Source organism: Eisenbergiella massiliensis, assembly GCF_003435485.1.
This window is the reverse complement of sequence record NZ_QVLV01000001.1, coordinates 533,627-591,297: the sequence shown is the minus strand read 5'-3', so window position 1 is coordinate 591,297 and position 57,671 is coordinate 533,627. Positions and strand designations below refer to the sequence as shown.

At 48.4% G+C, this 57,671-nt stretch carries 49 protein-coding genes, 3 tRNA genes and 1 riboswitch (2 of these 53 running past the window's edge); of the genes, 6 read left to right on the top strand and 46 right to left on the bottom strand.

The window, feature by feature from the left end; all coding sequences use genetic code 11:
* From DXC51_RS02430 to DXC51_RS02350, 18 genes are all read right to left on the bottom strand, one after another.
* Positions 1-74 carry the beginning of a D-serine ammonia-lyase gene (locus tag DXC51_RS02430; RefSeq protein ID WP_117543547.1) on the bottom strand. The gene continues 2,800 nt to the left of window position 1, outside the view, so 74 of the gene's 2,874 nt are visible here — the first part of the coding sequence; its start codon is at positions 72-74; the stop codon falls past the left edge of the window.
* On the bottom strand, positions 71-1,462 hold the full coding sequence (lpdA, locus tag DXC51_RS02425; protein ID WP_117543545.1) for a dihydrolipoyl dehydrogenase: 1,392 nt from the start codon (positions 1,460-1,462) through the stop codon (positions 71-73). The genes DXC51_RS02430 and lpdA overlap by 4 nt, the downstream gene beginning before the upstream one ends.
* Before the next feature lie 30 nt (positions 1,463-1,492).
* The gene (locus DXC51_RS02420) at positions 1,493-2,488 is read right to left on the bottom strand and encodes a lipoate--protein ligase (protein ID WP_117543543.1); all 996 of its coding nucleotides are present in this window, start codon (positions 2,486-2,488) and stop codon (positions 1,493-1,495) included.
* The gene (gene gcvPB, locus DXC51_RS02415) at positions 2,485-3,927 is read right to left on the bottom strand and encodes an aminomethyl-transferring glycine dehydrogenase subunit GcvPB (RefSeq protein WP_117543541.1); all 1,443 of its coding nucleotides are present in this window, start codon (positions 3,925-3,927) and stop codon (positions 2,485-2,487) included. The genes DXC51_RS02420 and gcvPB overlap by 4 nt, the downstream gene beginning before the upstream one ends.
* The gene (gene gcvPA / locus DXC51_RS02410; RefSeq protein ID WP_117543609.1) at positions 3,924-5,243 is read right to left on the bottom strand and encodes an aminomethyl-transferring glycine dehydrogenase subunit GcvPA; all 1,320 of its coding nucleotides are present in this window, start codon (positions 5,241-5,243) and stop codon (positions 3,924-3,926) included. The genes gcvPB and gcvPA overlap by 4 nt, the downstream gene beginning before the upstream one ends.
* 26 nt (positions 5,244-5,269) lie before the next feature.
* Positions 5,270-5,653 (bottom strand): glycine cleavage system protein GcvH, encoded by a 384-nt coding sequence (gene gcvH / locus DXC51_RS02405; protein ID WP_102287430.1) that lies wholly within the window; start codon positions 5,651-5,653, stop codon positions 5,270-5,272.
* 88 nt (positions 5,654-5,741) lie between these two features.
* A complete protein-coding gene (gene gcvT / locus DXC51_RS02400) occupies positions 5,742-6,827 on the bottom strand; it encodes a glycine cleavage system aminomethyltransferase GcvT (protein WP_117543539.1) in 1,086 nt (361 codons plus the stop codon).
* 264 nt (positions 6,828-7,091) lie between these two features.
* Positions 7,092-7,167: riboswitch (glycine riboswitch) on the bottom strand.
* Positions 7,168-7,684: 517 nt separating this feature from the next.
* Entirely contained in the window at positions 7,685-8,176 is a 492-nt protein-coding gene (locus DXC51_RS02395; RefSeq protein WP_025488315.1) for a tRNA (cytidine(34)-2'-O)-methyltransferase, read from the bottom strand.
* Positions 8,177-8,352: 176 nt separating this feature from the next.
* Positions 8,353-9,528, bottom strand: coding sequence for an aminotransferase class I/II-fold pyridoxal phosphate-dependent enzyme (locus DXC51_RS02390; RefSeq protein ID WP_021637726.1), 1,176 nt, complete (start codon positions 9,526-9,528; stop codon positions 8,353-8,355).
* Positions 9,525-10,016, bottom strand: a complete 492-nt coding sequence (locus DXC51_RS02385; RefSeq protein WP_021637725.1) for an Lrp/AsnC family transcriptional regulator — start codon at positions 10,014-10,016, stop codon at positions 9,525-9,527. Before DXC51_RS02385 ends, DXC51_RS02390 begins: the two co-directional genes overlap by 4 nt.
* Before the next feature lie 18 nt (positions 10,017-10,034).
* Positions 10,035-11,036: an AIR synthase family protein gene (locus DXC51_RS02380; RefSeq protein WP_021637724.1), complete on the bottom strand. Its 1,002-nt coding sequence runs from the start codon at positions 11,034-11,036 to the stop codon at positions 10,035-10,037.
* 37 nt (positions 11,037-11,073) lie between these two features.
* Positions 11,074-12,663 carry a VanW family protein gene (locus DXC51_RS02375; RefSeq protein ID WP_117543535.1) on the bottom strand — a complete coding sequence of 530 codons (1,590 nt, stop codon included), beginning with the start codon at positions 12,661-12,663 and terminating at the stop codon, positions 11,074-11,076.
* A gap of 15 nt (positions 12,664-12,678) precedes the next feature.
* Complete coding sequence (locus tag DXC51_RS30705) at positions 12,679-12,783, bottom strand: synaptobrevin-B (RefSeq protein WP_390579513.1); 105 nt, start codon at positions 12,781-12,783, stop codon at positions 12,679-12,681.
* A 248-nt stretch (positions 12,784-13,031) separates the two neighbouring features.
* Complete coding sequence (locus tag DXC51_RS02370; RefSeq protein ID WP_180998107.1) at positions 13,032-13,763, bottom strand: 3'-5' exonuclease; 732 nt, start codon at positions 13,761-13,763, stop codon at positions 13,032-13,034.
* Positions 13,760-14,437, bottom strand: a complete 678-nt coding sequence (gene nth, locus DXC51_RS02365) for an endonuclease III (protein WP_102287426.1) — start codon at positions 14,435-14,437, stop codon at positions 13,760-13,762. The genes DXC51_RS02370 and nth overlap by 4 nt, the downstream gene beginning before the upstream one ends.
* A gap of 13 nt (positions 14,438-14,450) precedes the next feature.
* The gene (locus DXC51_RS02360; protein WP_102287425.1) at positions 14,451-16,346 is read right to left on the bottom strand and encodes a B12-binding domain-containing radical SAM protein; all 1,896 of its coding nucleotides are present in this window, start codon (positions 16,344-16,346) and stop codon (positions 14,451-14,453) included.
* A 242-nt stretch (positions 16,347-16,588) separates the two neighbouring features.
* Positions 16,589-17,110, bottom strand: a complete 522-nt coding sequence (locus tag DXC51_RS02355) for a zeta toxin family protein (RefSeq protein WP_025488310.1) — start codon at positions 17,108-17,110, stop codon at positions 16,589-16,591.
* A 146-nt stretch (positions 17,111-17,256) separates the two neighbouring features.
* Positions 17,257-17,859, bottom strand: a complete 603-nt coding sequence (locus DXC51_RS02350; RefSeq protein ID WP_102287424.1) for a GNAT family N-acetyltransferase — start codon at positions 17,857-17,859, stop codon at positions 17,257-17,259.
* Between the two features lie 369 nt (positions 17,860-18,228).
* Here DXC51_RS02350 and DXC51_RS02345 point away from each other — a divergent pair, with 369 nt between their 5' ends.
* The gene (locus DXC51_RS02345; RefSeq protein WP_102287423.1) at positions 18,229-18,420 is read left to right on the top strand and encodes a hypothetical protein; all 192 of its coding nucleotides are present in this window, start codon (positions 18,229-18,231) and stop codon (positions 18,418-18,420) included.
* Between the two features lie 436 nt (positions 18,421-18,856).
* On the opposite strand, the gene galT is transcribed toward DXC51_RS02345, so the two are convergent.
* The 4 genes from galT to DXC51_RS02325 all read right to left on the bottom strand — a co-directional run bounded on the left by galT (position 18,857) and on the right by DXC51_RS02325 (position 23,878).
* On the bottom strand, positions 18,857-20,383 hold the full coding sequence (galT, locus tag DXC51_RS02340; RefSeq protein ID WP_102288548.1) for a UDP-glucose--hexose-1-phosphate uridylyltransferase: 1,527 nt from the start codon (positions 20,381-20,383) through the stop codon (positions 18,857-18,859).
* Positions 20,384-20,531: 148 nt separating this feature from the next.
* Positions 20,532-21,695: a galactokinase gene (locus DXC51_RS02335; protein WP_025488303.1), complete on the bottom strand. Its 1,164-nt coding sequence runs from the start codon at positions 21,693-21,695 to the stop codon at positions 20,532-20,534.
* A gap of 138 nt (positions 21,696-21,833) precedes the next feature.
* Complete coding sequence (locus DXC51_RS02330) at positions 21,834-22,736, bottom strand: AraC family transcriptional regulator (protein ID WP_025488302.1); 903 nt, start codon at positions 22,734-22,736, stop codon at positions 21,834-21,836.
* A gap of 8 nt (positions 22,737-22,744) precedes the next feature.
* A complete protein-coding gene (locus DXC51_RS02325; RefSeq protein WP_117543533.1) occupies positions 22,745-23,878 on the bottom strand; it encodes an aldo/keto reductase in 1,134 nt (377 codons plus the stop codon).
* A gap of 451 nt (positions 23,879-24,329) precedes the next feature.
* Between DXC51_RS02325 and DXC51_RS02315 the strand changes: the two genes are divergently transcribed.
* Positions 24,330-24,980, top strand: a complete 651-nt coding sequence (locus tag DXC51_RS02315; protein ID WP_025488300.1) for a trimeric intracellular cation channel family protein — start codon at positions 24,330-24,332, stop codon at positions 24,978-24,980.
* A 111-nt stretch (positions 24,981-25,091) separates the two neighbouring features.
* Entirely contained in the window at positions 25,092-25,934 is an 843-nt protein-coding gene (locus DXC51_RS02310; protein WP_243003107.1) for a helix-turn-helix transcriptional regulator, read from the top strand.
* A gap of 101 nt (positions 25,935-26,035) precedes the next feature.
* Here DXC51_RS02310 and DXC51_RS02305 read toward each other — a convergent pair.
* The 12 genes from DXC51_RS02305 to DXC51_RS02250 all read right to left on the bottom strand — a co-directional run bounded on the left by DXC51_RS02305 (position 26,036) and on the right by DXC51_RS02250 (position 36,478).
* Positions 26,036-26,108: transfer RNA gene (locus DXC51_RS02305), tRNA-Gly, on the bottom strand.
* 84 nt (positions 26,109-26,192) lie between these two features.
* Positions 26,193-26,263: transfer RNA gene (locus DXC51_RS02300), tRNA-Gly, on the bottom strand.
* A gap of 282 nt (positions 26,264-26,545) precedes the next feature.
* Positions 26,546-27,694 carry an immunoglobulin-like domain-containing protein gene (locus tag DXC51_RS02295; RefSeq protein WP_021637699.1) on the bottom strand — a complete coding sequence of 383 codons (1,149 nt, stop codon included), beginning with the start codon at positions 27,692-27,694 and terminating at the stop codon, positions 26,546-26,548.
* 90 nt (positions 27,695-27,784) lie between these two features.
* Complete coding sequence (locus tag DXC51_RS02290) at positions 27,785-28,321, bottom strand: zinc-ribbon domain-containing protein (RefSeq protein ID WP_243003108.1); 537 nt, start codon at positions 28,319-28,321, stop codon at positions 27,785-27,787.
* 158 nt (positions 28,322-28,479) lie between these two features.
* A complete protein-coding gene (locus DXC51_RS30225; protein WP_117543527.1) occupies positions 28,480-28,752 on the bottom strand; it encodes a DUF4318 domain-containing protein in 273 nt (90 codons plus the stop codon).
* A 151-nt stretch (positions 28,753-28,903) separates the two neighbouring features.
* The gene (locus DXC51_RS02280) at positions 28,904-30,499 is read right to left on the bottom strand and encodes a hypothetical protein (RefSeq protein WP_021637695.1); all 1,596 of its coding nucleotides are present in this window, start codon (positions 30,497-30,499) and stop codon (positions 28,904-28,906) included.
* Between the two features lie 52 nt (positions 30,500-30,551).
* On the bottom strand, positions 30,552-30,893 hold the full coding sequence (locus DXC51_RS02275; RefSeq protein ID WP_117543525.1) for a hypothetical protein: 342 nt from the start codon (positions 30,891-30,893) through the stop codon (positions 30,552-30,554).
* Between the two features lie 77 nt (positions 30,894-30,970).
* Positions 30,971-31,043: transfer RNA gene (locus DXC51_RS02270), tRNA-Phe, on the bottom strand.
* Positions 31,044-31,323: 280 nt separating this feature from the next.
* Complete coding sequence (locus DXC51_RS02265; protein ID WP_025488294.1) at positions 31,324-32,841, bottom strand: alpha-amylase family protein; 1,518 nt, start codon at positions 32,839-32,841, stop codon at positions 31,324-31,326.
* 12 nt (positions 32,842-32,853) lie between these two features.
* Complete coding sequence (locus tag DXC51_RS02260) at positions 32,854-34,560, bottom strand: extracellular solute-binding protein (protein WP_117530643.1); 1,707 nt, start codon at positions 34,558-34,560, stop codon at positions 32,854-32,856.
* 58 nt (positions 34,561-34,618) lie between these two features.
* Positions 34,619-35,524 (bottom strand): carbohydrate ABC transporter permease, encoded by a 906-nt coding sequence (locus tag DXC51_RS02255; RefSeq protein WP_025488292.1) that lies wholly within the window; start codon positions 35,522-35,524, stop codon positions 34,619-34,621.
* 12 nt (positions 35,525-35,536) lie between these two features.
* Positions 35,537-36,478 carry an ABC transporter permease gene (locus tag DXC51_RS02250; protein ID WP_021637690.1) on the bottom strand — a complete coding sequence of 314 codons (942 nt, stop codon included), beginning with the start codon at positions 36,476-36,478 and terminating at the stop codon, positions 35,537-35,539.
* 229 nt (positions 36,479-36,707) lie between these two features.
* Here DXC51_RS02250 and DXC51_RS02245 point away from each other — a divergent pair, with 229 nt between their 5' ends.
* Together DXC51_RS02245 and DXC51_RS02240 are read left to right on the top strand one after the other, a co-directional pair.
* Positions 36,708-37,766 (top strand): response regulator transcription factor, encoded by a 1,059-nt coding sequence (locus tag DXC51_RS02245; RefSeq protein ID WP_025488290.1) that lies wholly within the window; start codon positions 36,708-36,710, stop codon positions 37,764-37,766.
* Between the two features lie 18 nt (positions 37,767-37,784).
* The gene (locus DXC51_RS02240; protein WP_025488289.1) at positions 37,785-39,548 is read left to right on the top strand and encodes a sensor histidine kinase; all 1,764 of its coding nucleotides are present in this window, start codon (positions 37,785-37,787) and stop codon (positions 39,546-39,548) included.
* Positions 39,549-39,699: 151 nt separating this feature from the next.
* Here the strand turns inward: DXC51_RS02240 and DXC51_RS02235 are convergent, their stop codons facing one another.
* The 3 genes from DXC51_RS02235 to DXC51_RS02220 all read right to left on the bottom strand — a co-directional run bounded on the left by DXC51_RS02235 (position 39,700) and on the right by DXC51_RS02220 (position 43,215).
* Complete coding sequence (locus DXC51_RS02235) at positions 39,700-40,746, bottom strand: hypothetical protein (protein WP_025488288.1); 1,047 nt, start codon at positions 40,744-40,746, stop codon at positions 39,700-39,702.
* Positions 40,747-41,106: 360 nt separating this feature from the next.
* Positions 41,107-41,709, bottom strand: a complete 603-nt coding sequence (locus DXC51_RS02225) for a GNAT family N-acetyltransferase (protein ID WP_021637685.1) — start codon at positions 41,707-41,709, stop codon at positions 41,107-41,109.
* 87 nt (positions 41,710-41,796) lie between these two features.
* Complete coding sequence (locus DXC51_RS02220) at positions 41,797-43,215, bottom strand: phospholipase D family protein (RefSeq protein WP_081745251.1); 1,419 nt, start codon at positions 43,213-43,215, stop codon at positions 41,797-41,799.
* A 432-nt stretch (positions 43,216-43,647) separates the two neighbouring features.
* Here DXC51_RS02220 and DXC51_RS02210 point away from each other — a divergent pair, with 432 nt between their 5' ends.
* Positions 43,648-44,460, top strand: coding sequence for a TraX family protein (locus DXC51_RS02210; RefSeq protein ID WP_025488285.1), 813 nt, complete (start codon positions 43,648-43,650; stop codon positions 44,458-44,460).
* Between the two features lie 35 nt (positions 44,461-44,495).
* On the opposite strand, the gene DXC51_RS02205 is transcribed toward DXC51_RS02210, so the two are convergent.
* The 9 genes from DXC51_RS02205 to DXC51_RS02165 all read right to left on the bottom strand — a co-directional run.
* A complete protein-coding gene (locus DXC51_RS02205) occupies positions 44,496-45,983 on the bottom strand; it encodes a sulfatase family protein (RefSeq protein ID WP_025488284.1) in 1,488 nt (495 codons plus the stop codon).
* Entirely contained in the window at positions 45,980-47,341 is a 1,362-nt protein-coding gene (locus DXC51_RS02200; protein WP_117530644.1) for a sulfatase-like hydrolase/transferase, read from the bottom strand. Before DXC51_RS02200 ends, DXC51_RS02205 begins: the two co-directional genes overlap by 4 nt.
* A 5-nt stretch (positions 47,342-47,346) precedes the next feature.
* Entirely contained in the window at positions 47,347-48,240 is an 894-nt protein-coding gene (locus DXC51_RS02195) for a carbohydrate ABC transporter permease (RefSeq protein WP_049942254.1), read from the bottom strand.
* Positions 48,241-48,302: 62 nt separating this feature from the next.
* Entirely contained in the window at positions 48,303-49,232 is a 930-nt protein-coding gene (locus DXC51_RS02190; protein ID WP_025488282.1) for an ABC transporter permease, read from the bottom strand.
* 198 nt (positions 49,233-49,430) lie between these two features.
* On the bottom strand, positions 49,431-51,083 hold the full coding sequence (locus tag DXC51_RS02185) for an extracellular solute-binding protein (RefSeq protein WP_025488281.1): 1,653 nt from the start codon (positions 51,081-51,083) through the stop codon (positions 49,431-49,433).
* A gap of 226 nt (positions 51,084-51,309) precedes the next feature.
* Entirely contained in the window at positions 51,310-53,277 is a 1,968-nt protein-coding gene (locus DXC51_RS02180; RefSeq protein WP_181970012.1) for a helix-turn-helix domain-containing protein, read from the bottom strand.
* A gap of 271 nt (positions 53,278-53,548) precedes the next feature.
* The gene (locus tag DXC51_RS02175) at positions 53,549-54,181 is read right to left on the bottom strand and encodes a GTP pyrophosphokinase (protein WP_044914536.1); all 633 of its coding nucleotides are present in this window, start codon (positions 54,179-54,181) and stop codon (positions 53,549-53,551) included.
* 257 nt (positions 54,182-54,438) lie between these two features.
* Positions 54,439-56,085 carry a DUF4091 domain-containing protein gene (locus DXC51_RS02170; RefSeq protein WP_243003105.1) on the bottom strand — a complete coding sequence of 549 codons (1,647 nt, stop codon included), beginning with the start codon at positions 56,083-56,085 and terminating at the stop codon, positions 54,439-54,441.
* Between the two features lie 136 nt (positions 56,086-56,221).
* Positions 56,222-57,671: the 3' portion of an extracellular solute-binding protein gene (locus tag DXC51_RS02165; protein WP_117530646.1), read on the bottom strand. 191 nt of this gene lie beyond the right edge of the window; only the last 1,450 of its 1,641 coding nucleotides appear in the window; the start codon falls outside the window, past its right edge — the gene reads right to left on this strand; it ends in the stop codon at positions 56,222-56,224.

The following is a 57,671-nucleotide window of genomic DNA, read 5'->3' as shown; positions in this document are numbered from 1 at the left end:
GGAATCCCCAGAAAATTCTGAAGTCCGTTTTCCTCAAAGCCTTCCACATAACCACCTGTTGTTTTGATTCTCATGTTCTCTCCTGTTGCAGCAGCCGGGCCGCTTCACCGATGCCCTCCCCAAAGGTGGGATGGGGGTGAATGACTCCGGCCAGCTCCCCTGCGGTAATTCCGCGGCTGATTGCCAGCGCAAGCTCTCCAATCATATCGGTGGCGCGGGCGCACATCAGCTGCGCTCCCACAATTTTTTCATTATCCTCCCGTGCCACAAGCCTGATAAAACCTCTCTCCTGGCCGGAAAGCACGGATTTTCCGTTCAGGGACATTATGTACTTCGCTGTTTTTACCGGGACGCCTGAAACCTTTGCTTCCTCACAGGTAAGGCCCGCGCAGGCAATTTCCGGATCTGTATATACGCAGGAAGGAATGACCCTTCTGTCTATGGAAGGTTCCCTGCCTTCCATATGATCCAGCGCAAGCAGCCCCTCCGCAGTGGCAGCGTGAGCAAGCTGTATGCCTCCTGTCACGTCTCCCACGGCGTATATGCCGGGAATCCGGGTCCGGTAATTCTCATCCACAGGAATGCGTCCACGCTCCGTCCCGCTTGGCCCCAGCAGCTGCCCCGACCAGACGGACTCCCCGTCAGCCCTGCGGCCCACCGCTGCCAGAAGCCCTTTTGCGGAAGCCGAAAACGCCTGTCCTTTTTCTTCATAATAACATACAAAGCCTCCCTCTTCCATTCTTTCCACACGGGTTACGGAAGCTTTTGTATGGATATCCACACCTCTTTTTTTCAGTATCATTTTCAGATTCTGGGAAATCTCCCGATCCATGCCGGGCAAAATCCGATCCATGGCCTCCAGTACGGTGACCTTTTTCCCCAGGTCGGAATAGAAGGAGGCAAATTCCATGCCGATCACGCCTCCGCCTATAATAATAAGGCTGTCGTATGGTTCCTGTCTTGCAAGAAGGCCGGCGCTGTCCTCCACACCGGGCAGATCGATTCCCGGAATCGGCGGGACAGCGGTTTTAGCCCCGGCCGCGATAAGGATGCGGGGCGCTGTAAGAAGAATTTCCTCTTTCCCTGTCGTTACCAGCACCTTTTCTTTTTCCAGGATCCGGCCGGTACCGGTAAAAAGAGTCACACCCTTTTTCTGAAACTGCACGGCAATTCCCTCCCGCAGGGAGGAGATTACCTCAAGACGGCGTTCCTGCAGCCGGGCCATATCCACATGAGCCTCCGACACGCTCAGCCCCTCCGCCTGCGCTTCCTGCAGCCTGCGGTACAAACCTGAAGCATGAAGCAATGTCTTTGTGGGAATACAGCCGCGATTCAGACAGGTTCCTCCCAGCTCATCCTTTTCTATGACAGCCACCCTGCGGCCGCCCTCCGCCGCACGAAGCGCCGCCGGATAGCCTCCCGGCCCTGCGCCGATAACAATCAAATCAAATTCCTGTGCCATTAATTACCTCCCGCTGCCAAAGGCCGCATATTATAAAAGCAGGCCCAGCAGTCTTTCCAAATCATCCTTCATGGATGCCTGTAGCCTGTTTTGCGCCGGTATCCGCCGGAAGGCCTCCGCAACCGCAGCCTTCGTCAACTGTGTTCCGGGAAGCGCCTCCGTAAGCGCAGTCACCAGCTGTGTATCCAACGCATCCGTATGGAGGATCAATTCACTAATCCTCCCCCCATCCGCCTTCAGCGCAAGCTGTACCTCTCCCCAGGAAAAACGGCGGGAAATTTCATCGCTGAAGGGAATCTGTCTGCTATACTTCCATTCCCAGGAAGCAAAGGCAGCCGCCCGGCTGCGGATTTCACCACCCTCCAGCCGTTCTCCCGGAAACGGCTCCACCGGCAGCCCGTAGCGCCCGGCGAAGGCCTCCTTCAGCACAACAGCCATCCTTTCCTTCGTAAGCTCCGGCATCAGATCACACAGATTGATAACCCGGCTGCGCACGGACTCCACCCCTTTGGATTCCAGCTTCTGCCTGGAAACATGCAGATATTTTTCCATCTGCTCCTGATCCGCGTGCATGAGTATCGTACCATGATGGTAACAGCAGTCTCCCGTTGAATAATACGCATTTCCTGAAAATTTACATCCGTTGATTGTAATATCGTTACGGCCGCTTTTACAGGCGGAAAGCCCCAGGCGTTTTACCGCCTCCAGGACGACATCCGTCTGTTTATCCACATCATAATTGCACCTGCGCGCCAGAAAAGTGAAATTCAGGTTCCCCAGATCATGAAATACGGCGCCGCCGCCGGAAAGACGGCGGGCAAGATACCCGCCGTCCGCCTCCAGCTCCTTCGTCCTGCATTCCTTCCAGGCATTCTGGTTCCGTCCGATGACCACCGTCCGTTCATTCTGCCACAAATAAAGAATACATTCGTCCTCTCCCGCCTGGTACATCAGATATTCTTCCAGCCCCATATTCTGATACGGATTAAAACAGCCGGATTCTATGGTATATATTTTTTTTATCATAATTCATAATGCAGTTTGGGATTCCTGGCCGCCTGCACCTCATCCAGCCGTGAAATTTCCGTCTTATGGGGTGCGCTGCGTATCCACTTCGGATCCTCCTGCGCCTTTCTGTGAATTTCCATAAAAGCCGAAATCAGCTCCTCCAGATTCTCCGGGGATTCCGTTTCCGTAGGCTCAACCATCAACGCTTCATGCACGATGAGAGGAAAATACATAGTAGGCGGATGAATCCCGTAATCAAGCAGCGCCTTTGCAATGTCCATGGCGCTGACCTGCAGCTCCTCCTTTTCCGGCTGAAGGGTCATGACAAACTCATGCATGCAGGTTTCCTGATAGGCCATGTGATACGCCTCCGACAGCCTGACACGCAGATAATTGGCATTCAGCACCGCCATATGGGCGGCATCCCTGATCCCCTCGGCCCCCAGTGTAAGCGCGTAACACAACGCCTTCACCACCACGAGGAAATTGCCGTAAAACGCCCTTACCATGCCGATGGATTTTTCATAATCCGCTCTGTAAAAAACGCCGTTTTCTTCCCGGATTTCCTTACCCGGCAGGAATTTTCCCAGAAAAGCCTTACAGCCCACCGGACCGCTTCCCGGCCCTCCGCCTCCGTGGGGCGTGGAAAAGGTCTTATGCAGGTTCAGATGCACCGTATCAAAGCCCATATCTCCCGGCCTTGCCACGCCCATCACCGCATTCAGGTTGGCGCCGTCATAATAGCACAGGCCGCCGGACTCATGGACAATGCGGGTAATTTCCAGGATATTTTTGTCAAAAAGCCCTACAGTATTGGGATTGGTCAGCATCAGACCAGCCGTATCCTCTCCCACCGCCGCCTTCAGGGCCTCCAAATCCACACAGCCTTCCTTCGTGGAAGGGATATTGATGACCTGATATCCTGCCATCGTGGCGCTGGCAGGATTGGTGCCGTGGGCGGAATCCGGAACGATGATTTTTGTCCGTTTTACGTCCCCCCGGCTTTCATGGTAGGCCCGGATGAGAAGAAGGCCGGTAAACTCCCCATGCGCCCCGGCCGCCGGCTGGAAGGTCATGGCATCCATTCCCGTGATTTCACAGAAAACCCGCTCTGCATCGTGAAGGACATGCAGACAGCCCTGCACCGTCTCCTCCGGCTGCAGGGGATGAATCCGCGTGAAGCCGGGAAGAGAAGCCATTTCGTCATTCAGCTTGGGATTATATTTCATGGTGCAGGAGCCCAGGGGATAGGAACCGTCATTCACTCCGTGGGTGGCATTGGCCAGCGCGGTATAATGCCGGCTGATGTCGTTTTCCGATACCTGGGGAAGACGCAGCGGACTTTTCCTTCCGGCCGCGGAAAGCAGCTTTTCCCCGGTTCCGATTACCGGCACATCACATTCCGGCAGTATACTGCAGCGCCTGCCCGGAACACTTCGTTCAAAAATCAGTTTCATTGTCCGCACACCTCCTTCACCAGTCTTACCAGCTCATCCATTTCTTCTCTCGAATTCTTTTCCGTGGCGCACCACAGCAGGTTCCCGTCCGGCAGCAGAAGCCCGCCCAGAAAACCCTTTTCCTCCAGCGCCCCCAGAAGCCTTTTCCCATCCACCGGGGAAGCCGTAACAAACTCATGGAAAAATTCTTTTTTATAAACCGGAGGCAGCCCGGCTTTTTCCAGCTCCTTCTGCAGATAATGCGCTTTGGAGGCACACAGGACAGCCGTCTGTGTAAGCCCCTCCGGCCCCATGGCGGACAGATACACGGACGCGGTCAGCGCACAGAGCGCCTCATTGGAACAGATATTGCTGCCTGCTTTTTCCCTGCGGATGTGCTGCTCCCTTGCCTGAAGCGTGAGCACAAAGCCTCTGTTTCCCCTGGAATCCACTGTTTCCCCCACAATACGGCCCGGCAGCTTACGCATCATATCCCTGGAAGCTGCCATAAAGCCCAGATAAGGGCCGCCGAAGGATAATGGCAGGCCCAGCGGCTGCCCTTCCCCCACCGCCACATCGGCCCCGCATTCTCCGGGTGTCTCCACAATAGCCAGCGCAATGGGATTGCAGCCCATGATGAGCTTCCCGCCCCTTTCATGGACGGCCTCGGCGCATGCCTTCCCGTCCTCCAGGATTCCATAAAAATTAGGCTGCTGCACATAAAAACACGCCACCGTGTCATCCAGCATGCTTTTCAGAGCCTCCAAATCCGTGCTTCCGTCCCTGGCAGGCACCATTTCCACAACAGCCTGCCTGCCGTGGCAATAGGTTTTTATCACCTCCGTCACCTGAGGATTGGTGGTTTCGGAAACCAGCACGCGGGTGCGTTTTCTTTCCCTGCACATGAAAACACCCTCTGCCGCAGCGGATGCGCCGTCATAAACGGAAGCGTTGGCAGCGTCCAGGCCTGTCAGTTCGCAGATCATCGTCTGATATTCGAAAATAGACTGAAGCAGCCCCTGGCTGATTTCCGCCTGATACGGCGTATAGGCGGTGACAAATTCCTCCTTCGAAACCACCTCCTTTACAATAGACGGAATATAATGATCATAAGCGCCCGCGCCCCTGAAAATATGGCGGAAGATACGGTTTTCCTCCGCATAGTCCTCCATTTTCCGGGCAGCTCCCAGCTCTGACAGCCCTTTAGGCAGCTGCAGTTCCCCCTTCAGCTTTACTTCCTCCGGCAGCGCCGCAAACAGCTCCTCGGTGGAAGTAAGGCCCACAGTTTCCAGCATCCTCTGTCTTTGTTCTTCTGTTGTCGGTATGTAGGATCCCATTCCCTTTTCCCCCTTTCCCGGCCGCATTACTGCTTCCGGGTTTCCACATACACTTCATAATCCGCAGCGTCCAGCAGCTCCTCCTGATCCGTAATATCCTTTACCCTGATCATCCAGGCTTCATTGGCATCCGTATTAATCAGTTCGGGACTGTCCAGCAGCTCTTCATTGATTTCCTCCACAATTCCGGTCACCGGGGAATACACATCCGATACCGCTTTTACGGACTCCACATCCCCGAAGGGCTCCCCGGCGGTTACCTCATCCCCTTCCTCAGGCAGATTCACGAATACCAGGTCCCCCAGCTCCTTCTGCGCATAATCGGTAAGGCCAATCCGCGCGCTGCCGTCTTCTTCAAATAAAACCCATTCATGAGATTTGGAATACTTGTAATTATCCGGATAATTCATATATTTTTCCTCCTGTTTTATGCCCTTCAGGCACTTTTATTTAAATTTTAAAACTTTCCCCCGCAATAACTGTAAAAGAACTGAACCCTTACCTTTTATAAAAAGGAAGCTCCACGATTTCCGCTTCCACGCGGCGGCCCCGCACCTCGGCCTCCACCCGCCTTCCCGGCACTGCCTCCTCCGCCTGAAGCAGCGCCATAGCCACCGGATATCCCAGGTAAGGCGCATGGGTTCCGGAAGTCGCAACCCCGATTTTCCCATCCCCCGCATATACTCCGGCCTGCTCCCTGATAATTCCTCTTCCCGTCACTTTCAGGCCAACCCTTTTTCTTGATGGGGTTCCCTGTTTCTCAAGAGCATCCCTGCCGATAAAATTCTTCTGCATTTTTACCGCAAAAGAAAGCCCTGTCTCCAAAGGAGAGATCGTATCATCCATTTCATGGCCGTATAACGGCATGGCAGCCTCCAGCCGGAGCGTATCACGCGCCCCCAGCCCGCAGGGAATCAGTCCCTCCTCCCTTCCGGCCTCCATCAACGCTTCCCACAACGCTGGCGCGTCTCCGGCCGCCATATACAACTCAAACCCATCCTCGCCGGTGTAACCGGTCCTGGAGATAACGCACCGGATACCCGCCGCCTCCCCCTCAAAAATACAGCTATAATACTTCTCAGGAATAACCTCATCCCCTGCAATCCTACCAAGAATCCCCCGGGCCTTCGGCCCCTGAAGCGCTATCTGCCCCACATTATCCGAAATATCCCGGAATTTGGCGCCGCCCCTCTGATGCTCCAGCATCCACGCAAAATCCTTATCCTTACTTGCCGCGTTCACCACAATAAAATAATGGTTATCCCTGACCTTATAAACAATCAGATCATCCACCACCCCGCCGTTTTCATTACACATGGGACTATACCTGGCCTGACCGTCACGCATATTCGTAAAATCATTCGTCAGCAGATAATTCAGGTTCTCCAACGCCCCCTCCCCTTCACAAAGTATTTCCCCCATATGGGATACATCAAAAAGCCCGCAGTCCCGTCTCACCGCCATATGTTCCTGAATCACCCCATACCCATCATACTGCACCGGTAAAAGATACCCTGCAAACGGCACCATCTTCCCGCCATACCTCACATGAACGTCATACAGCGAAGTCTTCTTCTCATCCATCACTTACCAGCTCCTTCCTTCTTACCAGACAAAATTCCCGCCCCTGCCCAATCCAATTCCTGAATCCCTGCAGCACCCGCCAAAACACACCTGCAAAACAATACACATACACGCAAAAAGGCATACGGCGTTAATAGCCATATGCCTTCCCTGTCTTCGTACCTGAAAGATTACCCCTCAGCATAACAAGAGGCTGCCTCGTCGGTGGCAACAGTGCACTTCGGATCCTGCTTCCTATTTTTGCACTTCACCTTTCCAGAGCTTCGTCCAAATCCGGTCCTTTTGCCTGAGAGTTTATGCCCCTTCGGCGCAATTAAGTTGTCTCTCCCGAATCCTTCTCCCGAAAAATATTCTCAGAAAGCCATCACCATCGATGCTCTCCTCTTTGTATGTCCAGTCTAACACAATTCCCCCAACACAGCAATCACAATTACTGTACAAATTATACTATCTCTTTATATCTTTATAATAACTCTTTATACTATCTACACATACCATCAACACAGACCTGCCTAAATAATCACACCCCTGGCCCAGCCTTCCCGTTATAGTTCTCCCCCGCACATTCCTGCCCACCGCTCTGTTACGCACCGCTTTCTGGCCGCTCCCCGCGTCTGTCCGGCCGGGTATTATTTTCTGTAAGGGCCGTTTAAAAACGCCGGTCCTTACGCCGCGTATTGTGCGGCGTTAGTACCGCTGCGTTTTTAACCGAGCGAAAGCAAGACGACTTTCAGTCGTCTGCCCACACAGAAAATAATACCCGGCCGGACAGACGCGGGGAGCGGCCAGAAAGCGGTGCGTAACAGAACGGCGGGCAGGAATCCCGCGGGGGAGAACTATAACGGGAAGGCGTCCCACTACCTCCAATGGAGTCTGTGGAGGTCGCCTTCGAGGAGCATTCCTTCGAAGCTGTTCTGGCGCAGAGCCTCATAAAGCACAACCGCAACGGAATTGCTTAAATTCAGGGAACGGATTTTATCCAGCATGGGGATACGGATACAGGTATCTTCATTTTCCACCAGGATTTCTTCCGGGATTCCCGCGCTTTCCTTGCCGAACATAATATAGTCGTCTGGGCCGAAGGCAACGTCAGTGTATACATGCTTTGCCTTGGTGGTGGCCATCCATATTTTCGCCCCGGGATTTTTCTCCAGGAAGTCTTCATAATTGATATAGCGCCGCACGTCCAGATCCTTCCAGTAATCCATGCCCGCTCTTTTGATTTCCTTTTCGTTCAGACGGAAGCCAAGCGGCTCTATGAGATGCAGGACGGAACCCGTGGCTACGCAGGTCCTGCCGATATTTCCGGTATTAGCCGGAATCTCCGGCTGATGCAGTACAATATTCATTTCAATTCTCCCCGATGTCTTTCGTTATATTTTTACAAAAGCGGCAGCCCCGTCTCCTGAATTATACAGGATACAGGGCTGCCGGAACCGCCGGCGTCCGGCGGCAGTATTACAATGCCAAAATGATAACTGTCAGCTCTTTCCCCACTGCCTGGAACAGCAGGCGCCGCTGGCTGTTACCTTGCCTGTTCCTTCTTCAGCCTTGCCACGAAATCCGCCAGCCTGCCGATGGCAACCTTCAGATTTTCGAGGGAATAGGCGTAGGAAATACGGATAAAGCCTTCTCCGCAGTCCCCGAATGCGGTTCCAGGAACCACTGCCACTTTTTCCTCCTGCAGGAAGCGTGTGGCGAACTCATCGCTGGTCATGCCGAATTCCCTGATGCAGGGGAATACATAAAAAGCGCCGTAGGGTTCAAAGCAGGGCAGCCCCATTTCCTTGAAGGCATACATCAGGTAGCGCCGTCTTTGGTTATAGGCTTCCCGCATCTCCACCACATCGTCGTCGCCGTTGCGCAGGGCTTCCACCGCCGCATACTGGCTTGTGGTGGGCGCGCACATGATGGCAAACTGATGGATCTTCAGCATCTGCTCAATGATGATCTTCGGCCCGCAGGCATAGCCCAGACGCCAGCCGGTCATGGCATAGGATTTGGAAAAACCATTGATCAGGATGGTTCTTTCCTGCATGCCCGGAATGCTTGCAATGGAGACATGATCCGCCTTATAAGTCAGTTCACTGTAAATTTCATCAGAAATAACGAACAGATCCTTTTCCAGAATCACCTCCGCAATCTCTTCCAGATCCTTCTTTTCCATAATCGCCCCCGTGGGGTTGTTGGGGAAAGGAAGCACAAGCACCTTGGTTTTGTCCGTAATGGCATCCCGAAGCTCCTGTGCGGTGAGACGGAATTCATTCTCAGCCTTCAGGTTGATGATGACCGGAACGGCATCGGCCAGCACAGCGCAGGGCTCGTAGGATACGTAGCTGGGCTGGGGAATGAGCACCTCATCCCCCGGATTGACCATGGTACGCAGGGCAATGTCAATGGCCTCCGAACCGCCTACGGTAACCAGCACCTCATTGGCATAGTTGTATGTAAGATGAAAACGGCGTTCCAGGTAATTGCAGATTTCAATCTTCAGTTCCTTCAGACCTGCATTGGAGGTGTAGAAGGTTCTTCCCTTTTCCAGGGAATAGATACCCTCATCCCGGATGTGCCAGGGGGTATCGAAGTCGGGTTCACCAACACCGAGGGAAATAGCATCATCCATTTCGCTTACGATGTCAAAGAATTTCCTGATGCCCGACGGTTTGATATCGACTATTTTATCGGACAGCGGATTTCTCATGGCGTAATTTTCTCCCTTGTATCTTCATTTTTCTTTGCAAGAATGGTTCCGTGGTCTTTGTATTTTTTCAGGATAAAATGAGTGGCCGTGCTCAGGACTCCGTCCAGCGCAGACAGCTTCTCAGATACAAAGCTGGAAATTTCCTTCAGGTTCCTTCCCTCCAGGGTTACCAGAAGATCAAAACCGCCGGAAATCAGATATACGGCGTTCACCTCCGGATACTTATACACGCGCTCGGCAATGTTGTCAAAGCCCTGGCCTCTCTGAGGGGTTACACGCACCTCTATCAGCGCGGATATTTTATCCAAGCTGGTCTTATCCCAGTCAATCAGCGTATGGTAGCCGCAGATGATTCCTTCCGATTCCATAGCCGCCAGTTCATTCACCACATCTACTTCTTCCACGCCAAGTATCACAGCCAGCTCTTTTAAATCAATGCGGCTGTTTTTCTCAATAATTCCCAGTAATTGTTCTCTTAAATCTCTCATAATGACTCCCTTCCTGGTTCAGCTTTCGGCTTCTCCAAAGCTTATTTTGTAAAGCTCATCCGTTTTGGGCGGTTCAAGGAAGCGTTTTTCTTCCCCGTTCCGGATAACCCGGTCGTTCCCTCCGGTCGCTTTACCCACGATCGCGGCCGGGATATTTTCTTTTTCCAGATTCCGTATAAGATCTGTTCCATTATCCGCTGCAATCAGAAGACAGCCTCCTGATATCAGTTCATAAGGGTTGAGATCCAGCTGATTGCAGATTTCAACCGTTTCCTGACGGATGGGCAGCTTTTTAAGATCGATTTCCAGTCCGACGCCTGAGCTTTCCGCCATTTCCCAGAGTGCACCGAAGATGCCTCCTTCGGTTACATCTGTCATGGCACAAACGCCGGACTTGCCGGCGACTGCAGCCTCCGGGATAACAGAGAGATATTTGTCAAAGCCCTTCGCTTCCTCCACCAGGTATGCGGGGAAACGCTCCAGAAGCTCCTTCTCCTTTTCCCTGGCGGCGATGGAGGTTCCTTCCAGGCCGATCCATTTTGTCACTACGATATCGTTCCCCGGTTTTGCGGTCCCGGTGGCAACGGTATCTCCTTCTTTGGCCCTGCCTATGGCTGTTACGGTAAGGACAATACGGTTTACCGCGTCAGTGACCTCGGTATGCCCTCCTGCGATCTGAATGTGCAGGGAGGCGCAGACCGCTTCCGCCTGGGCCATCAGTTCCTTCAGCTCCCTCTCCTCACAGTCCGGGGGCAGAAGAAGTGTGAGGAGGACCGCCACCGGCTCCGCGCCGGCGGCTGCTATATCATTGGCGGACGCATGTATCCCGTAAAGGGCGATATCCTTACCGGTGCCGGTTACCGGATCCGAGGAAAAAAGCACAACTTCACCCCCGCCGGGTGCCAAAATGGCGCAGTCTTCCCCCAGACCTGCGCCAAGTACGATTTCATCCCTTCGGGTTTTCAGTTGTCTTAATACAGAGCGTTTTAAGACGCTCTCGGGCACCTTGCCGATTTTCATGCGCGTTCCCACCTGTATTCACACTGGTTGGCAGACATTACTGTCCTGCCTGCTGTTGCTGCTGTGCCAGCTGTTCATTGTACTGCTGGATCAGCGCCGCCTGTTCTTCAGGCGACTTTCCTGCCAAAATGGCCGCGAGCGCAGGATCCACACCGGGATTACCCGCCGGGGCACTACTCTGACCGTTCTTCAAAGCCGCCGCCACGCTCTTCACCTGGTCGATGCTTCCGGTGGCAATCGCCGCCTGCATTTCATTATAAGCGTTTGTGTCGTTCGTGGCAACACCTACCGTTGCCGTACGGGGAACCATCTTGTAGCTGCTGCTGTTGATCTGCTCTCTGCTGACCTCAACGCCGTTTTCCGTTACCACCTTCCACAGCCTTGCCTTGTAGCCCACATGCGCGGACTGTACATCCACGAAGCCTATGGGCTGGGAGGTAGTCTGTACGATGCTTTCAGAGGCAGGCTGGATGGTTTCCAGGACTTCGCTTTCATAGGTTACCACATGGCCCGGATCCCTTGTTTCCACGCCGTAAATGGTAAACGTAATATTTTTATTGCTTGTATAGCCTTCAATATATATGGGATAGCCCGTATTGTTGGTAAACCGGAAATCCTTCCCTGCGGATTCGGCGATGGCCGCGTCCATGGAGGGCTTTACATATCCAACAATCATGGAGTGGTTGTGCCTTTCCTCCACCTGAAGCTCCGCCTTCAGAACCGCATTATAAAGGGTCGTGGATACCTGGCAGATACCGCCTCCGATACTGTCCACCACCTGGCCATTCAGGTAGGAACCGGCCATATAGTATCCGTTATCCGCAGTAAAGGGGCTGACGGTCTCATAGGTGGAGAAGGTTTCTCCGGGGTAAATGGTCGTTCCGTTAATCAGGCTGCAGCCATTGGTCACGTTGGCGCTCCTGTCCTTTCCTGAGGAAGAAAAGCTCGTGGTATAGCTGCCGAGCACATCCTTAACCTTCGCCAGCTCTTCTTTGTTTCCCTGGGGAACCTCTTCGGTAACCGCCAGATCCACGGCGGCATCCCCGCCCTTCCACTGGGTGGTCAGATAGTCATATATCGCATTCTCGGAAGCTGCGTTGTCAACTACAACGCCGGTCTGTCCGTCTTCAATCACAAAAGCGCCGTCCACTCTCTTCAGATGGGCGTTCACCGCCTCCACGTTAAAGGCGTCGCATTTATTTTCCACAACCGATGCAATCGCTTCCCGGTCAAAGGAAAAAGCGATATCATAAACCTTATTCTGATGCTCCAGATCCTTCAGGGCCTTATAGCGTACCACCACGTTGCCGGATTTCCCAAGGTTCACCGCTTCCTCAACAAGCTCCGGGTTAGCCCAGCCAAGTCCAAGCTCGGAGGCGGTTACATTCACCGTATTGCCTTCCACTACGTTCAGGGTAATGGTGCTGGAGGCCAGTGAATCCACATAGGACTGTATGGCGGCCTTCGCCTCTTCCCTGGTCATTCCTGAAAGTGAAATATCTCCGGCGTACACGCCTTCCAGTATCGTATCATCCGGCTTTGCCTGTGCCCGGGAGTGAAGTCCCGCGGAAAGTGCCGCGGCTCCTATGGCCAGTACAAAGACAAGTGTCCAAATCCATTTCTTCATAAGCTGCTCCTATCCTTACAGAAAATACAGCAGTGTCGGTACGACCATTGCCAGCACCAGTATGATGATGATGACTGAGGAAACAACTCTTCTCGTTTTTTTATTATTGAAATTAAACATTTTCTTATGCCTCCCGACATTTCCATGCTTATCCTACTTGTTCAGATGCTTATTATATATGAAAGCTTCCTGTTTTGCAAGCAAAGATAAGCCGAAAATCAACATCAAAGTAACAGTTCACCCTTCGGGCAAACTGTTACTGCATCCACCCATAAAAGCCGCCTTCGGCGAGGGGCGGATGCCTGCTGCCACCACGTTTTCTCACAGTTTGCGCAGTGAATGCGCAAACCTGCCTGAACTGTTACGCGTCAAAACTTCTCTTTCTCCGGGATTTTTCCGTATTGGGCCAGAATTTTGTCTATGGTGCGGCTGGCTTCGTTTTTCGTCATTTTTTCAATATCGGCGTCCAGTTCCAGTTTATGAGCCGCAGTCAGTTTATATAACCGTTCCTTCTGCGCGCCGCTGGCGGGGCCTTCCTTTTTCACCCGGTAAATAAGCGGCTGGGGCGCGAAATCCTTTTCATTCCTTTCCAGGAAAAGCCCGCACAGTACCTCATACAGCCGCTGCGTCGCCAGGGCATCCCCCAGCGCCCTGTGGGCCGTATGGCTGATTCCAAAATGCCTGCATAAAAACCCCAGGTTTTTGCTTTCCAGCTCCGGCAGGAATTTCCTCGCCAGCTTCAGCGTATCCACGCCTGTGCGTTCAAATGTCAGTCCCTGGTTCACCGCCGCTTTTTTCATAAAGGAATAGTCAAAAAGGACACTGTGCCCCAGAAGCGGAAGCTCCCCGGCAAAGGCCAGGAACTCAGGAAGCGCCTCCTCAATATACGGGGCCGATTCCAGATCCCGATCCGTAATCCCCGTAATTTCAGACGTATGCCCGGACAGCTTACGCCCCGGATTGACAAACGTCTGGAAACGCTCCGCAGCTACGCCGCCCAATACCTTAACCGCGCCTATTTCAATAATTTTATCCAGTCTGGGATACAGCCCTGAGGTCTCCAAATCCAGGCAGACATAGTCCTTCACCGGCCCGTTCACCTCGCACCTTCCGTCTTTTTGTTTGTTGTTTTCTTACCGCTGTTCTTCTTATAGTATGGACAGAACTCCGTTAAAAAACACGCGTCACATTTTGCGGTGGGCGCTTTGCAGATTTCCCGGCCCAGCGCGATAATCTGCAGGTTGTAAAGTATCCAATGGTCTTTGGGCAAAACCTTCATCAGGTCATATTCCACCTTGACCGGATCCTCCTCCTTCGTCAGGCCCAGCCGGTTGGAAATTCTTTTTACATGAGTGTCCACCACAATGCTTGGCTCATTGTAAATATTCCCGCGGATTACGTTGGCGGTTTTCCGCCCCACACCCGCCAGAGAGGTGAGATCCTCGATGGATTCCGGCACTTCCCCGCCGAATTTTTCAACCAGGTCCTGACAGCAGGCGATAATATTTTTTGCTTTATTATGGTAAAAACCGGTGGAGCGGATATCCTGCTCCAGCTCCTTCAAATCTGCCCGGGCAAAGTACTCCACGCCCGGATATTTCCGGAACAGGTCTTTAGTCACCACGTTAACCCTGGCGTCCGTGCACTGGGCGCTGAGAATCGTGGCTATCAGTAGCTGCCATGCATTTTCATGATCCAGATAGCAGATGATATCTGTGCCATAGCGCTCGTCCAGAAGCTTCAGTATATTTTCTATTCTTTCTTTTTGTCTCAATTTCCATTCTCCTTTAAAGCGGAAGCAGGGTGGTACGGGCTTCCTGGTTCAGAGGGTTTCTCTTTCTGTAATCAAACAGCAGGAAATAAATTTTTTCTTCCGGGAATGTTTCCATCATCTCGGGGACAGGGCTTTCCCATACCGGCAGGCGGAAGCATTCGATGTGGGTCATTCTTGCCATCTGCCGTGAATTAAAGCCATCGTCCACATAATCCTGCAGGAAAAGAGGTTCATTTTCCTCTTTGCGGTAAAATCCGTTTATTTTTTCCTTGATTTCGGGAGTCTCCTGTAAATTCAGGGCAAAATCCGGGCGGCTCTTCAGATTTTCCCTCAGATACATGTCCAGCGTCAGGAGCTGCCTGTAAAGGCTCTCCCTCTCCGGGTCCACAGAAAGGGCAAAGTCCAGAAGCACCTGGTAGCGGTAGCTTCTTGCGGGGTTGTTGATAAAGTATCCCTTCTTTTCATAATAGGCCGCCAGCTCCTCGTAAAGACGGAAGGGATTTGGAAAAACAGCTTCCAGAACCGGCAGGGTATGGGTGAATTGAGCGCTGTTGTAGTACAGCTCAACCATTTCTTCGATTTTTTTAAGGGAAAGGACATCCCCATAGGGGAGCCAGCGGGTAAAAAGGACTTCATAGGGAGGCTTATCCGTATAATGTATCCCATATTCCGAAGCCTTCTCATGCATATAAGAGCCCTTCAGGACCTTCAGGAAGCCCAGCTGCAGCTGTTCTGGGCGGCAGGCATAAACATCGTTGAAGGAACGGCGGAAGCTTTCCAGATCCTCGCAGGGAAGGCCGGCAATCAAATCCAGATGGATATGGATATTCTGTCCCTCCTGGATGGAGGCCACTATTTTTTTCAGCTTCTCCCAGTCCATGGCGCGCCGTATTTCCCGGATGGTCTGCGGATTGGTGGACTGCACGCCGATTTCCAGCTGCACCAGTCCCGGGCGCAGGGAGCGCAGAATCCGAAGCTCTTCTTCGTTCAGGATATCCGCGGATATTTCAAAATGAAAATTAGTGACTCCGTTATCATGTTCGCTGATGTAACGCCAAATCGCCTGGGCATGGGCATGGTTACAGTTGAAGGTACGGTCTACGAACTTGACCTGAGGGACCTTTTTATCCAGAAAAAACTGAAGCTCTTTTTTCACCAGCTCCAGGCTGCGCAGGCGGACCGTTTTATCTATGGAAGAAAGACAGTAGCTGCAACGGTAAGGGCAGCCGCGGCTGGATTCGTAGTAAATGATACGGTTGTGGAAATCGCCAATGTCCTCTTCGTTGTAGAAAAAAGGGATGTCACTGATATCCGTGAGGCTGCGGGGAGCGGTGCAGCAGACGGAAAGGGCGCCTGCTGCTGTGCAGGTTCCCGGGGTTTTACATGCAGCGGCGTAGGCCTCCGGAGTTTCGCCCGGCTTTTCCGGGGCTCTTCGGAAAACAATGCCGGGGATTTTCTGCAGTGTATCCTCTTCATCTGTATCCGGCTGCCCTGCTCCGGAAGAATGCTTATCTTTATAAAATACAAGCAACTCGTGGAAGGTCACCTCTCCCTCTCCCACCATAACCCCGGTGAGAAAAGGCATTTTTTCAAGGATTTCTTCCGGATTGTAGGATACTTCCGGTCCGCCAAGCCAAATCGGCACATCAGGCAGGATCTTGGCAAGCTCCCGGGTGATATCCTGAATCATTTCCCAGTTCCAGATATAGCAGGAAAACGCGATACAGTCCGGCTTTCTGCCATAAATGTCCGCCAGTATCTCCTGGAAGGGCTGGTTGATGGTGTATTCGGCCAGCTCCATATGCTCCTCAAGCGCCGGCTCCTTCCGGATGCTGTAGGCGCGCAGGCTGTAAATGGCCGGGTTGGAATGGATATATTTTGCATTCACTGCTGTGAGTAAAAATTTCATAAGTTATTCGTCTTTCTTCTGACAGGCTTTCTGCCCGATTGGTGATCCTTAAGGTGAACCTCAGCCTCAACGTAAGCTTTGCCGCATAAAGGCTTCTGTGGACCGAACCCCTGCTTTACACAGGATACCGCGAAAACGGTGTTGCGGCAAGAATGAAACTGCTTCCAGGAGGCATTCCGGCAGAACGCGTTATCCCGAAAGATACAGGGCTGCTCCGGGGGAGCCGGCTGCTTAACAGTGCTTTACGGCTGCGGCCTCCAGGTAATTTCATATGTTTTATCAATTAGAACATATTCCAGGCCGTATGCCCTGCACTGCTCCAGGTTTTCCCTGTTCTTGTCAACCAATGGCTCCAGCTCCAGATATTCATCCTCCATGCGGTCTTCAATATCGCTTCCATGGGCCCTGATGTCAGCGAAATGGGCGCGGATATAGTTTTCGCTGAAAACAAGGCAGACGTAACGGATCTCCTGCAGATATTCCGGTTCGAAATCCTTTTTAAAATCAAAGGGGATATAGCAGCCTTCAACTATCAGGTTCTGTTTGTTCTCAATGGCAGTTTTGATCATCTCCCGCACAACAGGCCACAGATAATCCGTCAGCAGCCTGCCATCGCTTTCCGGCGTCAGGGATGTGCGGCCGCTGCGGATCAGGCCCATTTTCAGGTGGTCGATGGACAGATAAGGATAGGAATAGGCTTCCAGAAGTTTCTGGGCAAAAAGGGTCTTTCCGGCGTGGGTGCTCCCGGCAATCAATATAATCATAAAACTCCTCCGTATATGGAACCGATTTTCATCGTCGTCCCGGCTTTTCTTTAGGATACAGCGAAAGCCGGCGGGTGGCAAGGGGTTCCGGGACAGCAGTGAAAAGAACTGCGGCCGTTTTTTGACTTGATGCGGTAAAAAAGGGCTTATACATCCTTCTCAATATAATGGACAGGGTAACGGTTCCAGTACTCCATGTATACCCGCTCCTTCCTGCCGTCAAGATTCAGCTGGTACATTCGGAAGGTGACCAGGATATTCTTGGGCTGCCACGGTTCCTCGTAAGAATAGCGGTAGGTCATGCCCATGCGTTTCATCACGTTTCCGCTTGCCGGGTTCTTTACATCATGTGTCGCCGTTATGTATGGAATTCCGGCTTTTCTGATTTCCTCCAGCACCGCGAGGGCAGCTTCTGTCATAATGCCCTTATGCTGGCAGTCCCTTCTCAGCGCATAGCCGAAATCATGGCTTTCCCCCACGTCCACGTTGATATAGCCAATGGGGATATTATCTGTCTTAAGACATATGGCATAATGGAAGCCGTCAGGTTCCTCACTGCGGCTCAGATAACGTTCTTCAAGGAACTGCTCCGCTTCCGCTCTAGTCTGTAAGGGGAACCAGGGGAGGAAGGTGTTTATCTCCCGGTCGGACATGAGCGCAAAAAACGCATCGGTGTCTTCCGGGGTGAAGGGGCGGATGAGCAGACGGTCTGTGGTGAGCTGGGTGGGGGTTTTGTGGATATTATTCATAATGATGCCTTTCTGATAAACCTGAATCTGCAGATAATATTTGCAGTGCTTTCATCTTCAATTTAATGTAACTGTTTGGAAAGTCAGCGCATTTAACTGCGCAGAGCAGCATTCCGCACTGACCGTAAAAATGTAATTCAAGAGTACCAAAATCCATCGCCGAAGGTGGTTTAGGATAGATTCTTGACAGTAACTGTGAAGGTGCTGGACAGTTACAATTTTATAATTAGAATACAGGCAAAAAAGATGTGTTGCAAGTAATTCCTGACAATATGCCGCTAGTTATTACTTCATCACCATAACATCTGGGTATATAAACGGATTTATGGATTGGATTACTATGCTTCCTGCCTGCGTGAGGAAGGTCTTATGGAACGTGAATATTCTTTGTTAATCGGTGCTTTACGGACACTTAATGTTTTTTCTGAGAATTCCGAACAGATAGAATTTACATATAATTATTGTGCTCCGGGCTTTTCGGATTTATTGAAAAACTACCCTGTACAGGAAATTGCCGGAAAGGGAAATGAACTTGATAAGGCTTTAAATCTTCTTAGATAGTGCAGTGAAAATGTTCTGCATAACGGCGGAACCAAGGATGTTGAATTCATTCCGAAAACATCCCTGAACATATTAAACTATGCCTATAAAAAGGGGTGGGAATATGGTGTATATTGTAGATTACAGGCTATTGTATTTACAGAATGCTGTTTGGCTCTTGGTATAAAGTCAAGAATTCTGCATTGTCTGCCTTTCGGCCCATATGATTTTGAATCCCATGTCATTTCAATCGTATACATTGCAGCACTGGCTTACATAGATAATCATCAGGACAAAAAATAGCTATCCTCTACGGCCAATAGAGGATAGCTTGAAACTAAAAATTATACAGTTATCCGAAGCGCAATCATCGGACCCGAAATATCCTTTGATTACTTCTAAATAAATTATGCACTGGGGACTTGAATCTTTCAAGTCACTTTTTATTTTCGCTGCCTTACTGGTTCAAAACCGCCGTAAACCTGTCAAAAGCCGCCTGACCTTCCGCCGTTCTCTTATAAACGCCGGCATCCTCCAGAACTTCCATGAATACCTGGCCGATTTCTGTCTGTATGATTTCATGGATGTTGTCTGCCGTCACATTCTCATATCTGGGAAGGAATTCCTCCACCCAGTCCGCATGCTTGCCAAGAACCTCATCGCCGCGGATATCCGCGCCTTCCAGTATTGCTTTTTCCAGAGCGGCCATTTCACCGTCCAGACGGGAAGGAAGCACCGCAAGACCCATAACCTCAATCAGGCCGATGTTTTCCTTTTTGATATGGTGCAGCTTTGCATGAGGATGGTAAACGCCCATGGGATGTTCTTCTGTGGTAATGTTGTTGCGCAGCACCAGATCCAGTTCGTAGTTGTCACCACGTTTTCTTGCGATGGGGGTAATGGTATTGTGAGGCTCCCCATCTGTTTCAGCATAGATAAATGCCTCTTCGTCTGTGTAGTTGCGCCATTTATCAAGAATCACGTCGGCAAGGGCAATAAGCCTGTCGCTGTCAGGACCGGAAATACGGATAACGGACATGGGCCAGTTCACAATTCCCGCTGTTACATCTTCAAAGCCTTTTACCGTGAAGGTTTTGTCCACGCCGGCTTTGGCCATGGGGAATTCATAGTGACCGCCCTGGAAGTGGTCATGGCTTAAAATGGAGCCGCCTACGATAGGAAGGTCCGCATTGGAACCAAGCATATAATGAGGGAACAGCTTCACAAAATCAAACAGCTTTACAAAGGTGTTGTGTTCGATTTTCATGGGAATATGCTGGGAATTGAAAACAATGCAGTGTTCATTATAGTAAACATAAGGGGAGTACTGGAAGCCCCACTGACCGCCGTTGATGGTGATAGGAATAATCCTGTGGTTCTGTCTTGCGGGATGGTTTACGCGTCCTGCATAGCCTTCATTTTCCACACACAGCTGGCATTTGGGGTATCCGCTCTGTTTTGCGTTTTTGGCGGCTGCAATCGCCTTGGGATCCTTCTCCGGCTTGGACAGGTTGATGGTGATATCCAGATCTCCGTACTTTGTATGGGCAATCCATTTCTGGTCACGGCATACGCGGTAACGTCTGATATAGTCTGTATCCTGGCTGAATTTGTAAAAATACTCCGTTGCAGCTTCCGGGGACTGGGCATAGTAAGTATTGAATTTTCGAATAATTTCACTGGGACGCGCCACAAGCACGCTCATGATTTTTGTATCGAACAAATCCCTGTATACAACGCTGTTGTTTTCAAGAAGTCCGTTCTGTGCCGCGTAGTCAAGCATATCCTTAAGAATGCTTTCCAGTTCGCCTGTCAGCTGTGCTTCTTCGCTTTTGTCTGCTGTAATCGGCGTATCCGCATCCTCAAGCTCCTCCAGGCCGAACAGCTCCAAAAGACGGTTAGCGGTGTAGATGGTATCCTCCGGCTCCACAAGTCCGGTCGCAAGACCATATCTTACTAATTCCCTGATACTTTTCTGAATCATATTCTCCCTCATTTCTGCGGTAATCCCGCGCAACCTGTATCTGTGTAACTCCATAAGCCTGCCGGCTCTGTGTATTCTATGTAATTCCACCAACCTGCCGGCTCTGTGCATAAAGAGGGGCGGCTTGGAACCCAGCCGCCCGTACTGATTAGATTAAGCTCGGTCCGTCCCCGATCTCCACAACATAGAAATCAGCAGCATAACCAATTTTCTTCAGATATTCCGCTCCTACCTTTTCGATGAAGCCGTCGATGGCTTCCGTCTTAACAATGCTGACAGTGCAGCCACCGAAGCCTGCGCCTGTCATACGGGAACCGATAACGCCGTCCACCTTCCAGGCTTCTTCCACCAGGGTATCCAGCTCAATGCCGGTAACCTCATAATCATCACGAAGGGATACGTGGGAAGCATTCATCAGCTGTCCAAACTGTGCGATATCATTCGCCTTCAGAGCGGCAACAGCCTTGATGGTGCGCTGGTTTTCATAAACCGCATGCTTTGCGCGTTTTGTGCGTACATCGTCTTTGATTGCAGATTTATACTGTTCAAACTGCTCTTCCGTGAGGTCTCCCAGAGAGTTGATTCCCACAACCTCCTGAATCTCAGCCAGAGCTGTCTCGCATTCGCTTCTTCTTTCGTTATATTTGGAATCTCCCAGGCCGCGCTTCTTATTGCTGCAGGCAATGACAATCTTGGCGCCTTCCAGATGGATGGGCGCATATTCAAAGCTCAGATCCGCGGTATCCAGGAAAATAGCGTGATCCTTTTTGCCCATGGCAATAGCGAACTGATCCATAATTCCGCAGTTGACGCCGTTGAAATTGTTCTCGGAATACTGTCCGATAAGCGCCAGATCCTGATTGGTCACATCAAAGCCAAACATATCCCTGAGGATAAATCCGGTCAGCACCTCTACGGATGCGGAGGAGGACAGGCCGGAGCCGTTGGGAATGTTGCCGAACAGAAGCAGATCCATTCCATAAGGGATCTCAAAGCCTCTCTTTTCAAACGCCCACATAACTCCCTTGGGATAATTGGTCCAGTCAGCTTCCTTCTCAGGCTTTAAGCCGTCCAGGCTGCTTTCAATCACTCCCAAATGTTCAAAATTCATAGAATAAAAACGCAGCTTCCTGTCGGCTCTCTGCCTTGCCACGCCATAGGTTCCGATAGTCAGCGCACAGGGAAAAACATGTCCGCCGTTATAGTCCGTATGCTCCCCGATGAGATTCACGCGTCCCGGGGCAAAGTAGGTTCTCGCTCCTGTGGTATCCCCAAAAACTTCCCCAAATTTCTGCAGAATTTTTTCTTTCATGCTCCTTCTCCTTTTCTTTATGGCTATGTATCGTTTCGTTATGGCCGCAAAATGTGCAACCGCTTTCACCTGAATTTATCATATAACAAAAGACAGATACCGGCAAAGTGATATTTGTTGCAAGTACCTGTCAAAATGTTAACTGTTTAATTTATTGACCTGGCTGATGAAATCTTCCACCTGTCTTAAGTATTCTTTATTTCTGCGGCTTTCCTTATTCTGCATCTCCCGCCGGTAGCTGGAGGGAGACATTCCTTTCATCTGTTTAAATGCCTTTGTAAAAACCAGAGGGTCATTATAGCCACAGGAAAGCGCGATGCTCTCCACGGGAAGCGCCGTCACGGCAAGCAGTTCCGCCGCCTTGGTAATCCGGTAGGTAGTCAGAAACTGCTGGGGCGACATCCCCATGGAATTTTCAAACAGGGTATACAGATAGCTCCTGTTGATACATACATAATCCGCCACATCCGTAACCTTCACCGGATTGCAGTAGTTGCGCTGGATGAATTCCACCGCCCTTATCACATACTGGTTCGCCTTATCCTCTTCCGCCTTGTCCTGCGGTCTGGCATTTTCCGCAATAAGGGACAGAAAAATCTGGAGCTGGCCGTTGCGCCGCAGCTCATTTGTAAGGCCGAAGGTGTTGTGCTCCATCATATCCCTCACGCTTCCGTAAAGCTCGTCCGAACGTTCGGAATGAAAAACCGGATGACGCACTGAAAGCCCCATATAGTTCACGAAGTTCCCGGCGCCGCTTCCGGAAAAGCCCACCCAAACGTAGGTCCAGGGCTCTCTTTCATCCGACTGGTAAAAGGCCAGCTCTCCGGGTGTAATGAGGAAGCCGCTCCCCGCCTCCAGCGGGTACTCTCTTCCGCCTATCCGGAAAATTCCCTTTCCGCTCAGAACATAGTGAATCATATAATGGGGCTTAAGCGCCGGGCCGAAGCTGTGCAGCGGCTCCGTTTTGGAGCAGCCGCAGCAGTTTACAGCCAGCGTTCCTGTCTGTTCATTGATAAATTCCAGCTTATATGCTTTTTCCATAGTCTGTTTTACTTGAAGATTCTTTCATCCAGATCCTTCTGCACCTGTACCAGGTTATCTCTGATAGAAAGCTTCTGAGGGCAAAGTGTCTCGCATTTGCCGCACTTAATGCAGTTCTTTGCTTTTTCTTCTTCTTTCAGTTCTTTTTCCCAGGACCATTTTACATGATCATATGTACGGTACATGTGATAATTGTTCCAAACCTTGAAGTTGCCCGGAATGTTGACGCCTGCAGGGCACGGCATGCAGTAGCGGCAGCCGGTGCAGCCATTCTGAACGCGGGAACGCAGCTCCGTCACGATGCTCTCGATCTCTTTCTCTTCCGCTTCGCTTAAAGGGCTAAAATCCTGGAAGGTCTTCAGGTTGTCTTCCACCTGATCCATAGTGGACATTCCGCTCAGAATAACCTTTACATTGGGATGGCTTCCCACCCAGCGAAGCGCATAGGAAGCAACGCTTCTGTCGGGATCCATCTTATGGAATCTGTCGTTGATGTCTTCGGAGAAGTTGGCAAGGCTTCCGCCCTTAATGGGTTCCATGATTACAAGCGGCACGCCCAGGCTTTCTGCCAGTGCATAGCCCTTATCCCCAGCCTGTTCCTGAGTATCCATATAGTTATACTGAATCTGACAGAAATCCCAGTCACGGTAATGGAGGATTTCGTCAAATACCTCATAGTCATCGTGGAAGGAAAAGCCGTAATATCTGATTTTTCCCTCTTCCTTCAGCTTGGCGCAGTACTCCACAACGCCCAGTTCCTTCATGGCATCCCATTTTTCCTTATTTACCGCATGAAACAGGTAAAAATCAATATAATCTGTCTGCAGCCTCTGCAGCTGTTCTTCAAAAATACGCTTGGCATCGTCTACGCTGTTAACGGCCCACAGCGGCAGCTTGGTTGCCAGGAAGAAGGAGCTTCTGTCATACTTTTTCAGCACCTTGCCCACCAGGGGTTCGCTTTCCCCGTTATGGTACGGATAAGCGGTGTCAATATAGTTTACGCCGGAGGCAATGGCTTTATCCAGCATTCTTTCAGCCTCCGCTTCATCTATTTTCCCATCGGGCAGTGTGGGAAAACGCATGCATCCAAACCCCAGCAGCGATGTTTCAATCCCCAGTTTTTCCAGTTTTCTCTTTTCCATTTGCTACACTCCTTTTTGTTGTAATACACTAAAGTCCGACTGTGGAAATGAACCACATGGTATTATTATAAATGATTCCGAACACATTTTCTATAGCTTTTAAAAAGATATGATTCTCAGATATGGCGATTTGTACCTCAGGCTGTCCCGCCGCCCTGTAACAGCATCTGCCTGTCCATAGCTGCCCCGCGAAAACATCGGATATTGGCAACGATCTGATTCCTTTTCCCCCTTTCCTATCTGCATCCATACTTTCCCATAAACAGCATATCCCCTGGAGTGCACTCAAAGTCAAGAGTTTTTCCATATTTCCATATTTCCATATTTACCTTCCATATTTCCATATTTACCTTCTATAATTATAATTCCATATTTATAAAAGGGAATTGAGCCCGGGGTAATTTCATGCTATTATTAGAACGTTTAAAATCCCTGAAAGGTACGAATGATTATGCAGCTACAGCCAAATATTATATTTATTGTAGAAATTATAGGTACGATTGCCTTTGCCTCCTCCGGCGCCATGGTGGCGGTACGGAAGCGGCTGGATTTGTTCGGGATTATTGTCCTGGGCGTCATTACGGCGGTGGGCGGAGGTATGCTCCGCGACCTGATGATCGGAAATATCCCGCCAAATATGTTCCGCAACCCGGTTTATGTGCTGGCGGCGTTTCTTACCGTGCTCGTTCTTTTTCTGCTGTTCCGCTGTTGGCCTTTCCTGCTTGGCAGCCGTTATATTGAGGGCTACGAAAAAATTATGAATATCCTCGATGCCATCGGCCTTGGGGCCTTTACGGTAATTGGCATTGACACCGGCGTGGAAGCCGGATATGGCGACTATCATTTCCTGATTATTTTTCTTGGGGTAATTACGGGAATCGGCGGAGGAATCCTGCGTGATATCATGGCCGGGGAAACGCCATATGTTTTAAAAAAGCATATTTATGCCTGCGCTTCCATTGCCGGAGCCTGCCTGTATGTAGTGCTGCTTCAGGTAACCCGTTCGGACTCCGCCATGATAGGCAGCGCGCTGCTGGTTGTGGCAATCCGCATTCTGGCAAGCCATTTCAGGTGGGATTTGCCGGGAATTGATATGGATTAGGGCTGTTACCATTCTGTTTACATCCCCGTTCCAGGTGTTTCTTTCCTTCTATGCCTCAGGCTCCTATAATAAAAGCAGGCCGGCAAAAAAATAAAAAGGAGTGTATATGTGATGGTGGAATTTGGTGAAAAGGTTAAGAAGCTCCGTGAAGAAAAGGGAATGACACAGCAGACTATGGCGGATCAGCTGTACGTAACGAGACAGGCTGTCTCCAGATGGGAATGCGGCGCCCGTTTTCCGGATCTTCTGACAGCGAAAAAAATAGCGCAGATTCTGGAGGTTTCCGTAGACGAGCTTCTGTCCGGGGAGGAACTGAAGAAAAGTATTGAAAGGGATCCTGTTCTGTCTGCTCCAGTGTCAAATATGATTCAGACAATACTTTATGCAGTCGCCTCAGCCGCATACTTATTAATGCTTGTGTTCAGCCTGTATTCTTTTTATCCTGCACAGGCCCTGAAAGGAACTCCGGCCGGGAAAATAACGGCGATAAACGTTATTACTGCGGTTGGGTATCTCATAAATCTGTGTGCCCTGGCGGCCGGGCTTGTTTTTTCGGCCCGGAACAGTTTATCTGCTGCAAAAACAGGCGCTGTCATGTGTACGAATTATATCATTTCATCATTGACGTTCCTTGCGGTTCTCATGGATATGACAATAAAACAGAACGGCCATATGGGCCTGTCCGGCTGGCTGGATCTGTTTATTCCCGTATTATCTGCGGTATGTATCCTTGTATTTTTCAGCAGACGCGGGGAAAAGCTTTCTCCTGTCATTATCTATGTGACTGCCGCCGTGTCGTTCATTGAAATTGCACAGGGCTTCATAATCTCTCTCAGAAACATGACGGATTTGAGCTTTGCAGTGACGAGCGTCCATTTACTGGGAAAAGCCGGGCTGGTGGTTCTGCTTGTTTATCAGGCGTATACCCTGGACAGGAAACGGAAGCTGCTTTGAAAAGTGAATGGGAAAAGAGTGAAATGAAAGAGCAGAAAATTTTTTAACTAAAAACAGCGGCCCGGATTTTCCGGAAACCGCTGTTTTCCTGATTCTGTGAGAGCGATAGACGGGGCTCGAACCCGCGGTCTCGACCTTGGCAAGGTCGCGCGTTACCAACTACGCCACTATCGCATTTGATATAGCAGTGACTGCTTCTTCCTGGAAATCAGTCACCTGAGTACAGGAATTAACCTGCTTACGGATAATTCATCCGCAAGCGGGTGATGGGAATCGAACCCACGTATCCAGCTTGGAAGGCTGGTGTTCTACCATTGAACTACACCCGCATATATGTAAAGCGTTCCACGCCCGGCGTTCACCGCCAACAGCGCTTCCCGCGAGATGCCAAAACCCAATCAAACCTGCAGCCAAAGCATTTTGTATGAATTGTGTTTCGAACGAGTTATATATTACCATGCGATAATTTAATTGTCAACTCCAAAAAATATTTTTTTTCAGATGTGTCCGCCCTCCGGCAGCTGTGAAGGGACGGAACCATTATGCAGCTTAGGATAAGTGTAAAAAAACTAAGAAGGCAGGCCTGCTGCCTGCCTTCTGTCGTCCCTTGATTAATTCAGCCCTGTCCCTTCCGGATGATCGAGGGTATTGGAATCATAGATCATGGCAAAGCTTATTTCGTAATTGTCGCTTCCCAGATACAGAACAATATCCACATCATCGCTGCTCCATAGATTTCTGAATTTTACCTCCCCGATGCTCAGGGCCTCACCCTCGGAACTGCAGTAGCCATACAGCCTGCCCTTACCCTTTTCTTTCTTAGGCTCTCCGTAATCAAGCGTCAGTTTTTCCGTAATGGAATCAAACTTGTTTATGTAAATATCATAATCTGTATGAGGCTGCATAAAAATAACCGTTATACAGCACAGCTGATCCTTATCATTCATCTGGTAGTAGATATAGGCATCCTCGCCCTCCACGGTATCTTCATAAATGATCAGGCTTTCCCCATTATCCTCATCCTGCTTTGTAAAAAGCTCTCCTGTTTCGTAACGCTGTATCACCTCCGCACTGTCGCCCAGTTTGGCATTTCTGAAAAGACAGTCATCCCTGTTTTCCACGATTAATGTCATGCTTTTCTTCTCTGATTGATTTCCGCTGCCGTCTTTTGCGGTAAAAACAATTTCATAGGTCCCTTCCGCATTCAAATCGTAATCGCCGCTGACTTCCACGGTACAGCTGTCTGCGTCAGCAGCCTCCGCATTGCTTTCCGGCTGATATGAGCTTCCCTTTGCCACATATACGGTATCCTTAAGCACCGTCAGCTCCGGGGGCACTGTGTCCGTCACATGAAAATCATATTGAACCTGCTTAATATTGCCTCTTTTATTTTTTACATTGAAAAGCACCTGATAATCACCGGCCGCATTACAGTCAAAACCTCCGTCATCAACTATGGTGACATCAATAATATCTTCCGGACTATACTCCAGATATTTTATCAAATCCACATCCGTTCCCAATTCAATGGTATCCTTGCCTTGTGAAATCTGAAAGCTTCCCTTATATACAAATTTATAAATGAAAAAAGCAGCCAGAATCAGCAGCAGAACTATTGCCGCAATGACAACAGGTATTACCTTTTTCTTTTTATTGCTTCCTTCATCCTTCTTATTATTGACAGGGAAACCGCAGTGTGGGCAGTTATTCACCTGATCAGAAATTTCTTTCCCGCATTCCGGGCAGTTCATAAGCGCCATTTTTTATTCCTCCGTATTATATGGTAATCAGGTAAAAGCAATGTCATCCGGGATCACAGTATCTCATTTTCTTCAAAATACATTATCCCTCTAATCTATATTTACCCAGATTTCTTCATTATCCGTACTTGTAAGGGCAGGGGATACTATCATTGCTTTTTTATCATCACTGAGTTCAACCCTGATGGTTTCCCAATCATCTCCATAACGCAATACTTTAATTTTATTACCGCTTATAACTTTATAATCGTATGTAGCCACAGTCGTATCCATCCATGCGTATCCTGTTTCCAGCCGGTACTCGATTTCATCCTCTGAAAAATCCAATACACATAGAATATACGCCCCTTCTTCACCTTCAATCTTGCACCAGCCACGCTCCAGCTCTTTTTTCAGGTTTGACGCCTGTACCGCATTCACAATAACAAAAACCAGTACTACTGCTGCAACCGCCGCCGCTGCAATTATAATTTTCTTTTTATTTTTCTGCCAGAAACCAGGCGCCTGGGCTGGCTGCTCTTGCTCTATACCCGGTCCATCTTCCTCGATTTTTGTTCCGCATTTCATGCAAAAAGATGAATCACCAGGTAATTTTTCACCGCAATTAGGGCACACCTTCTCCATCATATTTTCCACAGCAAATTCCCCCTCATAAAATTCAATTACTTATTATCATTTGCAAACGTGCCATTTCCCACAGGCCTGATAACTGCTGTCATTCCATAAAAATGTTCCTGCTTCTTTACCAATAGGGCTGCAATGAATCAGCTTTATCTGGCCAGATATTATTTTTCCCTGCATATAATGCCGTAACCCAGATTAAGGGGATTGGCTCCTCTGCATACTTCATACTTTCTTCCAGCTATTTCGACTTCATCATCCCCCGTAAATACGCAGGATTCCCCGCTTGCTTCACAATACCTGGAAATTGCCTCCATTGCTTTTGCAGGTGTCGGATATTCTGAGATTTCCTCATACGGAACATCAAATGTTACATGAACATAAAAACACTTCCTTTCCTTAAATTGGGCGGCACGCTTTAACACCCTGAAGCGCATGCCATTAACTTATCAGATGAAGCTATTATACGGCATATAGTGAAAGAATACTACATATTTTGTGTTTTTCTGATACTTTAAATTATGGTAATTTCTTGAAAACACAATAAAAAAGGACTACGGTGTTATCCGTAATCCTTTTTTATTTTAATTATCTATACATCGCTTCAAACTGTGCTAATAAATCTTTCGGCTCATGTGTTCTTTTAAACTCTGAAATTTCATTTACTTTAGCATCAATAGTTGCAGTCATTTCTTTTTTCTTTGAAAATGCAAATAATCCCAAACTATTCTTTTCAGACCTTAAAACATTTAATTCGTCATATTTCTGCTTTAATTCCTTCTCATATATATCCATTGCTTTATCATAAGCATCATAACGTTTCTTTGCTTCTTCAATATATTCCATAACACAATCAGTTAAAGCATTTCTGATTTCACCATTTATATCATTTAAAGTAGTTGCAGAACTTCCTGACATTCTAATGATTTCCGGCGAAAGAATACCCATTCCAACAAATTCATCATATTGTTTTTCAGAAACCAATGCTAACATCTTTTTATCAATGTTCTTGATAACATCTTCTCTCGATTTTTTCACAACTTCCTTCATCGAACTACTGATATTATCTCTAATGAATCTGTCAAGTTTTTTCTTATCTGATAAAGCGGTATTGATTATCTTGTATGAACCCTCGATATTTTCTAATGTACCTTCATATATCTTTTTCCATATTCCAATTTCATCAGTTCCACGATATGTAGCAAGAATTGATATTGGCACTGTTACTTTTTCTGTGTTTTTCAGATTCTTTTTTACATAATCATCAAGCACTTCTGTAAGAACTTCATCTTGATAGTAGTATTGTGCAGTTTTAAAAGTATCAAGATCACACAAACCCATTTCTAAAACCTTTGCATATATATCCGGATTATAAGGGCAACTTTTAAATGCTTGAATCAAAACACTCTTTTTATCTTCAACTAAAGACATATTATTAAGTATTTCTGATGAACGCTTTATATCATATTCCTTTGTTTTAGAATAATCAAATATGTTATTTTGTTGTAATTTATTTAAAAAGGTATCCATCAATTCAGATATGAACATACCAAAAGCATTTGCAATTTCTGCAAATGTTTTAATCATAACTTCTGCATTTTTCTTTTCTGTTACCGATGTACCTCTTGCCGATAATGCGTCCATTGCTCTTTTATAATCTCTATCGGCTTGCTCACATTGTTTTTTTATTGTGCTTGTTTCAAATGCCGCCAATGTCATATGTGCAATCATACTGTTAGAATACATTGATATTCCTGTTCCCGTAACTTGTGAATATGCAGATTGTTGCGCATCTTCCCAATCATCTAAAAAATTCTGCAGTTCTTCTGCTAAATTAAGTCGCAAACCACGCATCATTATATTCTGATAAACATCGTTATAATAAATATATCCTTTATTATTATCTACTAAATCACTTTCGGTCACATCGAAAATATTATATTTAGCAAGCATAGATATGACTTTTTTACCCTCTTTACGCATATCTTCTTTTAATTTTGTCTCAACTTCTCCTGCTTGGCTAGTTTCACCACCAGTAATAGTCGGTCTATTCATTGTAACCAAAAGGGCTTGTGATAATCTCTTGTTAATTTTTTCAAACTCATTACAATACGATACATAATCTTTTAATTCTTCTGGAAAAGAATAATTTTCACCAAGAAATTTTACTGTAACATCAGCCATATCCCAATACCTCCTACATAAGTATTATCTGTAATTATACTCCTACAAGCCATCAATTTCCACAATTTTCACATCTGATACCCAAGACTGACATGAGAATTATATCTTTTTGCTGTATTTGAAAACCATTTTCTAAGTATCTTCCGCTCTCCATCCGTTCATTTTGTCTCTCTGATATTCTTTCTTCTTTTGAAGCTGTTTCCTCCTCTAATGTTTTTTCTTCCTCTGATTCTCTTTCTGCACTTAGAACACTTTCCTCTTCTTCCAGCCTCTTTTCGTTTTCTTCTTTTACTCTTTCATAATGTGCTCTTACATTATATCCGCAGTCAGGACATGCTTCGGCCGTATCCGATACTCTTTCCCTGCCGCATTCAGGACATTTAACCAGCGCCATAATTCAATCCCCCAAATCACTGTTTTTCTATACAAAAAAAGGTAATTACCACATATATCAGTAATTACCACTGTAACTGCCCAGAACCGGAATCGAACCAGTGACACGAGGATTTTCAGTCCTCTGCTCTACCAACTGAGCTATCTGGGCCTGCCGCATATAATATTTTATTTGCAACATGGATTATTTTATCGGCTTTTCTTTTAACTGTCAAGCGTTAGATTGTATTTTCATGGATATTTTGTTACAGTTCAGCTTTCGGCTGAATCAATATTCAAAAGTTTTGTGAATATCAAAAGGCTATTATGGGTACGCCGTTTTTTAGCCGGTGCATCGTTCGTTAGTTCAACTGAAGGCTGAACCGTAACAAATTAATCAATTGCAAAAGGAGCCGGTGTCCGGCTCCTTTCACTTCCCTTTTCAGAACCTTCTATCCCAACTGACAAATCATAAATCCCGGCGCTGAAACATCCCCGCAATCATTATCCAGCCATCCTTTGCCCTGTATTTTATCAAAGTCCAGCACCAGCTTACGTTTATTTTGCGCAAGCATCTCCGTGATATCATGGGCACGGTCCCTGCACAGGTCCTGCAAGTAAATTCTGCCCTGCAGTTCTTCCTGAAAAGACAAGGTCAGCATATCAAATTCCCCGAAAATTCCAATCGGCTCTGTAAAAGCCTTCAATTCAAAAGCTGCCTTTGTTCTCGGCGTGTAATGTTTCCTTTCCCCCAATGTCCTCGGCAGAAAAGCGATGCTTACCGCCCCGGTTTGGGGATGTTTGCTGCAGACAAGGAAGGGCATTTCTTTTCCGTCTGATGTGACTGCAGGGAAATCCATATCCCTTGTAATCATCCAGGGAGCAAATTCCTCGATTTCCTCACAATCATCAAAAACATGGGAAAGCCATCCTTCCCCGTCTGGTCCGTCTATGGACGTTGTCCAGTCTCTCAGCAATTTCACGGTTGCCCGATTTCTGCTTTTCCCTGTCCCAAACGGCGGCGCTATTCGCTGCCAGCAGACAGCTCTTTCCACTTCGTTGTATTTTCGCCCAAAGTCCAAAACATCAGTTTTTGTACCGCCCCATGCCGGATGGCGCATAATTCCCATGGAGCACCCCAGTCCCGCAGCCAGATACGGCGCATCTTCAACATTCACGATACACTCGCATCCGTGCCGGCCATTTACGGTAAGCCGAAGCGCCTCCCAGGCCCTTCTGATCGCCGTGCTGTAATTAAACTCCCGTGTCACATCATAGGTTCTGAAAAAATCACTGCTTTCCAGCACCTTTGACAACACAGACGCTTCCGTTTCCGTTTCATCCATGGGGCCGCGGCAGATTGCATGTTCAATCCTGACTCCCGGCGCATATTGTTTTACAACTTCAGTCATCATATCCCTGTAGGCGCTGTCACCCGCATGATATCCCCAGTCAACCTTCCAGTATGAGACGCCTGCCTCCTGACACCAGAGAGCCTTTTCTTTCCAGTACTCTCTTGACTGTTCCATAGAATACGGCTCTTTCGACGCCTCTCCGGCGGCATTCGCACAAATCCACAGTCCAAGTCCTCTGTATCCCAGCTGCGTTATTCTTTCTTTCATTTTACGCAGGCGTTCCTGCGGCTCTCCGGGAAAGCCAGGAAATCTTTCTTCATTCAAAATAAGGCTCCCAAAAGCGCTTATCTCTCCATTTCCGGGGATGTGGCGGGGCACATCCCAACCGTCATCCAGCAGCACATAAATATCTTTTCTGATATGCTCAAAATAACCGTTCAGAAGCCCCCGTCTGCCAAACAAAAATGATTCATCCAGAATATCCCGCAGATTTAACGTAATTTTTCCGTCTTCCACCGTATTCATGCGATATTGTGTATCCCATGTGCACCAGTAATTGCCGGTATCCGCTCCCGTTTCCGGAAGCAGGTTCACGTTAGAATTTTGTTCTTCCATTCCCTGTGCTCCTTATTTCATCGCTCTGTCGTATCTTCCCTGGTTAATTGCAATCAGCTCATCCAGTCCCAGATCCTTCAGATCCTGAATATAGGCATCCCAGTCATCCAGGCTCTTTTCACCCATAATCAGCTTTGTGAGCAGTTCAGAAGAATATGTGCTCAGATCACTGCTGATCTCACTGATTTTACTGATTTCATCCAGCGTAGGAACTGCATATGCCGTTTCGTCATGGAACAGCCGGTGTGTGGGATCATTGAAGCAGTCAATATTATAGTCTTCTTTACCGGATGCATTGTTTTTAACACCTTTTTCTTTTGCGATCTGCGTGGAGGTCACCATCTCTCCATTGACGTCCTTGTTTAATTCAAAGCGGGGGAAAATACCTCCGTTTGTCCATAGAGCGATGCCGGTCGCATCCGTATTTTCCAGAGATGCATCGATAATATTGCTGTATTGTCCGTCTACCATTTCATAGCTGACACCTTCAATGCCGTACTCCGTTAAAAGAATGCACTCGTCCGATACCAGGTAATCCAGCAGTTTTCCAACCGCATCCTGTTTGTCGCTGCTTGCAGGCACGGCATATGCCCGGAATCCGGGATTATAGACATTAGGCCCTCTGAAAAGCGGAACCTGTCCTTCTACCGCCTGCGCTCTGAAAGGCACATACCAGGGATACGCCGCGCCCTCAGGCAGGCTGATTGTGGCTTCCATCCAGGTCATGGTTGTCCAGTCCGCAATCCCTGCAACCTGATTGTTTGCCAGATAAGTATTGAATTCATTCCCGGACATTTTTAATACGCCTGCCGCATATAATTTCTGCATATATGTGATATATTCTTTTACATGTTCCTGATACCAGGGAGATGTTACTGTATTATTGTCCTGGGTGTTGATAAATGTCAGGCCGGTTCCCAGGCCAAACCACTGTGCGATGTCCGTGGAAAAATTATCGAACCAGACACAGATAAATTCATCCGCCGCACCGCTTTTGTTCACATCCTGTTTCTGGAACTCCACAAGATCCTCATAAAGCTCCTCTGTTGTTTTCGGAATTTCTCTGCCGATCGCATCCAGCCAGTCCTGCCTGATGGAAAATCCAAGCGCGAAGTTTGTTTCCATTTCTCCTTTGTAAGTGGAAGATCCAAAGTCAGAAATCCAATAACATTTTCCGTCTTCCAGCTTCAAATGGTTATAAAAATATTTGCCGGCATCGCTCTCAAAAAACTCCTTTGCAGGCCCTTCGGAATGCTGTTCCCAAATGTCGCTGATGGGCTGAAGCTGTCCCTGCCTCACCAGATTAATCTTTGTCTTGTCATCGAGCGGCGTGATCTGAATCAAATCATAATTTGAAAATTCACCGCTGGCAGCCATTGTCTGGCAGGTTGTTTCAAACTGGTCAGATTCAATCAGATCCAGCTCCAGTTTGATTCCTCTTTCGGCAAGATCCTCTGTCAGCTTCTGCCACCGTTTGCTCTTTCCCTCTTCAGCCCAGTCCTTTAAGGTAACTGTTCTCCCATTCGCTCCCGTAAATGTGTAATTATTTCCGAGTACGCGCACAACTTCAAGTTCTTCCCCCGTTCCTGCCGCTTCCTGCGCTTCAGTGCCGTTATCCGTTTTCACCTCTTCTGAAGGTTTCTGCCCGCATCCTGCCATTCCCGCCGCCAAAACAACGCTCATTGCAATCGCCAGCATTCTTTTCATTTTCCTTCTCATTTTGTAAATCCTCCTCTTTTATTTTCAGCCTGTTTGGGCTGCTTAACATGGTTGATTGTCATTCTTTCAGCGAGCCGAGCATAACACCCTTTACAAAATATTTCTGAAAGGACGGATATGTAAACAGTATCGGTAATGTTGTAAATATAATCATGGCATATTTCAACTGAGCCCCTGACATCTGTTTTCTCATCATCTCAGCCGCCAGTTCCGGTGTGAGAATTTCCGTAACCTGACGTGTGCTCTCCACCAGTATCCTTCTCAGGAAAAGCTGCAGCGGCTGCCAGTCCGTCCGCGGCAAATAGACCAGCGCTGAAAACCAGCTGTTCCACGTTCCCACAATCGTATAGACAGAAATCACTGCCAGGATCGGTTTGGACAGCGGCAGATAAACATCTTTTAAAATCCGCAGGATGCCCGCGCCGTCAATTTTGGCCGCCTCTCTCATCCCCTCAGGGATGCTGGAAAAGAACGCTTTCATAAGAATAATATTCCAGATGGAAAAACAGGCCGGTATAATCTGGGACAGCGGGTTTGCATACAGGCCGAGTTTTGTAATGAGCAGAAACGCGGGAATCATTCCTCCGCTGAAGTACATCGGAATCAGTAAGAACAGATTCAGATATTTTCTTCCCATCAGCCTTTTATATGTCAGCGGATAAGCGATCATCACGCTGGTTGCGAGCATCAGTAAAGTGGTCGGCACCGTATACAGAATTGTATTCAGATAAGCTCTCCACATTTCTTTATCACCGATCAGCATTCTGTATGCATCCAGTGAAAATCCTTTCGGGAACCAGTAAACATCCATTCTTGCCGCAATTTCCGGCGCGCTTACGGAAAGAATCAGCACATAATACATCGGATAAAGCGTGACCGCACATATCAGAATTACTAATAAATAGAGAATACCTGTGACGACCGGATTTCCTTCTCTGATTCTGTTTCTTTTTCTGCTTCTCATCCCACAGTCCTCCTACCACAATCCGTATCCTGTCATTTTATTGCTTATTTTATTCGCAATAAATGTCAGGGAAAAACCGATGGCTGACATAAACAGCCCTGCTGCCGCCGTATAGCTGTATTCACCGGAAATAATACCGGTTCTGTATGTATAGGTTCCAATCACATCCGCTACATCATATGTGGCCGGCGAATACAATAAAAGAATCAAATCGCTGTTCGTGCCCAGAATTCCGCCAACGGCCATGATCAGATTGATTGCGATAATATTCTTTATCCCAGGCAGTGTAATGTATCTGCATTGCTGCCATCTGTTCGCACCGTCAATTTTTGCCGATTCATACTGACTCTGGTCAATAGAGGTAATGGAAGAAATATAAAGAATGCTTCCAAACCCGAATCCCTTCCACACATTTGTGATCGTATAAACGGCCGGGAAAGCCGCCGACTCAATTCTCCAGTTCTTATTCGGCAGTCCGAATGCCGCCGAAAGAAAATTCGTAATCATCCCTCCTTCATCAATAAAGGATATCACCATACCGGCAACAACCACCGTGGATATAAAATACGGCATGTAGCTGACTGTCTGCGCAAACTTCTTAAACTTTGTCCGCTTAATCTGATCAATCAGCAGAGCGAACAGAATGGGCGCCGTAAACCCAAACAGCAGATTCAATCCGCTCAACACCAGCGTATTTCTGATTAAACGCGCAAAATACTTTCCTTCAATAAACCGTTTAAAATGGTACAGGCCAACCCATTCCACCCCTTCTCCCCAGAAAGGCGACCCCGGCATGTAATCCTGAAATGCAATTACCAGGCCAAACATGGGGCCGTATGCAAACACAAGAATCAGTAAAAATACCGGAAGCATCAATAAATACAGCTGGATATTTTCCCGAACCACAGCATGGGATGCCCTGACTTTTACTTTTCTTCCTTTCCTTTTTTCCAATCGTATCCCTCCATTCCAGATTATCTAAAATTTTTATTTTCTTTCCTTTCTGTTTTTATTCTAACTTTTAACTGCCGCGTTCTCAATTTGAATAATTTTATCCCAGTTTGAATTTTTTTAACTACGGCTCCTTTTCGTTGACACTCCAACCGGTTCTGTTACAATGTATGCAGAAAGGGAAAACTACTGGAATTGATACTCATAACGGAATGCACAGAGAGGGAACAAAATGGACTTTAAGGTTTTATTAGTGGATGATCAGCAGCTTGTTTTAGATGGGTTAAAAGAACAATTGAACTGGGAACGATTTCACGGCACGCTTTGCGGAACCGTTACAGATGGCGCAGAAGCGCTTTCATTTATCCAGGAATGCCGTCCGGACGCCATCATTTCCGACATTAAAATGCCGCATATGGATGGAATTGAGCTCGCCAGACAGATTGATGAGTCTCCTCTTTTATCCGGCATCCCCATCATTCTGTTATCCGGCTATCGGGAATTTGAATACGCTAAAGGCGCCATGCGCTACCATGTGAATCATTATATTTTGAAACCTGTCACACGAAAAAAAATAGAAGAGCTTGAAAATATTCTGCTGGAACTGTACCATGCCAGAGAATCCTCCAGGGCCAAATTGCTTGAGCTGACAGACAACTCCTACCAGCAGGAAATTGCTTCCGCCCTCCGCCATAATGATATCAACAGAATTGAAGATTTTTTCAAATCTCCTCTGTACCGTGAATGCATAAATGGGAAATATTGCGATATCATGGGAATGCAGCTACTTTCTCTTTTATACAATTATCTGGAAGATATTCATTTTACGCCGAATGCGCTGAATACTTCCCGCGCCCATACCATGAAGCTGTTTTCTGAGCTGCCGAACTGCGCATTAAAAGCTAATTATGTAGAAAGCACCTATTTCGATGTCCTGAATGTTATACATCAGCAAAAGGGAAATAACACCGAAGCTCTGTATCGTTATGCAATACAGTTTATTGACCAACATTATACGGATCCGGATTTTACAATTTCCTTCCTCGCTTCCGAAATGAATATTTCCCTTTCCTACCTGAGTACCTTGTTCAAACAGTCTTCCGGGAGAAACCTGAACAACTATATCACGGAAAAGCGGTTGGAATATGCGAAAACACTCTTGCGCTCTCTTCAGTATTCCATCAGAGAGATCGCACACCTGTCCGGCTATGACGACGCCGGGTATTTTTCTTCCCTTTTCCGCCGGAAAGTCGGAATGAATCCGACAGAATATCGTAACTGCCAAATATAACAATCCGAGGTTTTATATATGCGTAAGAAAATGTTTTTAACACTGTGCCTTTCCATTTCCGCAATCCTCCTGCTCTCCTATTGCCTCATTTATGTTACCTTTCGTTCTCTGCTAAGGAATGAAATTCAGGAAAAACAGCAATATATACTGGATTTTAACGAAACAGTATTTACAAACTATATTGACTCCTTTAACCTGATTCCTTTCCAGCTCGTTGACAATCATGAAATCGGGAGTGCCCTTAACACCATCAGTTCGAACTACCTCGACATGTTTCGTGCAAGAGAAGCTCTGAAAAAAGAGTTTAATAAATACTTAAAACTGCTGGTTTTTACTTCAAACCTGGATGGACGGCTGATCCTATATCTGAACAAGAATATTCCGCTTTCCGCCTACTGCGATTCCGCCTCTCTGTCGAAGGATGTTTCCCTGAAATCGATCCAGATTTATGCCGATACAAAAGTAAAGGATGAAAAATGGTATCAGCGCGCTGCCTCTCATAAATATTCCCCCTATTTTTTCCTGAACGAAAGCACAAATGAAATCTGCTTTGCCAAATGTGCGCAGAGCTATTACCTATATCCGCCTTCTGCCGAGGGGATCGGACTGGTTGTCATCAGCATTCCGACCGCTTCTATTCTGGAAAAGCTGATGATGAAATCCATCACCCCAAACAGCAGCATTATTCTGATGAATGAATACCACGAAATCCTCTATCAACATGGTTCCACAGTTCCGGCAGATGCTGTCACGCTTTTTTCCAGCCAGTCTTCAGAGCTCCTCCTTGACGGCCATAAATATCTTGTGAATACCGCTTCTGTGAAAAATAATCTATACCTCACTTTTCTGACTCCGTATTCCGATATTGAAACTGTCATCCGCAGTTCTCTGCGCCCTTATATTGCCTTTTCCCTCATAACATTTGTGGTTTTGATTTTAATCCTGTATGTACTGTCGCGCAAAATCACCGCCCCTATCATCTCTTTTGCAGACTTATTATCCAAAATTGAAGATACCAGAACTTTCAATCCCGAATTACTGACGCATTATAAGGACGCCGAACTTGTCAGGTTATGTAACAGCTTCCAAAATCTGATAAGCCGTGAAAATTCCCTGATTGCACGCATTGATGAAGAAAACAAAGCGAAAAGAGCCGCCGTCCTGCATGCTTTGCAGGCCCAGATCAATCCACATTTTCTGTACAATGCACTGGATGTGGTCAGCTGGATGGCGTTATCCAAACGTGAAGATGCGATTGCTGACGTTGTCTCTTCCATTTCCAATATGATGCATTACAGCATCTCGCATCCGGACGCCCTGGTAGCCTTACCCAGTGAATTGGACAATATTCAGGAATTCATACGCATCTTTCAGCTGGAACGTCCTACAAAAATATATTTAACGATAAGCAGCAAAAACGATTTAAATCCAGCGGATATAAAGATCCCCAAATTCACACTGCAGCCTCTCGTAGAAAATGCAGTTTTACACAATCCGGACAAGTCCTGCCTTCACATAGAAATTGAAATCGCCCTCCGTTCAAACCTGCTTTCTATCTCCGTTGTTGATGACGGTATTGGCGCTGATCCGCAGAAACTCAACGCCTATCTAAATTACGAAGAGACTGACCTTGCTGTCAGCAATGGCTTTGGAATTCGGAATGTAAATGAAAGGCTCCAGATGCATTACCCTGAGATCGGCTCCCTGTCCTATTCAAAATCTCCATCCGGCCGACTGACTGCAACGCTCATCATCAGCCTGGAAAGCAATGGGGAAAAATGACAAAGAAGGCAGGATGAAAGTCCAAAAAATGAACTTTCTTCCTGCCTGCTATCATGGAATGCTTCACTGCGGAGGCGCTGTCAGGGGGCCTCCTTCATGCGATATTCCCCGTCAATGGTAAACAAAACCACCCACAGCAGGCATATCTGGCTCAGTGTCTTGCTTCTTTTATCCCTTCCAGTCCCGATTTCCATACTCTTAAGATATCTTCCGCCACCTCCGCGCACTCACGAATTTTAGCAGCAATTTTTTTTCGCTGTTCCTGGTCCTGAAGAGTTTTAAGCGTTATGTTAAAACCGCCGCCAAGGGCTTCCAGGCTGTCAGCTTCATTTTGGCTTCCTTCACCTCCCCAGATTTCAGCCATTCTGTGATACTTTGCGCTGATCTCCTCTAAAAATACAAAATCCGGGTTCAGTTCCTGCGCCCGCCTTAAAAAATTATGACAACAGCAGCCGTTCGTTGCAAGTACGCACACATAATTCGTATAATGCGCCCAAGTATCAAATTCTTCCGCTTTCATCACGTCAAACCTGCCGCTTTCAATGTCTTTTGCCCATTCTGAAAAAGCATCCGGCCCAAAACAATAGCTTTCAGTATTCACGCACATGTTCTTCGGTATTTCGATAACTGCTTCGCGATAAATTTCCACAAGCGGACGGTTCGTTTTTTTCGCTCCTACAAACGTCCAGCCCTCCATCTCGTCTGCTTCTTCGTAGATTTCCTTTTCCAGTAAGATACTTTCCGGTATGGCGCTATTGCCCGTAATATAAAGCAATGTCTTTCCATAATCTTCATATCCCACAAATACACTGTCCCGCCGTCCGGCAATGACTGGAACTGACTGGTCAATATAGGAAATCAGGCGGTCAAGATACAACTCCCTATTGTTCCGCAGTTCCTGATTGGAAACATATGTCGCGTCATACCCGCATTTTTTAAAAAGTTCTTCTATAAATTCTGCTGAATTCTCTTTGCGCCGATACGTAGAAACTGCATCATACTTTGATATATTGCGGGCAAAATGCTGCGTAAACAGATCGCCGGTGATTCCTGCAAAAAACCAATAGTCATAATCCTTTTCACCAAGGCACTCCATTACATACTTTGCACAACCGTTAAACCAATAATTTTCACCGTTTTCATCTGTTACAAGGCGGTGAATTACTGGAATAAGGTTGCTCTTTTTCCTTTCACTCATACGTGTTCCCTCCCCGGCCATTTACCATGAAAATTCCAATCAGTCTCTCCATGCCGAATCAGATAAATCTCCAAAATATTACTCCCTGCATTTGAATTTTCACTTATTATTTATGTTTTCACTTGCCTCATTCACAAAAGAATAATGATAATAAGATACCTTGCATTTATCATTTTTTACTATTTACAGTTTTCTCTTTTATATAATGCTATCCGGCTGAAAAACAAAGTAATTTATTTTTCCGCTTTATTGGAGAATAGCTTATCTTCAAGCTGTTTTTTAGAGTCCGTTTTCATGTAAGGGCTTGGGCAAAAGTAAGGGGCTGCCCTCCTAAAGAGTATCCCAATGTTTTGCAGTTCCTCACTGTTTTCCCTGTATCCGCCCTAAAATCGCCGCAATCCGCTCTTCTCCCACCGCAGAACAAGGGATGATTTCCGCCGGCTGTGGATCATGTGGGCCAATTGCCTTGACATAGCTGGATACATCCAGCCATTTGCCCATCTTATATCCGGTATTATGGGACACTCCCTCAAGCGTAAAGCCCATTGATTTATGGAGGGCATCGCTTTTTTCATTGGGGCTTGTTACCAGGGCATATGCATTTTTTACATTCTGGCATTTCAGTATTTCTATCAGGGCCTGATACAGGGCTTTTCCCATGCCCATCCCCGTGCAGTTCTCATCCACATATACGGAAAGCTCTGCGTTCCACTGGTAGGCCGCCCGCTCCTGGAAGCGGTGGGCATAGGCATAGGCCGCGATTTTTCCGTCCATTTCACATACCAGATAAGGGTATGCGCCGAGAATGCCGGCCATCCGCTGTCGGAAGGCCTCCACTGTGGGCACCTCATATTCAAAGGTAATCGTTGTCTTGCGTATATAGGGTTCATAAATCGCCAGGATTTCAGGCGCGTCCTCCATAACAGCCATTCTCATGGTAAAATTTTTTGCGTTTGTTTCCATACCGAATTTTCATGCCTTTCTTTTCGTTTTTTTCTTATGTTAATTATTCAGGGGAAATCTGTAACTATTCAGCCTCTTCCGGGATTCTCAGGCCAGCACACGCACTGGCTGGAGCAGAAGCCCCACCACCTTCCAGGCCGCTCTTTTCCAAAAGGGGACTTCTGCCACAGTCACATGATCGGGGACGATATAATTATGCGTATCCACCACAGTGCGGCAGTCCTTTTCGATTTCGCCCATATAGCCCAGGAGCTGTCCGGTCAGTTCTTCGCTCTGGATTACCAGCATAAGCTCCGTATCCATATAGGTACTGCGCAGGTCAAAATTATAGGAACCTATGGCGCACAGATCGTCATCTATCACCAGGGATTTTCCATGGGTGGAGTAGCCGCCGTCATACTCGTACAGCTTGATGCCTGTAGCCACCACATCCTTTTTATGGTACTGATAATCGCTGGAAGCCACAAAATTATCTCCGTTTTCCACGGAGTTGATGACCATTTTCACATCAGGGACCGTGTTGACGATTTCAGAAAGAGTCTGATTCATATAGTCATTGGTCACTACATACGGCGTGTGGATGACCACTCGTTTTTCCGCACGTTTCATCAGCTCGGTCAGCGTGTAAAAGACGTCCGGCTCCTTGCCGTAGATTCCCGTGGGGCCTGATACAAGGCGTATCCGGTTCGTGGGCACAGTATGGGACAGATAGTCATAGGAGCCGTCAAAAAGCTCTTTATAATTTTCCTGAAGAGCTTCATACCTTTTCTCAAGGAGCGCCGTCTGCTCTTTTATGCGTTTTTTGTCCCGCAGGTTTTCATCATCATGGAAAAGCCTGCATTCCGGCATATTCCATACGCCTTCAAAGTATTCCTCCACCTGAAAAAGCGAGCTTTCATGGCTGTCAGCGCCGCCCTGCCCGGTATTGTAAACCAGCACCTCCCGGTCCAGGCTCTTATTTTTGGTATCATAATCTCCCAGAAAATAATCAAAGGTATTGCGTCCGCCCAGAATATAGGCGCCGTCGTCCACTATAACATATTTATCATGCATCCTGCCCTGGCTCTTCCAGGGGGCAAGCAGGTTGATGGGATTGTATATTTTAATCCGGATATTGGGATGGGAGGATACCGCGTAAAATAGCGGGTCAGGCTCCATCCTGATCAGGCCGCTGAAGCCGTCCACGAGAATCTGTACCTGCACGCCCTCTTCCGCCTTATGTAAAATTACGGAAAGCAGATCCTTTGTGCTCTCCCCATTGCGCATGTCAAAAGTACTCAATATAATACGCGACTTCGCGCCGTCCAGCAGACGGAGACGGTGTTCCCAGGCACTTTGGCTCGTCTCCAGAATCATGGCCCTGTCCATGCCCGTTTCCCCGCTGCGGAAGTCTTCCGGCCGGAAGGAATCCCCGGCCTGGCTACTGACCTCTTTATATTTTATAAAAGGCGCCATTGCCCCTACTACCAGGTAAACAACGGCGGATACCACAATTATCAGTATCATCTGTTTTACTTTGATTCTCACGCTATTCACTCCTGTTGTTACAGATTGCACATTCTTAGTTCCGGCCGGAGTTTCTTTCTTCCCGGCGGCATGTTGAAGAATATTATAGCGCACATTTCGGTAAATTCAACTGACGCAGGAAGATTTAATATAATTTTTTGAATTTGCCGGAAGGATGACTTCCATACTGTATGAAATACGCTTCTGTGAGTTCTTCCGAAATATACCCGTTTTTTTAACTGCAGCAAGGTGACAAAAATGTAAGGTATATGAAAGGCAGCATTAAGGTATAAATGTTCATTTTCAATTATACTTATAAAAAGTGCGAGAAGCATCCAAAGAAGGTTCGTCCTCAGCTTCATATTTGTGGCTATGGCGGCCTCATACCCGAAGTTGCGGACGAACCCCAAAGTAAAAGAAAAGGAGAAAGAAATGTCACAGAAAGGGCTTAACAGCTTTCAAATCAAAGTAATTGCATTGATACTTATGGTCTTCGACCACATCCACTATATATTTTCCGGGATCTGGGATATTCCAATGTGGTTTACCATGCTGGGGAGGGTGTCCGCCCCGCTGTTTATTTTCATCTCGGCAAATGGGATGCGGTATACAAGGCATCCCGAGAAATATATGCTGCGTCTGTGGGCCGGCTCCGTGTTCATGAGTTTTGGGAATAAGCTGATTAATACTTATTTTCCTCTGCCCGGCGGGGGGATTGTTATGAACAATATTTTTTCCACCCTGTTTATCAGCTCCCTGGTAATCTACTGTATCCGGAAAATACGGGAAAGAAAAAGGGAAGGGCAGCCGTTTATACGCTATCTGCTCCTGATGTCCGTTCCTGTTGTCAGCAGCATTCTGATAGTCCTTACAATACTCGTACCCAGGCTTACCGCCGTTTCCACAGCTATCATGGCCTTCGTCCCATCGCTCCTGTTCTGTGAGGGGAGTTTTGCATTTGTCCTGCTTGGCGTGGGCTTTTACTTTTGCCTGGACAGTAAAAAGAAGCTTTCCCTGTTTTATACGCTGTTCTGTCTGTTTATCTTATTCACGGGCCACCAATCAGGGGAGGGCCTGCTGAGCGTTTTCACCGCGGATATCCAATGGATGATGATATTCGCCCTGCCCGTCATGCTGCTTTATAATAAACAAAAAGGCGCGGGGATGAAGTATTTTTTCTATATCTTCTATCCCGCGCACATTTATCTTTTTGCCATACTTGCTTTTTACTGCGCCGGCAGGTAATTTCCCGCCGGATGTAGCCGCAGTCTTGCTTAATTTTAATTGTCAGGCCAGGCAGGCGGGCACGCCTCCTTGCAGGGGATATAGTTCTTCCTCCCCTTAGCATAAACGCCCGCCCTCTCGGTCTGTCCCATCCCGTAAACGCCTTCACGGCTGCCATCCATGGCGGGATTCACATATTTGGCAAACCATTCCTCAAGCTCCGCCAGCAGAAGCCGTCTGATCCCTTCATATTCCTCTTTATGGATCAGATTATGCTCCTCCCCGGCATCCTCCGTCAGATGATAGAGCTCATCCGGCCCGTAAGGGTATCTGTGTACCAGCTTCCATTCCCTGGTCCTTATCATGCGGTTTGGGCCGTATTCATCCAGAACCACCACCGCTTCCCCTTCCAGGTTTTCCCCTTCCAAAGCCCTGCGGAAGCTTCTGCCGGGCAGGCCGGATGGAAATTCCTCCTTCATCCCCAGCAGATCCATGAGCGTAGGAAAAAAATCATACTGGCTGTGCATGCTTGTAACCACCTGCCCCTGGGGCAGCGCCGCGGGCCAGGAAACGAGGAAGGGCACCTTTACGGAGGTATCATACATATTGAAGGGGAAGGTCCCGTTTCCTTTTCCCCAGATCCCATGATGCCCCATATTCATTCCGTTGTCCGCCATAAAGAATATAAGGGTATTTTCCAGCTCCCCTTTTTCCCGCAGAAAATCAAGAATTCTCCCCACGCCATGATCCATGGCAGTAATTGCGGCATAGTAGCCTCTCAGCAGTTCCTTCCTGTGTTCCCCCGTCCCCATGGGAGCCGTAGGTATCTGCCTGGGATGGGGTTCTTTTTCGGGAACGGAGTCAAATGGACAGCTGCGGTAGCGTTCTATATACTCCGCGGGATGCTCCTCCTCTTCCCATGGGCTGTGAGGAGCGGTATAGTGCACGCCCAGATAATAGGGCGCAGCCTGCGCGGATAATTCCTCCAGGAAGGTGAGCGCATGATCGGTAATCAGATCCGTCACATACCGCTTTTCCTGATGCAGGACACCGTCCTCCACCATATCCGGGCGCATATAATGGCAGCCGCCGCGTCCGATTGTATACCATTTGGAAAATCCATGCTGCGGGCGCAGGCTGTCTCCCAGATGCCATTTACCGGACAGGGCGCAGGTGTAGCCGTGCCGTTCCAGCACATCCGTATAGGCGGGCATTCCATCCAGATATCCGATAGGCCTGTCCTCCAGCCTGAACTCCCCACTCTTCTTAAGCTCCTCTGAAAGCTTCCCCTGATCCACATTTCCCGACGCGATCCAGTCGTGCACGCCGTGCTGGGAGGGAATCCTTCCCGTCAGAATCGAAGCCCTCGCGGGCGAACAGACAGGGGAAGTACAGAAAAAATCGGTAAATCTTGTTCCGTGCTCCGCCAGGTAATCCAGGTTGGGCGTCTGTATTTCTTCATTGCCCGCACAGTGCATGGCCCACGCCCCCTGATCGTCCGTTAAAATAAAAATAATATTCGGCATACCCTTTTTCGAATTCAATACCATACCTCCCTTGGGAGAAAGCGTTTCGGCGTCCGATACTTCTTATGATGCTCCTTCATCTTCCGTGTCAGCTCCTCCACCACAGCCTGATATTCCTCTTCCTGATAGAGATTCCTTCTCTGCAGAGGATCCCTTTTCATATCGAACAGAACATGGTCATGGAAAATCTCTCCCGTATTTCCCCGGCCCACATAGGCCAGCTCATAGTCTTCCGTCAGTATCCCCGCCCTGGGCACATCACTTGGATGAATATAAAGCTCCCTTTGATAGTGCGCCTCACCTTTAAGCAGATCCTCTGATTTATCCGTGCCGTGAACCGCAAAGGGATAGTCAATCCCCGCCAGCCCGGAAAGTGTCACGCCGAAATCAACCACATCCAGATAGGTGCTGCTGCGCACGCCTGTTTCAGCCTTACCCGGCAGGTGCATTACCAGCGGCAGATGATATACGCTTTCATACAGGTTGTTCTTCTCCAGCAGGCCATGCTCTCCCATATATTCTCCGTGATCTGTGGTAAAAATCACTATCGTGTTATCCCATAGGCCGTTTATCTTTAAATAATACAGCATTTTCCCCACATTGTCATCAATGCATTTCACAGACCCCAGATACTGGGCCTTCAGCCTGGCCAGATGTCCTTCCCGTTCGAATATGCCCAGAGGGAAATAATGGTTCCTTCCCCAGGTATCCCTATCCGCCCAGTCCGGGATTTCCCTGTCATAAAAGCTTTCCGGGATTTCCATCCTCTTCGGATCAAACATGGTATCATAGGGGGCCCTCACCTCATGAGGCTGATGGGGATCCGGAATGCTCACCATCAAAAGGAATGGCTTTTCCTTCTGCCTTTGCTCCATAAAAGAAACAGCCTCATCCGCAAGCCAGTCCGTCGTATAGGTGCGTTCATCCCCAACACAGCGTTCCGGCCGGATGCCGTCCTGTGTCCTGATTACGGATTTGCAATGTCCAAACTCCACCTTATCCTTCCAGTCCTCAAACCCCAGCGGATTATATTCCCCCAGCAGGTCCCCACTTTCCTTGTGATCTGCCAGATGCCATTTTCCGATATACCCGGTCTGATACCCCGCCAGACGAAAAGCCTCCGCGAAGCCATGCTCCTGCATCCCTACAGGGACGCCGTTCCTGTAGGCCCCGCTGGCATGGGGATAACGGCCGGTCATAAAACAGCCTCTGGAGGGTGTGCAGACGGCGCTGGGCGTATAAAACTCATCCAACGCAAGCCCCTCCTCAGCGATGGAATCTATATGGGGCGTTAATACCTCATGCCCGCCGTAGCAGCCCAGCACATCTCTTCTGAGCTGATCCGTATATATAATAAGCACATTTTTTTGTTCCACAGCATTCACCCCTTTACTGATCCGATCATCACGCCCTTAACAAAATATTTCTGTACAAAAGGATAGAGCACAAGCACTGGCAGGGAGGAGACGATAATTACCCCGTATTTTATGGTACGTGCGATTTCCTTCATTAATTCGATGGATTCCGGGTCCGTCACGGAAGGATCCACGGACTGGCCGGTAATCAGAATGTCCCTCAGGATCAGCTGCAGCGGATAGAGCTTGTTGTTATTGACATAAATCAGCGCATTAAAGAAAGAGTTCCAGTGCCCTACCGCATAATACAGAACCATAATGGCGATGATTGCCTTGGACAGAGGGATTACCACCCTCATAAAATACTGGAACATGTTGCAGCCGTCGATCTCCGCGGCCTCCTGCAGCTCCAGCGGCAGCGTATTTACAAAAAAGGTGCGGCACAGTATCAGGTTGAAAACGGAAAAAGAGCCAAGTATCATCAGTACATAGGGCGTATCGGTGAGATGCAGCCCTTTGACGATCAAGTAGGTGGGAATCAGGCCGCCGGAAAAATACTTGGTGATGATCAGCAGCTTCATGACAACGCCCCTGCCCGCCATATCCGGCCGGGAAAGGGCATAGCCTGCCGGAATGGTGAGGAACAGGGCAATCAGCGTACCGAACAGCGTATACCGGATGGTGTTGTAATAACCAGTCCAAATCCTCCTGTCGCTCAGGATATAACGGTAGCCCTCCCAGGTAACCCCTTTGGGAAAAAGCAGAACCTTCCCGGAGGCCACCAGCTCCGGGCTGCTCACAGATGCAATGATAACGAACCACAGCGGGTAAAGCACCGCCAGTGTAAGCAATATTACGCTTACATAGACAATTGTCAGAAATACCTTATCCGACAGGCACAGCCGTTTAAAATTTTTCATAATTACCTCTTTCTGCATATCGCAGGCATGCCTGCAATGCTGCGTCTTTCAGACCTTGCCTCCTACCACAGACTGTTTTCCGAAGTCCGGCGCGCAATCGTATTGACCGCCAGAAGCAGCAGCAGGTTTATCACGTTGTTGAAAACACTGATCGCCGCCGAATAGCTGAACTGCCCGCCCTGGATGCCCACCTTATAAACATAGGTGGAAATAATTTCGGAATAATCCAGGTTAATATTGTTCTGAAGCAGGAATACCTTTTCAAAGCCCACGTCCATGATCTCTCCGGTACGCATAATGAGCATAATCACCATGGTGGGAATAATAGACGGTATGTCGATAAAAAGCATTCTCTGGAATCTGGTCGCACCGTCCACCGTAGCTGCCTCATGAAGCTCCGGCCCTACGGAGGTGAGCACCGATATGTACATGATGGACCCCCAGCCGATTCCCTTAAGCACTCCGGACCAGACATAAATATGCCGGAAATTCGCAGGATTTGACAGGAAATTCACCGGATCTATACCCAGAATCATCAGAATCTGGTTGATAATGCCGTCGCTGGCAAGAAATATCAGAATCATGCCGCAGAATACCACTGTGGAGATGAAGTGCGGCGCATAGGTCACCATCTGGGAAAACTTTTTCAGCTTTTTGCTGCTGATATAATTCAAAAACAGGGCAAACAGTATGGGCAGCGGAAATTCCGCTATCAGAGAATAAAGGCTCAGCGCCAGCGTGTTCCATACCAGATTCGTAAACTGGTAGGATTCAAAAAAAGTCTTAAAGTGCTTCAGGCCCACCCAGGCGCTTCCCCATATGCCGTCGGCAACTCTGTAATCCTTAAAAGCCAGCTGGATCCCATACATGGGAAGATAGCTGAACAGCAGGACATAAATCATCATGGGAAGGACAAAAAGATAGCAGCCCCAGCTTCTTCTCAGTTTTTTCAGGCTGCGTCCCCTGTTCTTATTCATTTTGTTACTTTTCATATATGCTCCCATCTGCGCGCTGAAGCGCACATAAAAATAAGGGAGTGTGAAACCGCTTTTTCACACCTGCTCCCGTCCGCGCATTTTGGCGCGAGTGTAATTCAACGGACCAGCCGCGGGGTTAAAATCCCCGCAACTTTCCCGCGGCAGGGCCGGCGTCTCACCGGCCTGCCGCAAGGTATCCGGCCTGCCCGCGCATTATTTGTTCATGGAGTCCACGAATTCCTGGCAGAGCGCCGTATATTCATCCACCTTCAGGCTCTCCAGCTTTTTCAGGTGATCCTGCCATTTCGCGTCATCGATGCCGTTAATGATGGAATCCGCAATGAATTTCTTAAGGTAAGTGTCAATATCCGCACTCAGCACGGATCTTCTCTCCGCATTTTCCAGGGAAGCGGTTCCGGCTGGCAGGGATACCACGCCATATTCCATCTGTTCCTTTACAGCCTCCAGTTTCAGATCTCTCGGCCATTTGTCATCGTAAATAAGTTCAAGGTCATATTCGTTTCTCCACAGGGACGGGGTAACGCCGGCGAAGCTTTCCGCATTCCGGTACTCAGCCTTTGTCTTGTAGCCGCCGTGCTCCTCCAGCACCTGGGCATCCATGGTGAGGAACATGGGAACCTCTTTGCCGTCCTTTTCCACAATATCCCACCATACGCCGCGTTCCCCGCGTCCCCATAACAGCGCCTGCTCCAGGGTGGAATTGATATAGTCATACCATCTTACCAGCGCCGCCGGGTTCTTGCAGTTTTTGCTGATGACGAATCCGCCTGTTTTGGTCACATTATTAATGCCAACCATCCTGTCCCCGGAAGCATTTTTCAGAAGAGGAAGTACACGGAAACTGCTTGTATCGGTGGTTCCGCAACTATCCGGATTGTAGCCAGCCAGCATACCCACCTTATTGCCGGAGGAATCCCTTGCCGCATACTGATCGTCGCTCAGGGTAAAGACATCCTTGTCGATCAGGCCTTCCTTATATAAATCATTCAGATATGCAAGCGCATCATAATATCCCTGTTCCTTTGCGCTGAAAATTACCTTATTATCTTTTGTAAATACATGGTTGCTGTTCTCTATCACACCGAAGGCGCCCATCATATTGTCAATAGCGTTTCCCCATTCCCATGCGGAATTGAAGGTAAAGGGGATTTCGTCCTTTTCCCCGTTGCCGTTGGGATCCTGATCTCTGAAGGCGATAAGCACCTCCTTGAGTTCCTCGGGGGTTTCCGGCATATCCAGCCCCAGCTTATCCAGCCATGCGCCGTTAATCCAGTACTGGGTATCAATAATATTCTGTGTGGATTCATCACCGGTGGGCAGGGAACGGATTTTGCCGTCAGGGGAAAGCAGCGCCTGCGGATAGTCATCCCTGGTGCTGAAAAATTCGGTTACGGCCGGCGCATACTGATCCAGATAGTCATCCAGGATCGCCAGCTGTTCAAAGTTTCTCGCCATATCCACATCCCCGATAATCGCATCAGGAAGGCTGTCCGTGCTGAACATGATATTTATTTTCTCATCCCAGCCGGAGGCGGGTATTTCCATCCATTCAATATGGATATTTGTCGCCTTTTCCGTTTCAATGACACAGTTTTTCTCAGCGGCCGATTTAATGGAGCTTCTTTCCGGCACTGCTATGACAAAGGTCTCCGGATCATTTACAATGGGGAGCCCCTCCGCATTGAAATTGCTGTCCGCTTCGGCTGCCGCCGTCTGCGTCTCCTTAGATACGGTTTCGCTGCCGGACTCTTTCTTATCAGAAGCGCCGCATCCGCCCAGTATGGTTCCTCCAAGCATTACCGCACTCAATATAAGTGCACCAATTTTGGTAAATCTCTTCTTCATTTACCTTCCTCCTTTTTCTTTTTCGCAGTATTTTGTGCACTATGCACATCAGCTGTATCTGATGCGCCAATCATATCGTCATTTTTGCATTCCGTATATATCATACATTTGAATAATGTATCGCTTTCATGAAAATAATACAGGAATTTTCAATTTTCAGCCCCCAATTCATTAAAAGAATACGGGCCTGGGAGTCTCCTCCAAAGCCCGTTTCGTATGCAGCCGACTAAAAATCCTGTTTCCTGATCTGTTCCCTGTAAGCCCCCGGCGTCATTCCGGTCTGTTTTTTAAACACCTCAATGAACACCGTGCTGCTTCCATATCTCAGCAGCTGGGCAATTTCCGATACCTTTCTGTCACTTTCCTCCAGAAGCTCCCTGGCCCGCTCCATTTTAATATTCTCCACATATTGTGATATGCTCATACCCTGATTCTTTTTGAAGAAATGGCTTAAGTTGGAGACAGAGGTTTCAAATTCGGAGGCCATATATTTTACGGAGAAATTGTCCTCCAGATAATGCTCGTGGATATAAGTGAGCACATCCACGATATTTTTCTTCCGATAGCCTCCGGCCGCTTCGGCCTGCTGCGGCCTTTCCTGTTCCTTCCGGCAGCTCAGGGCCTCCCTTATCCGCTCCTTCCACCGATCCGCGGACTTCACAAGCCCGTCCTTTTCCTCTTCGAATAAAAGCTCCGGATCCAGCTCCGCCATACGCAGCATATCCCAGAGAATACAGACGGCCGCCGTTTCCTTCACTTCCTTTATCGTATCGAACAGCCCCTCCAGCAATACATCCGCCCGCAGCGTATCGCCAAGCTCCACCGCTTCCCGGAAGGCGTTCATCTCCACCTCCGGATAGCCCTTTCCCGTTTTATCCAGGCTGCGCAGCGCCCGGGAGGCCTCCCGGTAGGACTGCCGGATCCGGGATATGTCCATGCACAGCTCCCCGATTCCGATATCCGCGCCCATTTTACTGCATCTGTCCCGCTTCTGCTCAAGCTCTATCCTTGTTTCGTCCGAACAGATCAGATATACCCTCGCCTCCTCAAAAAGAGCCAGCGGATAGGCGGTGGTAATACTGCTGCCGCTCATCTGCTTATTAAAAAATTCGCATATCTCCTGGTTTCTTTCACTGTCCTGGGGAACAATAACGAAAAATTTGTACCGTCTGTTCACATAGATTCCATTTTCCAGGCAGCTTTTCCACAGCTCATCCCCCTCCTGGATATCCTGTCTCAAAAGCTCATATAAGCATTTCTCCGCCCGCAGCCTGTTGCGTTCCTCCTCCAGCTCCTCATTATTCTCCATAAGCCACTGGAAGGAACGGTAACGCCGCCTGGAAAAATACAGGGCCAGTCCAAAGCCCGTCACCACCGAACAGCCAAACCAGATGCCATAGCCCTTCAGAAACGGCTCCATATTCTTATATACCACGTCTTTGGGGATCATCTGGATGACCCGGAAGCCGGAATCCAGATCCCTCGTGTATGTGAGATAATCCTTCTCCTCCTCCAGACCAGCTGCAGGCTTTCCCAGCTCATACAGAACCACACCGTCATGAATGATCCTGGTCACGCCGCTTTCCGGAAACTCGCTGATTCCGAACTGCTCCTTCAGCCTGGCCCTTGTTATGGTAAAAAGGAGGTATTGCACCTCGTTTTCTCCCGACTTTCCCCAGGTACGCAGCGGACAGATCAGAACCATTTTCTCCTGCTGCCGTTTTCCCACCGCCTTTCTGGCACAGATGGCTTCCTGTTCCTCAGGGAAATCCCGTTCCATCATACAGATGGACTGAAAAAAATAATCCGCCTCATACAGGCCGCCGGAGGACAGCACCCGTTCCCGATCCGGCTGATAGAGATAAATATTCTCCACAAATGGGAAATTTTCTTCCTTCTGCTTCAGATCCGTTTCAATATCCAGAAAATATCCGGGCGGCTTCTCCGCATAGTAAGAATTATACCGTTTATCATATCTGCATTCCGTATTATAAAAATTGACCACGCTCATCTGCTGGTGCCAGTATTCCTCTTCCCTCTCGCCATAGCTTCTGAGCATCGTCTCTATCTTCTGCACCTGCTGTCTGCCTTCCATGATAAAGACGCTGCAGAACACAATGATCATTGGTATCAGCAGAACAAAATTATAGGTAATCACAAAATGAATATAGTTGAGTTTGCGTGCTTTCTTCATACCTATTCCTCCCACATACCGCAGTCCTGCCTGCGATACGGCATCCATCAGCAGTTGGGCAGGAACCTTCCGGTTTCCTCCGCGGATCCCTGCATCACTATTGTATTATGAAGCATTTAAGAGGGTAACACAATCCTTTTCTTACTGCATAATTTTCCCTGCCAGGGAGGACGAAACGGCGGGCGGCCGGCGGCCGCCCCTCCGGCCCTGGCCGTAAAAAAAGATGCCTCACCGCGGCACCTTTTTTTATAAACCTGATTCTGTTTCCCTGCTACCCTCTCTCAATCCGGTTGCGTATCTCCTGCATCCTTTCATCCATGCTGCTGATGATTTCCGCGCACGCTTCCAGTTCCTGCGCAATTTCCTCCGAGTGGTCAATTTCCTTCTTGTATTTCAGCTTATGCTCCAGGCTTGCCCAGAAGTCCATGGCGATGGTGCGGAACTGCACCTCCACCCGCATATATTTCTTACAGTTGGAAAGGAAAATAGGCACCTCCACAATCAGGTGCAGGCTGCGGTAGCCGTTGGGTTTGGGATGGGCGATATAATCCTTTTTCCCAATCAGCTTAATATCGTCCTGCTTTACCAGCATGGCGGCCAGCGCATAGATATCGTCCGGGAAGGAACAGATTACGCGCACTCCTGCGATATCGTTCAGTGTCCGTTCTATATTTTCTACGGAAAGCGGCATTCCCTTTCTGCGCATCTTATCAATGATACTTATGGGCTTCTTCAGCCGCGACTTGATGGTTTCAAAGGGATTCCTGTTATAGGTCATGGAGAATTCCTCATCCAGCACCCGGAGCTTGGTCTCCACCTCCATCATGGCGCAGCGGTATCTGCTCATCAGTTCCAGGAAGGGAAACGCCGACTCCAGCAGTTCCTCCGGGCGCTCCCCTTCCATAATCCGGGTAAAGGGATCCGAGGCCAAATCCTTTTCCTGTAATTCTTGCGTTCTTTTCTCTTCCATAATCCTTTTCCTTTATAACCGACTGCTTCCGGATTCCGCCTTTTTCCGGCTTTTTTACATCCGGGCCGCAGCCCTGTGTTATTCCGGCCTGTACGCTGATGCGCTGCGGCCTTTTTTATCATAACACAAAATATTTTTCGGGAAAAGCATTCCGGACGGCTTTATAAAGATTTCACTTTCCTGAATTTTGGTTAACTTAAGGCGCGCAGCAGCTCTTCATATACCTCCTCCATAACCTGCGGATCATCGCAATACTTTTCATTGCTGATAAACAGGCGGCCCATCAGCTTATCATGGAGCGTTCTGTCTTTCTTCCGGAGGAGCTTTAAAAGTTCCGCATCCTCCGCCCCCCGCCGCTGTGCTTCCAGGCGCATGCCCGGCCATGCTTCCTTCCCGGTTCCGGGATACACCAGGAAAGAATCGCCGCAGGGGAAGTTCGTTCCCAGCCCGGTATCGTTGGGACAGCTGGTCGCCTGGAAGGGATCCATTCCCTCCGGGAACTGGTTGAAGCCCCAGTGCAGGAAACCGGTCAGACGGTTGGCCTCACAGCCCCAGAAAAGCAACCGGTTTTTAATCAGGGCAAAGTCCAGGAAACGGTTCAGCCAAAATCCCTGAGGCCCGCAGCAGACATAATTCCATACCTCTTCCCCCAGGTCCGTCAGCCGTAAAAAGCCCTCCCGGTCCGCCTCATAGCCCGCCGTGCCGGGCACCCAGATATCAATTCCTCCCCGGAAGCCGGAAGTGCTGACCGCCTCAATGATCCGCACCCTTGGCAGATATTTTCTCAGTATAGAAGCGGTGAGATAATACTGTCTCTTTCGGGATTCCAGTGTTTTTTCCGAATCCACATGGATATCCGGTTCATCATGGATGTGCACCATCACCTTATCATCCCATCCGTTTTCCCTCAGGAAATCCGCCAGCGCCCGGATGAAACGCACCGTAATTTCATAGCCCTCCCAGGAATCAAGATCCACCTCCGGCGCCGCCATGCAGCGGAAAGTGCCGGTAAACATATCCGGGGAACCATCTTCCCTGAACCCCCGTGACAGCAGCGGCCCGATTTCCAGATATTTCATTCCGCTGTCAAAAAACAGGCTTATCATTTCCTTCAGATACGAGAAATCAAACCGGTACGGATCCGTTCCCGCCACACAGGCCTTATCCAGCTGTATGTAAAAACAGGTCTGTCTTGCCCGCCGCATCAGGGCAATATATTTTTTCAGCACCTCCCAGAAAGCCGGTTCTCCCTGTCCAGTCTTATGAAAACGGCAGATGGCCGGGATGCTGAACCAGTTGGTGATCTGGAATTCCTCCTCCGGGATCCGCACCCCATATACCTCTATTTCCAGCAAAAGGCGGCATTCCCCTTCCTCCAGCGCAACCCTGACCTCTGCCTGGCAGGTTCCCTCCCGGATATTTTCTCCGGGAACAAGGCATAAATAAATGGCTGCCCTCCCGTCTTTTGCCTCCACAACGCCCTCCGGACGTGGCATCAAACAGTCATAGACCTGAAAGGGGGCTTTCCTTATGGCATAGGGCGGTTTTTCTTCCACCGGGTCCATAAGAACCATGCCGCCTCCCTGGGCCACGCCGTTTCCGGTATTATATTCCACCGGCACCGCCCTCATCCCATACCATTCCGCCGTAAAATCCCCGCTGCTAAAAGTGCATACGGCCTTTTCCCCCAAGGTGGGAAGCAGCAGCTGGATTCCCCTCCTTCCGTTCTTTGCAGCTGCCAGGCGCAGTTTATCCGGCAATACGCCCAATTCACTGTCCGGGAATAAAAATTCCTCCGCCTGCGTCACCTTTCCGTACCTTATTTTTTCTTTCATCATCTTTTTTCCTTCCCCTTCTGTCCGGCTGTCCCACCGTTTGCAAACAGGCGGCGCAGACCGCCGATACGGTGCCGCGCCGCCTGCCTGAGGCTTTTTGTGCAGTTTTAGCCAGACTTGTGTCCTGTGCGTTTTTAATTTATTTGGTAATGCCTGCCGCTTCGGCGGCTGCATTCACCTCAGCGATCATATCACTGAGCCCTTTGGATTCATAATTGGCCATCAGATCATCCACCATCTTATCCACAGGTTCCGTCCCCATCATAATCTGCATTAAATCATCATCCGAATTATAGACAAAATTATCCTTCAAAGGCGTGCTTAAGAACATAATCGCATCATAGTATTCAGGCAGATAACCATTCTGAACCGCATCCTGATGCCTTGCTTCGTTAAGCTCCCTGTATTCCTGCGGACGAGTGCTGGGGAATGTCATATCCCAATCCGAAGGATTCCACATAGCAATGCTGTTTACGCTGGAATTCGGATTCATGAACGGATATTTTTCGGCCAAATCCACGCCTTCTTTCATCACAACCATGCCATCCTTCAGATCATAATCCTCGCCTTCTATGCCACAAAATACCAGACGTTTTCCTTCTTCACTGTAGAGAAAATCATACAGCTTGCAGATAGCCGCCATCTTGGCATCATCCACGTTTGCGGAAATGTAGCTCTCCGACCAGGATTCCGTATCTACAAAGTAATACTTCTTTCCATCGACGCCGGGATACAGCTTCGCTATTTTCACATCGTCCAGGAAGCTGCGGCCGTACAGGGCTTCATAATCCTTCCCAATCTGATCGTACAGCCATGCAGGGCCTGCTCCCGCGAATACCATGGCCGCCGACTGTCCCTGAAGGAATTTTTCCTTGGAGGTATCCAGCTTTGCAAGCGCCACGTCTTTTTCAATGGTTCCCTCCTGATACATATCTCTGGCAAGCTGCATGGCAGCCTTCATATCCCCTGCAAAATAGCCGGGTACAAACTGATCGTCCTTTACCACCCATTTTTTGTCGATGATTCCGCCGTAAGGATACAGGAATCCGCCCAGCAGGCTGGGAAGCGCCTGGGTAAGGCCTCCCACATTCTTTCCTTCCGGATCCGCTTCGATTATTTTCTTCAGCATATCCCGGAACTCGTCATAGGTTTCCGGCTCTTTGGTCACTCCTGCAGCCTGCGCCAGATCCCAGCGGTATACCACGTTCCTGTCCTGGACGCTGTAGGAAATATCCCCGTAGGTCTGACGGGGGATCATATAATAATGGCCGTCTCTCATAGCCGCAACCGCCCTGTCCATCTTCAGATATTCCTGCAGGTTCGGGTAAGCGGAAAGGTCATCCGGAAGCGCCCGGATCACGCCCTGTTCAATCCACTTCCCGTAAAAGGACTTGCTTACGAAATCCCCGGCAAAGATATCCGGAAGCTGGCCGTTTGTCGCCCAGAGCTGAATTTTCTGATCCGCATCGTCCCAGGTCACATTCTGGGGAACGAGCTTCACACCTGTTTTTTCTTCTATTGTCTTGTAAATGGGATCATTTTCCCCGCCGGACAATCCGTCCTCCGCCCCCCATATGGCAATGGTAACC

Bases quoted from the DNA above. Each gene is read 5' to 3' on its own strand.
- lpdA (WP_117543545.1), bottom strand. From the start codon at position 1,462: ATGGCACAGGAATTTGATTTGATTGTTATCGGCGCAGGGCCGGGAGGC.
- DXC51_RS02420 (WP_117543543.1), bottom strand. From the start codon at position 2,488: ATGATAAAAAAAATATATACCATAGAATCCGGCTGTTTTAATCCGTAT.
- gcvPB (WP_117543541.1), bottom strand. From the start codon at position 3,927: ATGAAACTGATTTTTGAACGAAGTGTTCCGGGCAGGCGCTGCAGTATA.
- gcvPA (WP_117543609.1), bottom strand. From the start codon at position 5,243: ATGGGATCCTACATACCGACAACAGAAGAACAAAGACAGAGGATGCTG.
- gcvH (WP_102287430.1), bottom strand. From the start codon at position 5,653: ATGAATTATCCGGATAATTACAAGTATTCCAAATCTCATGAATGGGTT.
- gcvT (WP_117543539.1), bottom strand. From the start codon at position 6,827: ATGGATGAGAAGAAGACTTCGCTGTATGACGTTCATGTGAGGTATGGC.
- DXC51_RS02395 (WP_025488315.1), bottom strand. From the start codon at position 8,176: ATGAATATTGTACTGCATCAGCCGGAGATTCCGGCTAATACCGGAAAT.
- DXC51_RS02390 (WP_021637726.1), bottom strand. From the start codon at position 9,528: ATGAGAAATCCGCTGTCCGATAAAATAGTCGATATCAAACCGTCGGGC.
- DXC51_RS02385 (WP_021637725.1), bottom strand. From the start codon at position 10,016: ATGAGAGATTTAAGAGAACAATTACTGGGAATTATTGAGAAAAACAGC.
- DXC51_RS02380 (WP_021637724.1), bottom strand. From the start codon at position 11,036: ATGAAAATCGGCAAGGTGCCCGAGAGCGTCTTAAAACGCTCTGTATTA.
- DXC51_RS02375 (WP_117543535.1), bottom strand. From the start codon at position 12,663: ATGAAGAAATGGATTTGGACACTTGTCTTTGTACTGGCCATAGGAGCC.
- DXC51_RS30705 (WP_390579513.1), bottom strand. From the start codon at position 12,783: ATGTTTAATTTCAATAATAAAAAAACGAGAAGAGTTGTTTCCTCAGTC.
- DXC51_RS02360 (WP_102287425.1), bottom strand. From the start codon at position 16,346: ATGAAATTTTTACTCACAGCAGTGAATGCAAAATATATCCATTCCAAC.
- DXC51_RS02355 (WP_025488310.1), bottom strand. From the start codon at position 17,110: ATGATTATATTGATTGCCGGGAGCACCCACGCCGGAAAGACCCTTTTT.
- DXC51_RS02350 (WP_102287424.1), bottom strand. From the start codon at position 17,859: ATGAATAATATCCACAAAACCCCCACCCAGCTCACCACAGACCGTCTG.
- DXC51_RS02345 (WP_102287423.1), top strand. From the start codon at position 18,229: ATGGAACGTGAATATTCTTTGTTAATCGGTGCTTTACGGACACTTAAT.
- galT (WP_102288548.1), bottom strand. From the start codon at position 20,383: ATGATTCAGAAAAGTATCAGGGAATTAGTAAGATATGGTCTTGCGACC.
- DXC51_RS02335 (WP_025488303.1), bottom strand. From the start codon at position 21,695: ATGAAAGAAAAAATTCTGCAGAAATTTGGGGAAGTTTTTGGGGATACC.
- DXC51_RS02330 (WP_025488302.1), bottom strand. From the start codon at position 22,736: ATGGAAAAAGCATATAAGCTGGAATTTATCAATGAACAGACAGGAACG.
- DXC51_RS02325 (WP_117543533.1), bottom strand. From the start codon at position 23,878: ATGGAAAAGAGAAAACTGGAAAAACTGGGGATTGAAACATCGCTGCTG.
- DXC51_RS02315 (WP_025488300.1), top strand. From the start codon at position 24,330: ATGCAGCTACAGCCAAATATTATATTTATTGTAGAAATTATAGGTACG.
- DXC51_RS02310 (WP_243003107.1), top strand. From the start codon at position 25,092: ATGGTGGAATTTGGTGAAAAGGTTAAGAAGCTCCGTGAAGAAAAGGGA.
- DXC51_RS02295 (WP_021637699.1), bottom strand. From the start codon at position 27,694: ATGGCGCTTATGAACTGCCCGGAATGCGGGAAAGAAATTTCTGATCAG.
- DXC51_RS02290 (WP_243003108.1), bottom strand. From the start codon at position 28,321: ATGATGGAGAAGGTGTGCCCTAATTGCGGTGAAAAATTACCTGGTGAT.
- DXC51_RS30225 (WP_117543527.1), bottom strand. From the start codon at position 28,752: ATGCGCTTCAGGGTGTTAAAGCGTGCCGCCCAATTTAAGGAAAGGAAG.
- DXC51_RS02280 (WP_021637695.1), bottom strand. From the start codon at position 30,499: ATGGCTGATGTTACAGTAAAATTTCTTGGTGAAAATTATTCTTTTCCA.
- DXC51_RS02275 (WP_117543525.1), bottom strand. From the start codon at position 30,893: ATGGCGCTGGTTAAATGTCCTGAATGCGGCAGGGAAAGAGTATCGGAT.
- DXC51_RS02265 (WP_025488294.1), bottom strand. From the start codon at position 32,841: ATGGAAGAACAAAATTCTAACGTGAACCTGCTTCCGGAAACGGGAGCG.
- DXC51_RS02260 (WP_117530643.1), bottom strand. From the start codon at position 34,560: ATGAGAAGGAAAATGAAAAGAATGCTGGCGATTGCAATGAGCGTTGTT.
- DXC51_RS02255 (WP_025488292.1), bottom strand. From the start codon at position 35,524: ATGAGAAGCAGAAAAAGAAACAGAATCAGAGAAGGAAATCCGGTCGTC.
- DXC51_RS02245 (WP_025488290.1), top strand. From the start codon at position 36,708: ATGGACTTTAAGGTTTTATTAGTGGATGATCAGCAGCTTGTTTTAGAT.
- DXC51_RS02240 (WP_025488289.1), top strand. From the start codon at position 37,785: ATGCGTAAGAAAATGTTTTTAACACTGTGCCTTTCCATTTCCGCAATC.
- DXC51_RS02235 (WP_025488288.1), bottom strand. From the start codon at position 40,746: ATGAGTGAAAGGAAAAAGAGCAACCTTATTCCAGTAATTCACCGCCTT.
- DXC51_RS02225 (WP_021637685.1), bottom strand. From the start codon at position 41,709: ATGGAAACAAACGCAAAAAATTTTACCATGAGAATGGCTGTTATGGAG.
- DXC51_RS02220 (WP_081745251.1), bottom strand. From the start codon at position 43,215: ATGATACTGATAATTGTGGTATCCGCCGTTGTTTACCTGGTAGTAGGG.
- DXC51_RS02210 (WP_025488285.1), top strand. From the start codon at position 43,648: ATGTCACAGAAAGGGCTTAACAGCTTTCAAATCAAAGTAATTGCATTG.
- DXC51_RS02195 (WP_049942254.1), bottom strand. From the start codon at position 48,240: ATGAAAAATTTTAAACGGCTGTGCCTGTCGGATAAGGTATTTCTGACA.
- DXC51_RS02190 (WP_025488282.1), bottom strand. From the start codon at position 49,232: ATGAAAAGTAACAAAATGAATAAGAACAGGGGACGCAGCCTGAAAAAA.
- DXC51_RS02185 (WP_025488281.1), bottom strand. From the start codon at position 51,083: ATGAAGAAGAGATTTACCAAAATTGGTGCACTTATATTGAGTGCGGTA.
- DXC51_RS02180 (WP_181970012.1), bottom strand. From the start codon at position 53,277: ATGAAGAAAGCACGCAAACTCAACTATATTCATTTTGTGATTACCTAT.
- DXC51_RS02175 (WP_044914536.1), bottom strand. From the start codon at position 54,181: ATGGAAGGGGAGCGCCCGGAGGAACTGCTGGAGTCGGCGTTTCCCTTC.
- DXC51_RS02170 (WP_243003105.1), bottom strand. From the start codon at position 56,085: ATGATGAAAGAAAAAATAAGGTACGGAAAGGTGACGCAGGCGGAGGAA.